Raw genomic sequence first — 44697 nt, forward strand, 5'->3', positions numbered from 1 at the left:
TTGGATTGCGACATGTTTCCCAAAAGTAAAAACTTCTTCAAGATATATTTAAAAAGTCTTCAAAAAAGAAATCCAAAAGCTGTTTTCGGCGGCATCATCTATTTTGATGAAAAACCTAAAGACGATGCTGTTTTGAGATGGGTTTTTGGCAAAAACAGAGAAGAAATTCCGTTAAAAAAAAGATTGGCTAATCCTTATGATTACGCTTTAATTTCGAACATATTAATTCAAAAAGAATTGCTTATAGCGCATCCTTTTGACCTAGAAATTTTTCATTATGGATATGAAGACATTGTCTTTATTTTAGAGCTAAAGAAACACCAAATACCGATTACCCATATCGAAAATCCGACTTTTCATTTGAATTTGGAAAAATCAGTTATCTTTTTGGAGAAATTTCACAGTTCATTGCAAAATCTGAAATTACTGATTGACCGGAAAATCATCCGATACGAAGACACTGCTTTGACCAAAACTTACCTCAAAATTGAAAAAGCAAACATGGTAAAACTGGCGGTTTTTCTTTTCAAGATTTTCAAAAAGCGATTCACCAAAAACTTGCTTTCTAAAAATCCGTCGATTTTTATATTTGATGTTTATCGTTTGGGCTATTTTTGCCAATTAAAATCACGCTGATGCCTTATTTTTCAATAGTCATACCGGTTTTTAACAAAGAAAAATTTGTTGGCAAAACATTGAAAAGTGTTTTAGAGCAAACTTGTACTGACATTGAAATAATTATCATAAATGATGGTTCAACCGACAATAGCGAATCTGTTATACAAACTTTTCAAGACAATAGAATTCGCTATTTTTCAAAAACAAACGAAGGTGTTGCCATAGCCAGAAACTTTGGTATAGAGAAAGCTACAAGTGATTTTATTTGCTTTTTAGACGCCGATGATTTTTGGTATCCAAAGTTTTTGGAAACTATGAAATCAACCATTGAAAAACTTCCGGAACAAAAAGTATTGGCTTGCGCGATTGAAATTGAAACCGAAAACAAAACCTTTGCAGCGAAGTATTCTATTGATAAAAAAGCTGATTTTGAAATTGTCGATTTCTTTGATGCCAGCCAAAAAGAATGTGTACTTTGGACATCGAGTTCGGTTTTTCACCAAAGTGTTTTTGAAAACATTGGTCAATTCGATATTAATATTAAAAAAGGTGAAGACACAGAGTTATGGATTCGAGTTGGACTTCAATATCCGATTGTATTTGTTTGGGAAATTTTGGCTAAATATGTATATGACAAAAGCAGTATTTCTCGCAATCTGACTTACTTTTTTGAACCTTATACGTTTGAAAAATACGCTTTAGAAGAAAAGAAAAATCCGAAACTGAAACAATACCTGGATTTGAACCGATTTTCAGCCGTAATCAAATGCAAATTGAATGGCGATTTTGAAACCGCTAAACTACTTTACAAAGAAATCGATTTGAATAAAATAGGCTGGAAAAAAGTAATAATTATGGAATTTCCGATTATCGTACTGAAATTTCTTCTTGGTTTGAAAAACTTTTTAGCCAAAATCGGTCTAGGAAAATCAGTTTTTAGATAGTAAAAACTCCTCGTAATTGCGAATGTAATCGGCTTCAACAAAAACTTCTGAAGCGATAACCAAACAAACCGAACCAGCAGAAAAATTTTCCAATTCACGCCAAATCCCATTTGGAATCAACAAACCTTGATTAGGTTTATTCAAAGTGACTTTTCTTTGTTGCTGACCATCGTTCAACACGACATCAAAACTACCGCTTAAGGCTACCAAAAATTCGAGTTGTTCTATGTGCGAATGTCCGCCACGTCTGCTATCGCTTGGAATATCATACAAATAATAAACACGCTTCATTTCAAACGGAATGACCTCATTTTCAATTACGGAAAGGTTGCCACGAGTGTCGTGAACTTTAGGAATTTCGATGATTTTGGCGTCGTTTATACTAGTCATTTGCTTTTAATAAATTTTGCCATTGTTGGGCAATGGTTGTCAAAGATAAATGTTCTACACTTTTCTGAGCATTATTTTTACAGTTTTGGTGCAAATTTTCATCTGCAATCATCAAAGTCATAGCTTCAGCCAAAGCTTTTGGGTTGTGATTTTCTACTAACAATCCGTTGCCTTTATTTTGGACAATTTCTCTCGGACCGGTTTCGCAATCTACCGAAATTACCGGAGTTCCAACAGCCAAAGATTCCACCAATGACATGGGAAAACCTTCGAAATAACTCGACAAAACAGTAGCTTTCGCGTTTTGCACATAAGGAATAATGTCTTTTTGAAAAGGCAACACTTTTATAAAATCACTTAAATTTTTGCTTTTGATTTTGTTCAAAATGGCTTCTTTATCGGAACCATCACCTACCAAAAGTAAGCTGATCTTTTTCTCTTGCAATTTTGACATTTCATACGCTTCAATCAGCAAAGACAAATTCTTGATTTTGTCTTCCAATCTTCCGAAAAAAATGAAATAGTTATCCGGAATATCTTTTGGTTTTTCAAAAATGGTTTCCGAAAAAACTACCGGATTGTAAATGGTCGTTGTATTGCTAAATCCGTATTTTGCTTTGACTTTTTGCTCAATTTCATTGGAAACAAAAACCAATCTTGTAGCTTTTTCATATAGATATTTGGCCCAAAATATCGACTTTGGCAAATACATTTCGATGTCCGAGCTGTGAATCATGAAATAGGTTTTTCGATTGCCGTAAATCCATTTGGTGAAAATTTCACGCAATAACATTGGCCGCGAACGAATGTCGATGATGGATTCGATTTGGTTTTCGTGTAAATATTGGGCAATGTATTTTCCTTTCTTAATCGCTCTGAAAACACCTTTTTCTTGGGCGAACAATTGACCTAAGTTGACCAATTTCCCTTGATAATCATAAGCAACAAAATCTAAAATGATAATGTGATGTATTTCATATCCTAAATTGTGTAACATCAATCCTAACAAACTGGCAAATCGCTCGGCACCGCCAACACCAAGGGAAGCGGAAACTATAGCTATTTTATTGTTGTTTTTCATTTCTTACTTATATTGCAGAGATATTTTTTCAAAACGACATCAATTTTTTGTCAGCGTAAATATAGGTAAACACGATTAAAAATTGATACGGAGTTTACTTCTGACCTTAGAAACAATAACAAAAACAGAAGAAATATAGGAAGATAATGAAGATTTTACTCATTGGAGAATACAGTCGGCTACACAATTCATTGAAAGAAGGTTTGCTTGAGTTAGGAAACGAAGTAACTCTCTTAGGTTTCAAAGATGGTTTCAAGGATTTCCCCGTTGATTTTCCATTGGTTAAAAAATGGGATTACGGCTTGTTGAAAAAGGTAAAAGTAGGCGTTTTAAAACTGACCGGATTTGACATTTCTTCCTATTTGACATTTAAACAATTTCAGCAAAACCAGCAGCATTTTCAAGGCTTTGATGTGGTTCAACTCATTAATGAAAATAGTTTTTTTTGTGATTACCAGCATGAGAAAAAGATTTTAAACTATCTCTTCAAAAACAATAAAAAGGTCTTTTTACTTTCTGCCGGAGATGATTATGCATATGTAAATTACAATTTCAATCATCCTGAAAATCCATCGATTGTAAAACCTTACTTAGCCGGGAAAATTGCGGACAAAGACTTTTCAAATGTTTTAAAATTCAGAAAAAAATCGTTTAAAAAACTGCATGATTTCATTTACCAAAACATTCAAGGTGTAATAGCAACCGACATCGATTATCACATTCCGTTGCAAAATCACTCGAAATATTTAGGATTGATTCCGAGTCCGATAAACTTGACAAAATTTCCTGAAAATGAATTAAAAATCAGTGACAGAATCATTATTTTCCATGGTATTAACCGCGAAAGTTATTTTAAAAAAGGGAATAATTATTTTGAAAAAGCGTTAGAAGTTATCAAGCAAAAATATGCCAACCAAATTGACATTTTTGTAACCGAAAATGTGCCGTACAATGATTACATAAACCGTTACAACCAAGCGCACATTGTTTTAGATCAATTATACGGCCACGACCAAGGCAGCAACGCATTGGAAGCAATGGCAAAAGGCAAAGTGGTTTTTACCAATGCGAGTGAAGCTTTTGAAAAGCGTTACAACTTAACAGAGAAAGTGGCTGTAAATGCAATGCCTGATGTAGATTATTTGGTTACCCAATTGTCATTCTTAATTGAAAATCCCGAAGAGATAAAAGCTATTGGCAAACGGGCTCGAAAGTTCATTGAAAAAGAGCATGATTATTTGAAAATCGCTGAATATTTCACGACAATTTGGTTAAATAACTAAACCGTTAAGTTGATAAATTAAGATTAAAATTTTGTTTAGAAAGTTTTCATTTAATAATTAAATACTTAATTTCGGAAATTACTTTAAACGTACAAAAGAAATGAAAAGCTCCATAATTTCAGAGAAAGCAAAAATAGGAAAGAATGTTGAAATTGGACATTTTTGTATCATAGATGAAGATGTAGTTATTGGAGATAATACTGTCATAAAAAATTATGTTGAACTCAGAAAAGGCACCATCGTTGGAGACAATTGTTTTCTAGATTCAAGAGTAACCTCTTCAGGAAACTGCGTAATTGGCAATAATGTAACTATTAGATACGACAGCATAATAGCTCGAGGAGTCAAAATTGGCGATAATACTTATATCAGCCCTAAGATGATGTCCAATAACTTAAACACAAATATGCATCAGATTGGTGGTGCGGAAATTGGTAAAAATGTTTTTATAGGAACCAACTGTGTCCTCCAACACGGCATAAAGATTGGAGACAATACTATATTAGGCTCGCTTTCATTTATTAACAAGGACATTCCAACAAATGAAGTTTGGTTTGGAAACCCTGCAAAATTTTATAAAAAAAATGACGATGTCGAAAACTCAAACGATATCCATTTAAACAGATAATTACATTCTTATAATTTTATATTTTTTTAGTAATTCTTTCTCCCCTTCCCAATCTCGTGTATAGTCATTTTTTATTAGTTTAGCAGGTACACCTCCTATTAGAATGTTGTTCCCTAAACCACTATAATCTTTATTGCATACAGTATTTGAAGCAATGACACAGAAATCAGGAGTTGAAGTATTTGGCATAATACTAACTCTGTTTGAAACAGCATTGTGTGTGCCTAAAATGATAGGGGAAGAAATTGGATAATATTGACCAGTGATACTATTTTTCATTGGGTGTGAATTAGTGTCTATAATTTGTGACTCATAGCCTATACCCGTCCAGTCGCCAATTGTTATTTTATTAGTGCAAATCAGTTTAACATTAGAGCCTAGACAAGACATATAACCCATCTCACAAACTGCATTTTTAGCTATATATAAAAGGACATCTTTACCCATATGTACTGGTCCATTGATGATTAACTTTCCCTTTAAAATAAACTCAGCCATACCCTTAGATTTTTGCGCTATCTCGAAATGGTGACCAAAACCAAACATCCCGCTTTCAATCGGTGCATTAAGTATAATTTCCCCACTAATATCCTGAAAGTTTACTTTACCAAAAAAAACACATGGTAATTTTCTTGCCGTTTGAAAAGGAAACTTTTTAAAGTTGAAATACAGCGTTTTTGTCCAGTTAATGGAATAATAAAGTTGCATTTTTTGATATAAATTTCTCAACAATCCCATGTTTATTTATTTTTTCTCGAAAAGAAGTCTTTAAAATTTAGCCTTTTATTCAATTGAACAAATGAAAATCCAAACGAAATCAGAATTAAAACTGACAGCAATATATACTTTAAAACAACCGATTCAATATTTAAAGATAAAAAAGATCCTAAACAAATGAGAATACAAAAGAAAAACAATTTGTAGAATTCCTTGTCAAATTCAAAATCATATCGCTTTGCGGTAATCAATTTCAATCCGAAAAAATGAATGATATAATTCACCAAAAAAGTAATTCCTAAACCTTCCAATCCATAAAAATAAAACCCTAAAATATTGATTATTAAAAAAAGTGAATTAAAAAAAATAGACGTTTTGATAAAAATTCTGGAATCGCCTTTGGCTATTAAAACATAACCCATCGACCAGGAAACCGCTTTGACAATCATACCCAAAATACCCCAGCAAACCAAAGGCACAATCGGCAAAAACTCTTTAGAATAAAGCAATCGAATGACTGTTGGCGCAAAAACCAAAAAAAGGACAACAATTGGAGTCAACAATAAAATGGCTATGATAGATTGTTCAGTTACTAACTTTTTTACCTGTACGTTATCGTGACACACTTTGGCCAATCTTGGAAAATAATCGGTTGCCATTGCAGTAAAAATAACGCCAACATAAGTGTTTAAAATCGTAAAAGCAGCACTGTAAAACCCAACTTCCGAGACACTTTTGTAATTACTTATAAAAACCTGAAGCAAATAAGAAGACAAAGTAGTTAGTAAACCAATTAAACTAAGTGAAAAACCAAGTACAATCAGTTGTTTACCTTCAGCAAAGACTTCTTTATTGGTCAACTTAACATTCTCAATTTTGATTTTGGCTCTATAATAAAAAGCAACAAGCATCGCTATCACGGAAGAAAGTACAATCGACGGCACAATTCCGTTTATTTTAAACCAATAATACAAAGGCAACGAAATCAACAAACCCAACAAATTGCCATATAAATTGGCTTTGGCCAAATATTGAATCTTGCTTAATCCTTGAAGAACGACCAAACTTCCGTTGGCTAATTGCTTAAATAACAAAGTGGAAGCAATCAAAACAAAAGCTAAAGTATATTGATCATTCCCGAAAGTCACTCGGCTTAAAATAGGAGATAAAACGGCTACCGAAATCGCTCCCAAAATACCCGTAATCCAAATCAATCTTCTCAGAATTGACACTTCTTTGCCTAGTGATTCAGCATTTTTTTCAGCAGTTGAAATGGCCTTAATGCCACTGGTTTCTATACCGGCGTTGGTAAAACTTCCAACCAAATTGATTGCCGAATTGAATAATCCGATAAGCCCAATTCCTGCTGGACCGATTAGTAATGCAATGATTTTAGATCGAACCAAAGAAATTAAAATCCCAAAAACCTGTACACTTCCAAAAATAGAAGTTGACTTGATGATTTGTCGATATGAAGATTGGGCATCTGTCATGCAATCAATACTGATTTAAAATTGAAATCACTTGGGTAACTTCTTCGGCTGTCATGACCGGACTCAACGGCAAACTCAATACTTCGCGATGAATTTTTTCTGTGATGGGAAACGACAGCGAATTCCATTCCGATAACGCTTTCTGTTGGTGTGGCGGAATCGGATAGTGAATTAAAGTTTCAATGTTATTTTGCTTCAAATATTCTTGCAGATTTTCTCTGTTTGGTGTTCGAATCACAAACAAATGAAAAATGTGATTATGGCTTTCATTCCAATAAGGCAAAATAATTTTTTCGTTTTTGATTTCGACTAAATAGCGTTTGACGATATCTAATCTTTTCTGATTATCAGCATCCAAATAAGGCAATTTAACATTCAAAAAAGCGGCTTGTAATTCGTCTAAACGAGAATTGACACCGATAAATTCGTTGTAATATTTTTGTTCCGAACCATAATTTCTCAAAGCGAAAAGCACTTTGGCCAAATCGGCATCATTAGTTGTAATGGCACCTGCATCGCCCAATGAACCCAAATTTTTACCGGGATAAAAGCTGAAGGCTGCGGCATCGGATAGATTTCCGGCTTTTCGTAATTCATAATTCGTAATTTGCAATTCGTAATTAATTTCTGCGCCATGAGCTTGTGCTGAATCTTCAATTACTAAAAGATTATGTTGCTTAGCGATGCTATTTATTTCCTCCATTTCAGACAATTGTCCATAGAGATGAACCGCTAAGATGGCTTTCGTTTTTGATGTTATTTTTTCAGTAATTAAATCGGGATTGAGATTATAGGTTTCCAACTTTGGTTCCACCAAAACCGGAACTAAATCTGCTTGTAAAATGGCTAAAACACTAGCAATATAAGTATTTGCAGGAACGATAACTTCATCGCCCTTTTGGAGTTTCCCAAGTTGGATGTATGCCTTAAAAATTAAAACCATTGCATCCAATCCGTTGCCTACCCCTATGCAATATTTTGTGCCACAATACTGCGCAAAACTGCTTTCAAAGGCTTTAACTTCATCGCCTAAAATAAACCAACCTTTATCCAAAAAATGCTTCATTTTGTCTTGAAATGCAGTTTGATAAGGTAAATTGATTTTATGCAAGTCGAGGAATTTTATCATATCAAAACATTTTCTAATAGTGGATAATTGGCTGTTTTAATTTCATAAAAATCTTGGACCGTGGTTTTTGCCCCAAAACTCTCTTTCCAAAACAGAATACCTCCGTTAATCTTCTTACCATTTTCTTCATGTGACGGGCCAAAATCAAAATAGCTTTTATCTTTAAAAACTTTGGTTATCAAATGGTTGTATAAAAAATCTAAACTGCCTAATTCATTCTTCTGTTCATTAGCCGAAATGTATTGCGGATGTGCCACTTTATCGGTTACAAAAACAGTTGTCCCTGCTACAATTTTATCATTTTGATAGACATTAAAATGTCTAATATTGTTCGGAAATGCATTTTGCAATTTGGTAATTTCTTGGGATGAATGTACCGGTTTGGATTGGTGTTTTTTACTTAAATTTGGAATTAAAATTTCGTTCCAAAAAAATTCAAAATCGGGCTCCTCTTTAATTAATAAATTATGTTTTTGACTACGAAGAATGCATTTTTTTCTATCCTTTTTAAAAGAAAATGATTGTTGCAAATCAATTACCGACAAACAATCTCTGCGTATTAATTGGGCTTCAGTCAAAAACATAGCATATTCAATCTCCTCAGAAAAAGTAGAATTATAGATACTTGGGACTAATTTCAACTGAAAACTTTCGAACTTATTTAAGTTTAAAAAAGCCAAAACTGATTTGACTATAATAATCACTTCACCTAATTTTACTTTTTCTCCAAAAACAAAACCACCATAAGTCAAGCCTTGGTGTGAAAAAATCTTATTGTCAATAACATTCGCCGGAATTACCGAAACTAATTTTTGCCCTTCAAAAACCAGTAAAGAATAGTCTTCAAATCGATCAGCGTGGTATTCCATAAAATCGCGGTGGAACAAAAAGGTAGCATTTTTGGCCGTGCCGATAAAAGCATTCCAAAGCAAAAAATCATCCGAATGATATCGTCTAACAGTATAGTTTTTCACAAGTGTGGTTTAAACTTTGGAAAATTAAACATTTATTTTTTAATAGCATTCATTGGGCAAAAAATATGAAATCCAAAATAATTACTTATTTTTAACCTACTAAATTTAAAATTGCCTTGAATTTAAAACGGAAATTGCTGTTTTTTATTGCCTTATGCCTTAATATTTACGGTATGAGCGGGCAAGATATTACCTTGTATGAGCAATTTAACGGCAGGTATGATTTTACCTTTTTTGGCAATACTTTAAACACGCAAGAAAACAACAGCACCGTCAATTCGGTCACAGTCACCTCATCTTCAGCAACTTTGAATCTTAATCCAACCGATGTAATCGAAAAAGCTTATTTATATTGGGCCGGAAGCGGTGATGGTGATTTTAACGTAACCTTAAATACCACAACTATAACTCCTGACAGAACTTTTGCCTATAGCCGATTTTTTGACAATGTTGAATTCACTTATTTTAGTGCTTTTAAAGACATCACGGCTTTAGTACAAAGTACCGGAAACGGCACTTATACTTTGTCTGATCTTGACATTTCGCCTTTTGAAGCCTTGCATTTACAAAGAAGAACCAATTTTGCCGGTTGGGCCATTGCTATTATTTACAAAAATGACAATTTACCTTTGAATCAAATCAATGTTTATGACGGTTTAGAAGGTGTTCCTGATGAATTATCAATAACCTTAACCAATCTAAATGTAATTGACAACCTCAATTCTAAAGTAGGTTTTTTGGCTTGGGAAGGCGATGCTGCTTTGGCTACAGAAGAGTTTAGAATCAATGGTGATTTGTTGAGCAATACCCTAAATCCGAGTAGTAATGTTTTTAACGGAACCAATTCTGTCACCGGAAGTACAACGATGTACAATATGGATTTGGATATTTATGACATTCAAAATCTCATTAGCATTGGAGATACAACCGCCGAAATATCGCTTACTTCTTTTCAGGATTTTGTGATGATAAACTCTGTGATTACCAAACTTAACAGCCAGTTACCCGATGCAACCGTTGCTATCAATTCAGTCAACAAAGAATGTAATTCAAGAACAATAGTGGTGAATTATACAGTTTCCAATTTGAATTGCACCGGACCGCTACCTACTCAAACACCAATCTCCGTTTACATCAACGGACAATTAATTATTATAACACAAACCACTGTAGCCATTCCGGTTGATGAGTTCATCACCTCACAAATAACCCTAACCTTACCCGATTGGGTTCCCAATAATTTCGAAATCAAATTGGTAGTTGATGATAAAGGAGACGGAACAGGCATTGTTAATGAATTGGTAGAAAACAACAATGTTTTTTTATTCCAAGAGACGCTTTATACTTCGCCAATTGTAAATGATTTAGAGAATTTAATTTCATGTAACGAAGGCTTTACTCAAGCCACTTTTGATTTCTCAGGTTATGAAACATCAGTCAAAACAAATCCTGAGGATAGCGTAGTTTTCTATGAAACTTTAGACAATGCTATTAATGAAATCAATCCTATTTTAAATACTTCCAATTATGTTGCAACGGCTACGCCAAAAGAGATTTTTGTTCGAATCGAAAATCAAAATTGCCATACAACGACCTCTTTTTTATTGACTTCAAGAAACTGTCCACCAACCGTTTACAACTACATTTCAGCCAACAACGATACACTGAATGATTCTTTCACCATAGCAGGTTTGCAAAATATCTTTCTCCATTATAAAATTGAAATTTACAGTCGATGGGGAAAATTAGTCTGGACCGGCAATCAAAATACTCAAAATTGGGATGGCTATATCAAAGAAGGATTCGGAACTAAGGATGCTCCTGACGGAACTTATTTCTATATATTGTACCTAAACGACCCTGATTATCCTCAACCTTTAACCGGCTATGTTTACTTAGTTCATTAATGCGAAAAACTTTGTAATTTTGGCGCGAACTTCGGGTTTATAAATTCACAATGAAACAAATCACCAGCGCACAAAATCCTTTTATCAAATCTTTGGTTCTGCTACAGGAAAAAACCAAAGCCAGAAAACAGTCAGGCACTTTCCTAATTGAAGGTATTCGCGAAATTGAATTGGCTCTCAAAGGAGATTACGAATTAGAAACAATACTAATTTGCCCAGAATTAGTTGATTTATCTAACTATCCAAAAATCCAAGAATCTAACAGTTCAATCATAGAAATCTCTAAAGAAGTCTATCAAAAACTAGCTTATCGCGATACTACTGAAGGTATTATTGCAGTCGCCAAAATTAAATCATTGCAACTTTCTGATTTAAAACTTCCCGAAAACCCGCTGATTGTGGTGATGGAAGCCATCGAAAAACCGGGCAATATTGGCGCTATGTTAAGGACTTGTGATGCAGCCAAAGTTGACGCTGTCATTATTGCCAATCCTAAAACCGATTTATACAACCCCAATATCATCCGCTCTAGTGTAGGCTGTTTGTTCACTAACCAAATTGCAAATGCTACAACCGAAGATGCGATAGATTTTTTAATCAAAAACAAGATTAATTTTTACAGTGCAACATTGCAAAACTCAACTTCATACCATACCCAAAACTTCAACTTACCCACTGCACTGGTAGTTGGCACAGAAGCTACTGGACTATCCCAACTTTGGCGAGACAAAGCCACTCAAAATATCATTATTCCCATGCAAGGTGAAATTGACAGTATGAATGTTTCGGTTGCGGCTGCTGTATTGATTTTTGAGGCGAAACGCCAAAGAGGATTTATATAATTTTAAATTATGAATTATGACACGAGCATTAGCGAATTGGCGAAGCAATTTTAAATTTTTACTACCGGTTTTATTAGTCGGTTTATCTTTAAATGCTCAAATTACAGAGAAAGAAGTTGATGTGTTAGTGGAAAACACTTTAAAAACCTTCAATGTTCCAGGAATTGCTGTCGGAATTGTTAAAGACGGAAAATTAGTTTTTGCTAAAGGTTATGGTGTTTCCAACATCAAAACCCAACAAAAAGTGGATGCCAATACTTTATTCGGTATTGCTTCAAATAGTAAAGCTTTTACTGCTTCAGCTCTGGCCATCTTAGTAGATGAAGGCAAAATCAATTGGGATGATAAAGTCAAAAAACACTTACCTGAGTTTAAAATGTATAACGAGTATGTCACCAATGAATTTACTATTCGCGATTTGTTAACCCACAGAAGCGGACTCGGATTAGGTGCAGGCGATTTAATGATTTGGCCCGATGGACATGATTTTACACCCAAAGATATTGTCAGAAACATTCAATATTTGAAACCGGTTTCAGGTTTCAGAGCTAAATATGACTACGATAATTTGCTCTACGTAATTGCCGGTGAAGTAGTCGAAAAAGTCTCAGGAAAAACTTGGTGTGATTTTGTGGAAGAACGACTGATGAAACCCATCGGCATGAACAAAAGCGCAGCTTCTTGGAACAGACTAAAAGATACAACCAACGTAATCGTTCCGCATGTGCCAACCAACGGAAAACTGGAAATTGTACCAAGATATACCAATCCTATTTTTGATGCCGCTGCCGGTTTATATGCTTCTGTGAATGATTTAAGCCAATGGTTAATTGTGCAAATGAACAAAGGAAAATATGGGGAAAACCAACAACTTTTTAGTGAAAAACAATGGAAAGAAATGTGGACTCCGCAAACTATTTTACCTATGGGCAAGACTTATCCTTATACTTCCAATTTCAGAAATTATGGTTTAGGATGGCGCTTAGAAGATATCAATGGTCATTTACAAGTGTCACACACCGGAGGTTTAGACGGAATTGTAACACAAACCATTATGATTCCCGATATTAATTTAGGCATTATTATTTTGACCAATCAGCAAAGTGGCACAGCTTTTACCGTGATTTCCAATACTATTAAAGACAGTTATTTAGGTTTACCCAAGTTTGATCACTTGGCTTATTTGGGTCAGGAAAGAAAAGCCAAAGAAGATGATGCCGATAAAATAACTGACCAAATTTGGGCAAAAGTAGCTCAAAACGCTAAAGAAAAAATCAAAATCGATTTCAAAAAATACATAGGCACTTATAATGACCAGTGGTTTGGAGAAGTCAGCATTTTCGAAAAGAATGGCAAATTATACTTTGCCTCTAAACGTTCGAAGAGATTAATTGGTGAAATTTTCTTTTACAAAGACCAAAATTTTGTCGTGAAATGGGATGTTAGAAGTTTTAATGCCGATTCACATATTTTCTTCGATTTAGAAGCCAATGGAAAAGCCAAACACTTCAAAATGGAAGCTATTTCACCTCTAACAGATTTCAGCTATGACTTCCATGATTTGGATTTTAACAGAGTAAATTAATTGTTACTAAAAACTACAAATCCAAAAAAATGAATTAATTTGACGATTGGTCTCTAAATTTAAGGAATGCTATTGGAAGTTAAATCAATAATGCTTATTTTTAGGAATTGAATGAACTTGCTATGATTGAAATTGATTTAGAAGAAGAAAAAAAAGCGATTGCCCGAGAATACAAAGAATTACTTCGCATAAGTTACCAAACGCTAACCGATTCAGATAAAAAATTGATTCGAAAAGCCTTTGATGTTGCCGTTGACGCTCACAAAGACCAACGCCGTAAATCAGGTGAAGCTTATATTTTCCATCCAATTGGCGTGGCCAAAATAGTGGCTTCGGATATTGGTCTTGGCGCTACGAGTATTGCTGCTGCCTTGATGCATGATGTGGTGGAAGACACCGATGTTACTTTGGAACAAATAGAAAAAATGTTCAATCCGAAGATTGCGCATTTGGTGGAAGGCTTGACCAAAATTTCCCAAGTCAAAAAAGACATGAACATCTCTATGCAGGCGGAAAATTTCCGTAAAATGCTATTGACTTTGAATGATGATGTTCGCGTAATCTTAATCAAAATTGCCGACCGCTTGCACAACATGCAAACCATGGATTCGATGCCGGATTACAAACAAGTGAAAATCGCTTCGGAAACCTTATACATTTATGCGCCACTCGCCCATCGTTTGGGATTGTACAACATCAAAACTAAGTTAGAAGATTTAGGGCTAAAATATACTGAACCCGATGTTTACCACGATATCGTCAGTAAAATCAAAGAAACCAAAGAAGAACAAGACCAATACATTGCCACCATTTCGGATGTTTTAAAAAAATCATTAGACGAAGAAGGCGTGGAATACACCATGAAAGGTCGGCCAAAATCCATCTACTCCATACGCCGAAAAATGGCAGCGCAAAACGTCACCTTTGATGAAGTGTATGACAAGTTTGCGCTCCGAATTATATACAAATCCAATCTACACGACGAGAAGTTTTTAGCTTGGAAAATTTATTCGATAGTGACCGATCATTACCGTCCGAGTCCGAGTCGTTTGCGCGATTGGATTTCGTCACCCAAATCAACCGGTTACGAAGCCTTGCACATTACGGTTATGGGACCAAAAGGCCGTTGGGTAGAAATTCAAGTGCGAAGTGAACGCATGGATGAAATTGCCGAAAAAGGATACGCAGCACACTACAAATACAAACAAGGCGCCACCGAAGAAAGTGGTTTGGATACTTGGCTAAATCTTTTGAAAGAGGCTTTAGAAAGTTCGGAAACCAATGCGGTGGATTTTGTAGAAGATTTCAAAATGAATTTGTATGCCAAAGAAATCTTTGTGTTTACGCCTAAAGGTGAGATCAAATCTTTACCAAAAGGAGCCACTTCACTCGATTTTGCCTTTAGCATCCACTCCGAAATCGGGATTAAAACCCGCGGAACTCGTGTTAATGGAAAGTTAGTACCGCTAAATCACGAATTAAAAAGTGGCGACCAAATAGAAGTCATTACTTCTATCCATCAAAAACCAACGATTAACTGGTTGGATTATGTGACGACTTCAAGAGCTAAAAACAAAATCCGAAACGTTCTTAACGAAAACACTAAGAAAATCGCTGAAGACGGAAAAGAATTGTTGACCCGAAAAATGAAACACTTGAAGATTACTTTGAGTGAAACAGTAGTCAATGAATTGGTGAATTTCTTCAATCTTAAAACTAGTTTAGACTTGTTTTACCGAGTTGGAATTGGTTCGATTGAAAACCAACAACTAAAAGATTTCGCAGCACAAAAAAGCAATACTTTAATGAACTTCTTCAAGAGTAAAATGAAGCGTTCACCAAGCTCAAGACCTGACGAAATCAATAAACAAGAACTCAGCAAAAATTTTGACATGCTGGTTTTTGGTTCAGAGCAAGACAAATTGGATTATAAATTATCTTCTTGTTGCAACCCAATTCCGGGCGATGAAGTATTTGGTTTTATTACCATCAATGAAGGAATCAAAGTGCATAAAAAGGATTGTCCGAACGCCATCACCTTACAATCTAATTATGCTTACCGCATCATGCAAGCCAAATGGATTGACTCTTCGCAGCAAGAATTCAAAGCCATCTTGAAAATTACCGGTATGGACAGTTTGGGATTAACGAATGAATTAACCAAAGTAATTTCTAACAATATGCACGTCAACATCCAAAGCATTTCACTAAGCGGTGAAGCCGGTATTTTTAACGGACAAGTGGCGGTAATTGTTCAGAATAACAATATTCTAAAAAAATTAATCGACAATATTAAAAAGATAGACGGCGTAGACAAAGTAACCAGAGTTTACACGAATTAAAATCTTTTTTGAAAACTTTGAACTTTAAACTTTTAAACCTTAAACAAAAGATTTAACTTTGTCCCATGACATTAATTGCATCCGATAATATCAAAAATCAAGAGACCGTAAAAAACGTTTTTACGCTGTACTTGGAGAACAAAGGTCATCGCAAAACCCCTGAGCGTTACGCTATTCTACAGGAAATTTACGATAGTGAAGAGCATTTTGACATCGAGAATTTGTACATCAAAATGAAAAACAAAAACTATCGTGTGTCTCGTGCCACTTTGTATAATACCATTGAACTTTTATTGGATTGTGGTTTGGTACGCAAACACCAATTTGGGCAAAACCAAGCGCATTATGAGAAGTCTTATTTTGACAAGCAGCACGACCATATCATCATGACGGATACCGGTGAAGTGATTGAGTTTTGCGACCCAAGAATACAAACCATTAAACAAACTATCGAAGAAATTTTCGGTATTGAAATTCACAACCATTCGTTGTATTTCTACGCCAATAAAAAAGAGTAATCAAACAACCAATTATATGCAGCCTGCAGACTATTTCAAAAGAACCTTCATCTTCGTATTCGTATTTTTTTTAGTTTATAAATTTACTTACCAAATTTTTGAAGGCATTGATAATATTACTGCGGAATTTATGTTAAAAACACTTGCCATAGTAACTTTGACGGCTTTAGTTTTAGGCATTATAAATTACTTTTTGAAAATAGATATTCCAAAGAAAAAGCAATAAAAAAAACAACACACAAACAACACACAATGACTGTAGATTTACTACTCGGATTACAATGGGGAGACGAAGGAAAAGGAAAAATAGTTGACGTTCTGACTTCAAAATACGACATTATCGCCAGATTTCAAGGCGGACCCAATGCAGGACACACTCTAGAATTTGACGGCATCAAACACGTTCTGAGAACCATTCCTTCAGGGATTTTTCACAGTAACAACATCAATATCATCGGAAATGGAGTCGTAATTGATCCGGTAGTTTTCAAAAGCGAAATCGATGGCTTGGCCAAATTCAACCTCGATTTAAAATCAAAACTCATCATTTCCCGCAAAGCGCATTTAATATTACCAACGCACCGTTTACTAGATGCGGCTTCTGAAGCAGCAAAAGGCAAAGCAAAAATCGGTTCTACTTTAAAAGGTATTGGTCCAACGTATATGGACAAAACCGGTCGTAACGGATTGCGCGTAGGCGATATTGAATTAGCAGATTTCAAAGAAAGATATAGAGCTTTAGCCGACAAACATGAAGCGATGATTGCGTTCTATGACGTAAACATTCAATACAACTTGCCTGAATTAGAAAAAGAATTCTTTGAAGCCATTGCCGATTTACAAAAACTAAACTTCATTGACAGCGAAGAATATTTGGCACAAGCCCAAAAAGCAGGTAAATCTATTCTTTGTGAAGGTGCTCAAGGGTCGTTACTCGATGTTGATTTCGGGACGTATCCTTTTGTAACTTCTTCTAACACCACAGCGGCCGGAGCTTGTACTGGTTTAGGGATTGCCCCTAACAAAATCAAAGAAGTGTACGGCATTTTCAAAGCGTATACCACTCGCGTGGGTTCAGGACCTTTTCCTACGGAGGATTTTGGCGATGCAGGCGATGTGATGGCGAAAGTGGGGAACGAGTTTGGCTCCGTAACCGGAAGAAAAAGACGTTGCGGCTGGCTAGATTTAGTAGCCTTGAAATATGCCATCCAAATCAACGGCGTAACCCAATTGATGATGATGAAAGGCGATGTCCTTTCGGGCTTTGATACTTTGAAAGTCGCTACGGCTTACAATTACAAAGGTGAAGTGATTCACCATTTACCATACAACATCGAAGAAGAAAACGTAACGCCGATTTATACCGAATTCAAAGGTTGGCAAGCCGATTTAACCGGCATGACCACTTACGATGCCTTACCAAAAGAACTAAAAGAATACATCGAGTTCATAGAAAAAGAAGTCGAAGTACCGATAAAAATAGTTTCGGTTGGTCCGGATAGGAAACAGACGATTACGAGATAATTTAGAAACCCTTTCAGTGATGAGAGGGTTTTGTTTTTTACTATTGATTTATTTTAATTGTAATCTTTTATAAATTAGCTACAGGAAAAAACCATAAAATAAAACGCCTTCTAAACCATGGAAAACCATAGAGTATTCAAAATGACCTTTGCCAGTGTCTATCCGCATTATATTAACAAAGTAGAGAAAAAAAGCCGTACCAAAGCTGAACTAGACATTATTATTTGTTGGCTAACCGGTTATACTCAAGAAACTTTACAGCACCAAATTGACACTAAAAAAGATTTTGAAACCTTTTTTGCCGAAGCCCCGCAACTCAACGAACATGTTTCAAAAATTACCGGCGTCATTTGTGGGTATCGCGTTGAGGAAATTAAAGATCCACTGATGCAAAAGATTCGTTATTTAGATAAACTGGTGGATGAATTGGCCAAAGGGAAAGCCATGGAGAAGATTTTAAGAAGTTAAATAAATATTCTAAAAAAATCCCTTTCTTCCGAAATATCAGGAGAAAGGGATTTTTAGTATCTGTTAAATCCATTTACAACTTAAATATAAACGACTCGCTTGGTTTCACTTTCAGCTTCATGGTTCCAACACCATTAACCACATTCAAGACTGCGCTGCTTCCATACAGTTGGTCTTTTGCGGTATAACTACCGTCGAGTAAGTTCCATTTTGAGATAACGTCTTTTGGCACTTTTAAGTCGAATTCACTTGTAGTGACCCAAGAGAAATTGGCTACCACAATTAATTTTTCATAGTTAGTAAAACGCACATAAGAATACAATCCCGGATCATAGTTTGCAGTTTCCTTGCGATTAACCTCCTGAATGGACTGGAATTTCCCCAACATGGCTTCGCTATTTAAAGTGAAGTTCAACAAACGGGAATAAAAATCACGTAACTCTTTTTCTTTCGGCGTCAATTGTCCGCCATCAAACTTACCGCCGTTCATCCAGCGTTGGTGACTCGGAACACCTACATAATCAAAGATGGACGTACGCGAACGAGTACCAAATCCGCCATTTTCATTGCCGGCCTCACCTACTTCTTGTCCGAAATAAACCATCGTTGGCGATGAACTAATCGTGGCTGAAACTACCATTAAAGGTTTTCCCTTTTCAGGTGTACCTGCAAATTCGGGACTGGCTAATCTTTGTTCATCGTGATTGTCTAAAAAATGTAACATATGGTGCTCAATATCACTCATGCTTTCTTGTATTTCAGTAAGCGGATCTGGCAAAGCATTCCCTTGAATCACGGCTTTTAGGTGGTCATAGGTTTCTACTTTGTCATATAAATAATCCATTTTGCCCAACTTAATGTAGTTACGGTATTCCTTCGGATTGTAAACTTCTGCTAGCAAAAAAGCATTCGGATTTTTCATTTTGATGGCAGAATTCATATAGCTCCAAAATTCAACCGGAACCATCTCGGCCATATCATAACGGAAACCATCAACGCCTTTGGCCAACCAATACAAGGCGATGTCACGAAACTTCTCCCAAGAATTCGGCACATCTTTTCCTTGCCAAAAATCATAATGCGTCTTGTAATCTTTCGTTTCAAATCCGGCCGGTAACTCCGGAAAATCTTTTGAACCATCCGGTCTGATACCATAATTTACTTTTACAGTTTCGTACCAATCATTAATATCCGGTTTGGCCAAACGCGAACCATTACCGGTCCATTTTGCCGGAAACTCAGCAAACTTTCCATCATTTAACGGATTCGCTTCTCCATTCAGAGGTTTATAATCCTTAGAAGTCGGTACTTCAAAAGGCGTATTCGGAATGTAGTAAAAGTTGTTATCACGAGCATATTCCACCGACGTATTATCATCGGCTCCAAAATCTTTAACCCCTTTCGGGTTGGTTAATCCGGTATAATTACGGGCAATGTGATTGGGCACTATGTCAATAATCACTTTCAGTTTATTTTTATGCGTACGCGAAATCAAAGCCTCAAATTCTTCTAAACGTTTAGCAGGATCAACCGCTAAATCCGGATTTACATTGTAATAATCTTTTACCGCATAAGGTGAACCGGCTCGCCCTTTTACCACATCAGGGTCATCATTGGAAATACCGTATTTAGTATAATCTCTAATCACATCGTGATGTGGAACACCGGTATACCAAATATGGGTTACTCCTAATTTCTTGATTTCCTGCAATGCTTTATCCGTAAAGTCATTGAACTTACCTACGCCGTTTTCCTCAATAGTTCCCCATGGTTTGTTGGTGGTGTTTTTGTTGCCGAATAATCGGGTAAAAACTTGGTAAACAACTGTTTTCTTGGGTTGATCTACAGTTTCAACTTTTCTCATCATAGGTACTTGTGTGTTGTTTTGGGCAAAAGTTATACTCCCGGTACAACCTACTGCAATCAATATTAATAGTTTTGTTTTCATATCGTTTTTTCTTGTCGGTTATAGCAACAAGTAGTAGTGACAAATATAAAGAAATGATTGAAATATAAGCAGCATAAATTATTCTTAATAAACGTTGTCATTGGGGCTAATTTCATAAATTTGCTTAAAATTTTACCTATTGAAAAAGTTACTTTTTTGCATCGGATTATTTTTATTTGTGTTGAATGTTGCTATTGCACAAAAAAAATCAACCCCAATAAATATAGAATATTCCGATTATGCAGATATCAATCAAACCGAAATTCCCGATGCTTTATTGTTGCGTGGCAATGTAAGAGTAAGCCATGATGGTATCATTTTTACTTGCAACAAGGCCTATTTCTTCCAAAAAGAAAATTACCTGAAAGCTTTTGGCGATGTCCAAATGGTACAAGGTGACACCCTTTTCCTAAACAGTAAATATGCTGAATACAATGGAGAAGTCAAGCAAGCATACGCGACAGGCAATGTGGTGATGCGCTCACCGGAATCAAAATTAGTGACTGACACGATTAACTTTGACCGAAATACCCAAGAAGCGTTTTACAATTCTTTCGGAACAATTACCAATAGAGAAAATACTCTAAAAAGTAAATCCGGTCGTTATTATGCCAATGAAAAGAAGTTTAAATTCCTAACGGCTGTTACGATTACCAATCCGAAATACACCATCAAATCCAATCATTTGGATTATTATACTAATTCAGGTCACTCTTATTTATTTGGTCCGTCGACGATTACCAGTAAGGAAAATTACATTTACACCGAAAAAGGCTTTTACGATACCAAAAAGAATCTGGCCTATTTCAAACGAAAATCTTACATCAAATACAAAGATCGACGCATTGAAGGCGACAGTTTGTATTATGACCGAAACCGAGAATATGCTTCGGCCACCAACAATGTAAAAATCACCGATTCCATCAATAAAGGCCTAATCAAAGGACATTATGCTGAAATCTACCGCAATCTGAAAACCGAAAAAGATTCGATGATGATTACTAAAAAAGCCGTCGCTATTACTTTAGTGGAAAATGATTCGATGTATGTTCACGGTAAAAAAATGATCATCACCGGAAAACCGGGTGAAAGAATTGTTCGCGCATTCAACAATGTTCGTTTTTACAAAACTGACATGAGCGGCAAATGCGATTCTATCCATTCCGACCAAAAAACAGGTTTGACCAAACTGATCAAAAACCCTATTCTTTGGAACTATGAAAACCAAATGACCGGCGACATTATGCATCTTATTGGGAACAACCAAACCGAAAAACTCGACTCGCTTAAAGTACTCAACAATGCTTTTATCATTTCGAAAGACACACTCAGCACAGGCTATAATCAGGTCAAAGGACAAAACCTCTATGGTAAATTTGCAGACAATAAACTTCGGGAAGTTGACATCATCAAAAACACCGAAGTTATCTATTATATGCGCAATGACCAACAAGAACTGATTGGAATCAACAAAAGTGCAAGTAGTAAAATCAATATGATTTTGGATAAAAACACCATTGAAACGATCACGAATTTCAACCAAGTTGATGGTGATATTTATCCGGAAGCTGAATTACCCGAAAACGCTCGAAAACTTCGTGGATTCATTTGGCGCGGCGACGAACGAATAAAAACCAAAGACGACATCTTTCCTCAAGAAGAACTCGATTTGGATGCCAAAATTCAAGCCCAAAGTAAGATTGAAAAAGCCAAAGTTGACAAACCATTATTGCCAAGTAAAGAAACTTTAGAGTACGACAAGAATAATCCGAAGCCAAAAACCGAACAGGATGAAGCTAAACCTAAAGTGAAATAATGGTAACTCAAATTTGTCCAAAGTGCCAACAAGATGCTTTCACTTGGTATGTTAGCGAAGTATTACCTAACATAACGGTTTGGAGCTGCAACAATTGTCCACTACAAATATTTGAAGAAGACCATGACGAAGAAATTTGCGAAAATTGTAATGAACAAACCAAAACGCTTTTGAGAAGCCAAGAAGAACAATTTAATTGGTGTTCCAATTGCAACACAGTCACTAATTACCAACTAAACGAATAAATCAACAGAAGTTGAAAGAAGATTTCTTAAAATACCAAGCGCAAACTTCACCGTATCCTTTGGGTATGGAAGTGTCGCATGCCATTGGTTCTTATATCTACGACACCAACAATAAAAAATACTTAGATTTTGTGGCCGGCGTTTCGGCTTGTAGTTTGGGACACCAACATCCACGTGTAAACCAAGCCATTATTGATCAATTGAATAAATATTCGCATGTGATGGTTTACGGCGAATATGCCCAACATCCGGCGGTGGCTTATTGCAAGTTGTTAGTCGAAAATTTACCGCCAAGTTTAAATAAAGTATATCTCGTCAATTCAGGAACCGAAGCTTGTGAAGGCGCTTTAAAGCTTGTTCGCAGAGTTACCGGTAGAAGCCAATTGATTTCGTGTCACCATGCTTATCACGGCAACACCATGGGTTCGATGAGCGTTATGGGATTTGAAGAACGAAAACAAATCTTCAGGCCATTGATTCCCGACGTAGATTTCATTACCTTTAATAATGAAGCCGATTTGGCAAAAATTACCACCAAAACTGCCGGAATCATTCTCGAAAGCATTCAAGGTGGCGCCGGTTTTATCGAACCTAAAAATGATTTCTTGGCGAAAGTCAAAAAACGTTGCGAGGAAGTGGGTGCTTTAATGATTGTTGATGAAATCCAACCCGGATTTGGAAGAACCGGAAAACTGTTCGGTTTTGAAAACTATAATGTCGTTCCCGACGTAGTTATCATAGGAAAAGGAATGGCCGGCGGCATGCCTGTGGGCGGATTTATTGCCAATGAAAAACACATGGACTTGTTGAGTCATGATCCAAAACTGGGACACATCACCACTTTTGGCGGACATCCTGTCATTGCGGCAGCCTGTTTGGCCACTTTAGAAGAAGTACTAGAAAAAGATTACCCAACACAGTCATTAGCCAAAGAAAAACTTTTCCGAGAACTTTTGGTACATCCTTTGATAGAGGAAGTTAGAGGCCGAGGCTTAATGCTGGCGGCGATGACCAAAGACCCGGAAATTACCAATAAAGTAATTTTTAAATGTCAAGACAAAGGATTGATTTTATTCTGGCTCTTATTTGAAGGTTGCGCCATCCGAATTACACCTCCACTCACCATCTCGGAAGATGAAATCAGAGAAGGTTGCGCCATCCTCATCGAAGCAATGAATGAAGTGGCGTTAGAAATTGAAAATTAAATATTTCATTTTCAATTTGATAAGAAAAATCGAATCAAAAAATTGTTAATTAAATTGTTTACAACAATACGTTGGCTCGACTAAAAAAAGAATCCCGTTTCCCTAATTTTATTAAGGATAATTTTAAACCCTACTGTTATGCACCTGGATCACGACGAAGAAGATTACAACTTATCCCTAGCGAAATTTGAGTCGATGTTAAAAACCAACAAAGTCTTATTTTTCGATTCAGAGGAGTTTGAGGAAATTATACTGCATTATCTCGACATGGGAAAAGCCTCTTTAGCCAAGAAAGCTTTAAAATTAGGACTGGAACAACACCCAAGATCTACCGGATTGAAACTGGTTCAAGTAGAAATGTTGGTGTATGAAGATAAATTGGATCAGGCAGAAAAGTTATTAAACGAATTGTACGCCATTGAACCAACCAACGAAGAAATTTTTATCCAAAAAGCCAATATCTATTCTAAAAGAGACGACCACGAAAAAGCGGTTGAGTTCTTGCAAACCGCATTGCTTTACACAGAAGATTACGCCGATGTATACAACTTAATCGGAATGGAGTATCTTTTTATGGACAACTTAGAATTGGCCAAAGAAAACTTCATCAAATGTTTGGAAGAAGATTTCGAAGACCAATCAGCTTTATATAACGTAGTGTATTGCTTTGAGTTTTTAGACCAAAATTTGGAGGCTATTGAATACCTCAAAACTTACATCGACCGAAATCCATACAGCGAAATCGCTTGGCATCAGTCAGGTCGTTTGTATTATGGCGTGAAGGATTATGAAAATGCTGTTCGTTCTTTTGAATTTGCTACTTATATAGATGATGAGTTCATTGGTGCTTTCATGGAAAAAGGAAAAGCTTTAGAGCGATTAAAAAGACACGAAGAAGCCATCGAAAGTTACAATCGCACTATTGAATTGGATGACCCAACATCTTATGCCTTATTACGCATTGGGAAATGTTATGAAAAACTGGGCAATAAAGTCGAAGCCTTAAAATACTTTAACAAAACCGTACACGAAGATCCGCTTTTAGACAAAGGTTGGATTGCGATTACCGATTTTTATGTACGCCAAAAAAACTTCCAAAAAGCCTTATTCTATGTAAACAAAGCGTTGGCTATAGATGACCAAAATCGTTTGTATTGGAAACGTTATGCGACCATCAACAAAGCGATGAGTATGTTTGAAGAAGCAGAGTTTGGATATAGAAAAGCCGTTGAACATGGTGATTACCAATTAGACACTTGGTTGTTTTGGGTAGACATGATGCAAAACATGGGTGAAATCAACAATGCCATTTTAACTTTAATTCAAGCCGCGGAATATTTCCCTGAAGAATGCGAAATCGAATACCGCTTGGCTGGTTTTCATTTGTCTTTATTTGAAGAAGAAAAAGGAAACTTTCATTTAAGTAATGGCCTACGGTTGAATGCTAGTCACAATACTATTTTGGAAGAATTATTTCCTTTGGTATGGGAAAGACAATCGGTTCAAGACTACTTAACAAAATATAAAAAATAAAATGAAAGCGAAACTCCTCTTTTCATGTCTGTTCTATTTACTTTTTTTAGCTCAAACTGTTGTTGCAAATACACACCCAACCAATTGGTCTGAATTTACAAAAGCGAAAAGCAATAAAATAATTTATCAAATAGACAAATTCAATTTTGAAACAAGGGCTTTATCCATCAAACAAGAAGACACATTGCTTTACCTTGACTCAAGTTTAAAAGTAAAACCAGAATATCCGGGTGGCGTTACAACATTTAATGCGCATATCAACATTGTTTTAAAAAATCCGAAAAGTAAAAAAGGAGATGTGTTAGTAAATTTTATTGTTGAGAAAGATGGAAGTTTATCTAACATAAAAATTTTAAAAGGTTTAGATGATGAAACCGATAATGAAATTTACGAAGTGTTGAAAAATTCTCCAAAATGGAAACCTGCTGAACAATCCGGAGAGAAAGTAAGATGCATAATGCCATTATTCTTAACCATTAATGGACGAAATTAAAAGAGTTTATGGTCTAATCGGAAAAAACATTTCCTATTCGTTTTCCAAAAAGTACTTTACCGAAAAGTTTGCTTTGGGTAATCTTGTTGATTGTTCTTATGAAAATTTCGATTTGTCATCTATAGAAGAATTTCCAACGCTTATTGCCAATAATCCAGATTTAAAAGGTTTAAATATTACCATTCCTTATAAAGAAGTTGTGATTCCGTATTTAGATAAATTGTCTAAAAATGCGGCGCAAATTGGCGCTGTCAATGTCATTCGGTTTACTAAAAAAGGAAAATTAAAAGGTTACAATTCAGACTATTACGGCTTTATGAAATCTTTAAAACCGCTACTCCAACCGCATCATCAAAAAGCCTTGATTCTCGGAACCGGAGGCGCAGCCAAAGCAGTAGCCTTTGCACTCGACCAACTCGGAATTCTATACACTTATGTTTCTCGCGAAGTAAAAGAAGGCTTGATTGATTATGATAGAATCAATGCAACCACTTTCGACAATTATCATATTATTATCAATTGCACGCCATTGGGCACAAGCCCTGACACTAAAGCCTTTCCACCTATCCCATATAACTTTTTTACCGAAAAACACATTGCTTTCGACTTGATTTACAATCCTGAAGAAACCCAATTTTTGAAGAAGGCAAAAAAGCAAGGCGCAATCACCAAAAACGGTTATGAAATGTTAGTTTTGCAAGCCGAAAAAGCATGGAAGATTTGGAATAAATAAAAAATTTCTACCAAATGGACATGTAAGTTATTTTAAGACTTAAACCAACTTATATGCCTTATATGGTTCAAAAAAACAACACATGAATATCAAACTAATCGCCATTGGCAAAACCGATAACAAAGCGCTGCAAACGTTGATTGACGATTACACCAAGCGTTTGTCGTTTTACATCAAGTTTGATTTAGAGATAATTCCCGATATCAAAAACGTCAAAAATCTTTCTGAAGCACAACAAAAAGAAAAGGAAGGTGAAATGATTTTGGCCAAACTCACACCAACCGACCAATTGATTTTATTAGACGAAAACGGTTCCACTTTTTCCAGCGTTAGTTTCTCCGATTATCTGCAAAAGAAAATGAATTCGGGTGTCAAAACTCTAGTCTTTGTCATTGGCGGACCTTATGGTTTTAGTGCCGAAGTTTACAAAAAAGCACAAGGCAAAGTCTCGCTTTCCGAAATGACTTTTTCGCATCAAATGGTTCGATTGTTCTTTATCGAACAATTGTATCGCGGGTTTACCATTTTGCGCAACGAACCTTATCACCATCAATAAAAGTTTTCAGTCGCAGTCAAAGTTTTTCAGTCTAATAGATGTATTCTTTATTGCTACTTACTGAAATGCCGAGTTGGGTAATCTTGAGATTTTTAATGAAGAGTTTGTATTCGATATACTTTCCGAAAGACATGCCTTTATCGAAGGAGAAATATATTCTGGAAGGATTTGGCAATTGATTCATAAACTCCTGCAATTGCTTTTTGGAGAAAACCAATTCATTGTAATGCACCAAATCATTTCGGTCTAAGTGGAAATATATCACCTCGAAATCGGGTTTTTCGAGTTTGTAGGTTATTTGAGTAAACGGCATAAAAGCTAAATTCTTTTTGACCGTATCGGTATAAGTAAAGTAGTTTTCAGAAGTTGCTTTTTTATGCGAGCTTCCTTCTTTTTTTGTCTGCAACTTTTTTACTTCCAAAATCACTTTGCGCAACGGTAATCGCTTGTCAATATTGAACAACCAATTAGTAGAACTAATCGAATTGTTTCTGTTTACGTCAACAATCGTATCATTTTCGTTTAGTTTGTAAAAGAAATAAATCGGCGAATGGTCTTTTACCTCAGCAACAATTGTTTCTTTGGCCACCGGCAACAAAACTTCTTTATTTTCTCCACAAGAAATAAGCAAAAGTGAGCATATCAGTAAAGCAACTTGTTTCATTTTAGAATTTGGGATTTAATTTTGGGTCCCTAAACTTCGGGATAATTTCTGGTACAATTTTACACATTCTATTGCTTCTTTCACATCGTGCACTCTTAAAATATTACTATTTTTTTGTAAAGCAATTGTATTCAAAACAGTGGTTCCATTTAGGGCAAATTCTGCGGAGGTTTCCAATGCCTTATAAATCATTGATTTTCGCGAAATTCCAACTAATATCGGTAATTCTAATATTTGAAACAACTCCAAACTGTTCATGAGTTCAAAATTCTGTTCCAATGTTTTGGCAAAGCCGAATCCGGGATCAATAATTATATCATTAATTCCTAAACTTCTTGCTTGCGCCACTTTTTCAGAGAAATAAAACAATATTTCTTTGGTTATATTGCCATATTGTGCCAAACTTTGCATCGTTTGCGGATTACCTTTCATGTGCATCATAATATAAGGCACTTGGAGTTCGGCAACCGTTTCCATCATGTTTTCATCCAAACTTCCGGCGGCAATATCATTGATGATGCAGGCACCATTTTCGATTCCGGCTTTGGCGACATTAGCCCGAAAAGTATCGACAGAAATTAAAGTTTCCGGAAAATGCTGAAGCACCGATTTTACAATGGGTACCAATCTGTTTATTTCTTCTTCTTCAGTAACATATTCGGCACTTGGCTTACTGGAATACGCACCAATATCAATAAAAGTTGCTCCTTCATTGAGCATCTTTTCTACTTGAGAAAGCATACTTTTCTCCTCGGCATATTTTCCGCCGTCATAAAAAGAATTAGGCGTAATATTCAATATTCCCATCACTTTGGGAGAAGATAAATCGATAAGCTTTCCGTGACAATTAATGGTCATTTGCAAATTAAGTTAGTTCTAAGATTTAGTCCTTTGTACTTCAATCTTTATTCTTTACTTTTGGGAAAATTTGACACAAAGATACACTGAAATGAGTAATACTTCTCAAGAATATGACAAGGTTATCGCCATTTGCCGACAACTTTATATTAACAAAATGAAAGACTACGGAAGTGCCTGGAGAATCTTGAGATTGCCTTCCTTAACCGATCAAATATTTATCAAAGCCCAACGCATCCGAAGTTTACAACAAAACGACATTCGCAAAGTAGACGAAGACGAAACCGGAGAATTCATTGGAATCATTAATTATTCGATTATGGCTTTAATCCAATTGGATTTAGGTGTAGTGGAACAACCTGATTTAGATGTTGCGAAAGCGACCGAACTTTACGATGCCAAAGTTGCCTTAACTAAATCGTTGATGGAAGCTAAAAACCACGATTACGGCGAAGCTTGGCGCGAAATGCGCGTAAGTTCACTAACCGATTTGATTTTGCAAAAATTGCTTCGCGTAAAACAAATTGAAGACAACCAAGGAAAAACAATAGTTTCGGAAGGGATTGACGCCAATTACCAGGATATGATTAATTATGCTGTTTTTGCTTTAATCTTGATGAAATTCGGACAATAAATGATTGTTTCCAAAATCTAAATAAATTCCAAAAACAAAATAACAAAATACAAATATGGCAATCTCTAAAAACAACATCGCTTGGGGAATTCGAATCGTAATTTCATTCCTGTTTTTACTTTCGGCTGTCGCCAAATTATATCCATCACCTTATTTTGCGATTTCCACTTTTGAAGTAAAACAATTGTATCCCATGGGATTCTCTGAAGGATTTGCACCTTATTTTTCAAGAGTACTAATCGGAATTGAGCTGGCTTTAGGCTTTTTGATCTTGCAAAAGAATTTTTTGAGAAGTATTGTCGTTCCGGCTACCATTTTATTATTAGCCATTTTCACCACACATTTAGCAATAGAAACCATTCAAAATGGTGGAAATTCAGGAAACTGTGGTTGTTTTGGTAGTTTATTACCAATGACGCCAATTGAAGCGATTCTAAAGAATGTTGCTGCCATGGCTTTGTTGGTTTGGCTTTTTATCATCATGCCAAAAACAAACGAAAAACACGACAACTTTTGGATTTTAACAACCGTAACATTGGCTTCGATTTTGGCCTTATTTATGTTGGCACCAATCCAACCTTTAGAAAGTAGTTTTTCAGTTTCAACTCCGGAAGAAGCAGTAATTGATACGATTTCTGACACAACCATTGACACTACAAAAGCTGTTATCATCAAAGATACCATCAAAAAAGTTGAAGAAGTAAAAGAAACTGTCAAAGCTGAAATGACAGAACCTGCCAAACACAAATCGGGTTATGCGCAGTATTTTTCGAATATAGATAAAGGCAGAAAAACACTTTGTTTCTTTGTTCCGGGTTGCGACCATTGTCGGGATGCCGCTAAAGAATTAACTGAAATGAAGAAAACTACTAAAGATTTTCCTGAAATTTCTATTATTTTTATGAATGAAGAAGCCGATTTAATTCCGGCCTTTTTCAAATATGCCGGAGCTGAATATCCCTATAAAATCATAGAAGTCATTCCGTTTTGGAAAGTACTTGGCTCAGGTAAAGATACGCCGGGCGTGAAGTATTTGTGGAATGGAAATGATTATAAATACTATTGGGGAATTGGTGATAACAAATTTGACGCTGCCGATTTTCAAAAATTAATCAGCAAACCATATTCTGAATTGAAAAAATAAATGCAACTTATGTATCTTTTTGTTATTTTTAAAAGTTAAAAAAAACTAGATTTCATATGATTGACTATATCATGTCTAAAAGAACCAACGAAAGATGCCTAATTGGTATTGTTCTTTGTATTGCAGTTTTTATACTAGGTTATTTTATTTTAAATCACATTTCCACCATGGAAGATCCGCCATTGGGAAATACGATTTACATATTAGTTGGTAGTGCTTTAACTTTTTTATCGGTTCTTGGTGTAATCTTGATTCTAAAATACATGTATGACAGTAAAAAGAAAGCGCAAAGAAGAGAAAGAAAAAGAAAAAATCACAGATTGTTTTACCTAAAAGATTCTGAGCAAAAAAAAGCCGCTAAAACTAATCCGTAGAATTATAGAAATTTTAAGAATTCGAAAAATCGGATTACTTACATTTATAAAAAAAGTATATGAAAAAAATTGCTTTAAGTTTAGTATTAGCCATCATAGGTTTAGGCTGTTCTAATGCACAGAAAACCGAATTTAATAAAGAAAGTTTGGACCAAAAATTAACCACTTCAGACAACACCGAGATTTCATTCGAAACAATTCTTAAAAATCAAAAAGGAAAAGTTACCGTTATTGAAATATGGGCTTCATGGTGTAGTGATTGTGTCAAAGCCATGCCTAAAGTAAAAGAAATGCAAGCCAATAATCCAACTGTAGATTATGTTTTTATTTCGATGGATAAAGCCTTTGACAAATGGAAAGCCGGTATCGAAAAACACGGATTGACCGGAAAACAATATTGGGTTAATGATCCTAAATTGATGAAAGGTGAATTTGGAAAATCAATCGATTTAGATTGGATTCCGAGATATATCATCTTAGATAAAAACGGTAAAATTGTTACCTACAGAGCCATTGAAACCGATTTTGAACAAATAAACGCTACCTTAAAAACTTTACAATAATGAGACAAAAGATTGTTGCCGGTAATTGGAAAATGCACAAAAATGCCGAAGAGACAGAAGATTTATTAAACGAGTTGATTGATAAATTACCCAATGATATTGAAGCCCAAATTATCGTTGCGCCAACTTTTGTAAACTTAGCTTCTGCGGTTGATCATTTGGAATTTACCAATATTGGTGTTGCTGCACAAAACATGCACCAAAATGAAAGCGGTGCTTATACCGGAGAAATCTCTGCCGATATGTTAAAAAGCATAGGCGTAAACATTGTAATCCTTGGTCATTCTGAACGCCGTGCTTATTTTCATGAAACCGATACACTTTTGGCCCAAAAAGTAACCACCGCGCTTAAACATGATATGACTGTTATTTTTTGCTTTGGCGAAGAATTAAAAGACCGACAAAACAACCAACACTTTAATGTAGTAGAAAATCAATTACGCGATGGCTTGTTCCATATCGAAAACAAAGATTGGGAACAAATTATTCTGGCTTACGAACCGGTTTGGGCAATTGGTACAGGTGAAACAGCTTCTCCGGAACAAGCACAAGAAATGCACGAATTTATTAGAGAAACAGTCCGAAAAAGATATGGAAGCGATATAGCCGAAGATGTTTCTATCTTGTATGGCGGAAGTGTAAAACCTGAAAATGCGAAAGAGATATTTTCAAAACCAGATGTTGATGGCGGTTTAATTGGTGGTGCTGCTTTAAAAGCTTCTGACTTTACTGCGATTGCCAGTGCTATTTAAATTTATACAACAATATTAGAATAAGAAACCTTTCATTGATTTGAAAGGTTTTTTTTATTTTTTTTGACAATTATATGTATTTAGTCGATTTTATTTGCTTTTTATCGATTAGTAGTTGTATTTTTGCCTCTGTCACAAATCAAATAAAGTCTGTAATGAAAGCAAAATTTATTTTACTCTTCTTTTTTGTATGCTTATCTAACCTACAAGCACAAACCGACACTCAGAAACGTTTTCAATCGGAAACCAGAAAATATTATGTTTGGAGTGCCGATTTCGAAAAATACGAATTGATTGAAACAGAGTATGAACATTCTGTAATTGATATCCGAGAAATTGGTTCCAAATCCAATGGATATGTCATCATTAGTATGATTGACAATGGGCAAACGAGATTGCATCATGGCTCTATTTATAACTTTACCAAAGATTCAGAAAATGAAGGCTCGTGGTCAATACAATCTAAATTCATGAGAGCCAAACTGACTTACAATCCAAAAGACAACACCATGACTTATTTATATGATGGTGACAACAAACGCTACAAAAAATTGATGATATTTACTGTTGCACCTGACGAGCTTCCTAATGCTAGTTTGAAAACCACTATTGTAAAAGCCGATTAAATTTCTTTTTGCAAAACTCTTTAAAGTAACTCTTTCGATTGTTACCTTTGCAAAAAAAAATCCATGTCAAATATTTATTTAGGATATCACTTTTCGGTTGAACCCAAAGAACTAGGTTCGGAAATTCTCATTGCCGAATTAGGAGAAAAGCCATTTGAAAGCTTCATTGAAACCGATAATGGTTTTAGTGCTTACATCCAAAAAGACCTTTGGACAGAAGATATTCTAAATGATATTTACCTTTTGAGTTCTCCCGAATTTACTATTTCTTATACTATAGAAGAAATCGACCAAGTGAATTGGAATGAAGAATGGGAAAAGAATTTTGAACCGATTGACGTAGACGGAAAATGTCATGTTCGCGCACCATTTCACCCAAAAACCAGTGCGGAATTCGACATTATCATCGAACCTAAAATGAGCTTCGGAACCGGTCATCACGAAACAACACACATGATGATTCAGCATTTATTAGAAACCGATGTTACGGGAATGAAAACCTTAGACATGGGTTGCGGAACGGCAATCTTAGCTATTTTGGCCGAAATGAAAGGTGCAAAACCGATAGACGCGATTGATATTGACAATTGGTGTTATTTAAACTCAATTGAAAATGCAGAACGCAATAATTGTCACGAAATCACAGTTTATGAAGGTGACGCCGAATTATTAAAAGGAAAAAAATACGACTTAATCATTGCCAACATCAATCGCAATATTTTGCTAAACGACATGCAACAATATGTAGATTGCTTGAATAAAGACGGCATCCTGTTATTAAGCGGATTTTACACCGAAGACATTCCGTTTATTGATGCATCTTGCACAGAGAAAGGTTTGACCTATATAAAGAAATTTGAGCGAAACAATTGGGTTTCTCTAAAATATGTAAATTAGCAATAGAAAATTTTACACTTTGTAAAACGCAATGAAAATGAGCACTATAGAAAAAGTACAAGAAGACGTTTTAGTCGAAGAGCAAGTTGGAATCAACAACGAAATCGTATTGTATAATGATGATGTCAACACTTTTGACCATGTGATTGACACGCTAATTCGTGTTTGCCAACACAGTTCAGAACAAGCAGAACAATGTGCCATTTTAGTTCACTACAAAGGAAAATGTACTGTAAAAACTGGTCATTACGACGAATTAAAACCACAATGTACTCAGTTGTTAGAAGCCGGATTGAGTGCAGAAATTATTTAACTCTTAAACTTCCAATCAAACTCGTCGTTATCTTTGATAATAGCGCCGATTTCCACTCGAATAATGGTATCAAATTCTGATTGAAGGATTAACCAATTACTTTCGTTGAAGTGATTTTCAGTACTGTCAAAATCTTCGACTTCCCAAGTTTTAAAAGGCAGTTCCGATTTGATTTCGCTAACACTTTTACCTATAACAGCTTTACCTAAAAGTGTTGCTGCATTATTTGAAGTGATAATATATCCTAAACGAAAAGCTTCATCTTCATAAAACGTTAAGCGCAGCTTTTGATTATTGTATAAATAAATCACATTACCATCATCGTCCTTGAATTGCTTCGATGGCTTGCCGTAAATAGCTTCTACATGATTTTGCTTCATGCCGAATAACAATTGGTCTACTCCGTTTTTAGGATTGATTATCATTTGCAAATGAATTTAATACTCAAATTTCCCAAACTCACTTTCAATAGTTAGCTTTTTGCTTTCGCTAGCTTCTACTCTACCCACAATTTGTGCCGCTACGCCAAAAGATTCGGAAATCGCGATAATATCTTGAGCAATGGCTTGAGGCACGTACAATTCCATGCGATGGCCGCAGTTGAACACTTGGTACATTTCTTTCCAATCGGTTTTGGAGTTTTCTTGTATTAATTTGAATAATGGTGGAACAGGAAACAAGTTGTCTTTGATAACGTGGACATTATCAACAAAATGCAATACTTTAGTTTGCGCACCACCGGAACAATGCACCATCCCGTGAATTTCGTTTGGAGAATATTTATCTAAAATCGATTTGATAATCGGAGCGTAAGTTCTGGTTGGCGATAAAACTAACTTTCCGGCATCTATTGGAGAATCTTCCACTGCATCGGTTAATTTAGTATTCCCCGAATAAACCAATTCGTTTGGAACCGCGGCATCAAAACTTTCCGGATATTTTTCGGCTAAATATTTGGCAAAAACATCATGACGTGCCGATGTTAGTCCGTTACTTCCCATACCGCCGTTATAACTTTTTTCATATTTGGCTTGACCAAAAGAAGCCAAACCAACTATCACATCGCCCGGTTGAATATTGGCATTATCAACTACATCAGAGCGTTTCATTCGTGCGGTAACCGTTGAATCTACAATGATCGTTCGAACCAAATCACCCACATCGGCAGTTTCGCCACCGGTAGAATGAATGGTTACACCAAAAGTTTTCAACTCAGTTATTAATTCTTCTGTTCCGTTGATAATGGCAGAAATCACTTCAGCCGGAATTAAGTTTTTGTTTCTTCCGATAGTAGAAGACAACAAAATATTGTCTGTTGCTCCAACACACAATAAATCGTCAATATTCATAATTAATGCATCTTGTGCAATGCCTTTCCACACAGAAATATCGCCGGTTTCTTTCCAATACATGTACGCCAAAGACGATTTGGTTCCGGCGCCATCGGCATGCATGATCAGACAATAATTGTCGTCATTGGTTAAATAATCGGGAACGATTTTGCAGAAAGCTTTTGGGAATAATCCTTTGTCGATGTTTTTGATGGCGTTGTGCACGTCTTCTTTAGAAGCTGAAACTCCACGGAGATTGTAGCGTTGACTGTTATCAGAGCTCATTTTGTAGTGTGTGTTGTTGTGGCGCAAAGATAATCAGATTTTTCGATTGTTAGATTATTAGACACTTAGAAATAGTGTTTAATTTTCCAGGATTAAAATCTCTACACGACGGTTTTCGTTGGCTTCATTTTCATTGCGTTCCGGAATTTTGTGGATTGGTCTGGAAACCCCAAAACCTTTATAAGACATTCGCTTTCTGTCGATTTTATTGCGCAATAAATAATTGTAAATGGCCTTGGCACGAGCCGTAGAAACATCACCAACATCAACTTTGGTCTGACAACAAATGTGGCCTTGGATTTCAATTTTAAGCTTCGGATTTTCTTCTAAAGCACAAAGTACATCATAAAGCGTGGGTTCGGAACCGGGCACAACACGTGCCGAATTATTGAAGAAATAAATATTGGGCAACTTAATGGTTTCGCCTACTTTGGAATTTTTGATTTGTTTGGTGAGTTCGCTTTCAACAAGTTTTGGGGCGATTTCGGTATAAAAAATAGTTACCCTTCTGTTTTCTGCTTGAATCTTTGACTGTTTAAATTCTTTACCAAAGGCTATTTTCTCTAAGTTCTTGCTGAATTTCAAACCGCTTTTTTCTAATAAATTACGAACGTTGGCGATGCGTCTTTCGGCTAAATGCTTATTGTAATCCTTGGTATCTATACTGTCGCAAAAACCTTGCAATTTGGTAATTTCTATTTCTTTGTTATTGGCAATCCACTCGTTTAATGTTAGTATAGAACTTTGATTAGGAAAGTCTTTATTGAAATCGAAAAAAACTTCAAATTGCTTTTGCCCTAAACAATTCAGGGAAACCAAAAATAGCCATATGAATATTTTACATTTCATTATTTATCTACGATTAAAATTTCAACCCTACGATTGGCTTTTCGTTCCGCTTCATTTCGTTCGGGCACTTTATAAATTGGATCATTGCTGCCGAAACCTTTATAGGATAATCGGTTCATTTCGATTTCATTGTCTCTCAAGTATTTAAAAATAACCAACGCTCTTCTGTAGGACAATTTGGTATCCATACCGTTCGGATTGCAGCAAATATGACCGTGTATGGCGATTCTCAGTTTTGGATTATCGTATAAAATCTGAAGCAATTCTTCCAATATCGGCATGGATAGCTCCTCAATTTTTTCTGAATTAAAAAAGAAATTGATGTTATTGATTTTAATCAAATCTCCTTTTTTAGCATTCTTGAATTTGGTTTGCAATTCCGACACTTCCTTTTCAACTAATGCTTGAGTGTCAAATGGAGAAATTGGCGCTTCCTCTTTTGCACCAATCAATTTTTCTGCATTCTTCTCATGTTTCAACGAATAAAAAAAGACTACTTTCCGATTCTCTTCTTGCTTTTTGGAATACTTAAAATCTTTACCAAAAGGCTTTAACTCTATTTTATCACTAATGTTTATCGAGTCATTTTTCAACAAAGCTAAGACTGAATTAATTCGGCGCATGGCCAAATCTTTATTGTATTGGCTATCATCTACACTATCGCAAAAACCTAGCATTGCAGTGACTTCGGCCAATTTATTTTCTTTAATCCATTGGTTTAATTTTGTCAATGAGACTTGGTTTGGGAACTCTTTATTGAAATCAAAAAACACTTCAAACTGTTGTTGAGAAAATCCAAAAAAAGGGAAGAACAATAAAATGACATATAATTTCTTCATCTTAATTCTCTACAATTAAAATTTCAACCCGACGATTGGCAGCCCTTTCTGTTTCATTTTTTTCCGGTATGGGATAAATAGGTTGTGTACTTCCAAAACCTTTATAAGACAATCGGGCGCGATAAACATCATTTTTGATTAAGAAATTGTAAATCGCTTTGGCTCTTTGGGTTGATAAATCGGTACGATCGACCGGCATACAACACAAATGACCTTGAATTTCAATTTTCAATTCGGGATTACTTTGCAAAACCAGTAAGAGTTCATATAACTTTCCACGAGATTCATTGACAACCGCATAGGTGTTGATGATAAAATTTAGGTTTTCAATGGTCAATTTCTCTCCTGTTTTGGCATTGCCGACTTTCTTCATAAACTCTCGATCGAGTTTGAATTCTGATTTGGTTCCGTTGGGGTTTTCGAAGATTAATTTTTCAGGATAGTCTATTTCGGGTTTAGTTTGCTCTTCATCTAAAACTTCATCTTGCTTAATGCCTAGAATTTCATTCTCACGTGGAATGTCTTTTTCGAGGATGTAATAAATCGTTACCTTTCTATTTTCGGCTTTGTTTTCAGACTGTTTGAAACTTTCGCCAAAACTTATGGTTTTAAAATCTTCTCTGATTTTGATTTGGTCTTTTACAATATTAAAAATGAAATTGACTCTTTTCTGGGCTAAAGTATCGTTAAAACCTGAAGTTCCATCTTCATCGGTAAAACCGTGAATCGCTACAATTTTATTGTTGTTATTGGCTAAAATCCATTGGTTGAATTTATTCTGTTCTTTTTTAGTCAATTCAAATTTATTACTGTCGAAATAAAGATTGAACTGTTCTTGTGCAAAAGTATTTGCAGTAATCAGCAAGATAATAACCGTAATGATTTTACGCAACATTGGATTAGGTTTATTTTATAACGAAAGTTACGTAAAAATAGTATGGCTACCGGTAAAATATCCACTGATAGATAAAAATATTATTTACATTTGTAGTCAAACACTTTAATTATGAAACAATTATTATTCCTTTTACTACTTATGTTGGGTTTTACCGGAAAAGCCCAATCAGTTGTTCAATCAGTGAATTCGGGAAGTCTTATCACTCCCGGTTCTTCTATTTCTGTTGGTGAAATTGTAGTCGTACTACAGAATCAAAACCAATCCAGTACGGGCATCATTGGTCTATTGGCACAAACCCAACAAGCGCTTGAAGTACCGCAATTGGAACTCGGCGGAAAGATCATCGTTTTTCCAAATCCGACTACCGCGACAGTTTCTTTTAAAACCGATACAAATCTTTTGAATGAGAGAGTATCGATTTACAATTTATCGGGACAATTAATTTCAAAAAAACAAATTACGACCAACAATGCTTTAGATTTAACAGAGTTACAAGCCGGAGTTTATTTGATTCAATTCGATAATAAAAACATTAAATCCTTTAAAATCATCAAACGATAAAAAATACAACGTCAAATTTCAATTACAAAATCAATTATGAAAAAAATATTACTATTATCAGCACTTTTTATTTCCTTTTTGACCTTTGCGCAAGTGCCACAAGGTATTTCTTATCAAGCCATTGCTTTAAACGGTTCCGGAAATCCTGTAGTGAGTTCGAATGTTAGGGTTAAACTTTCCATTTTAGACCAAACCGCAACCGGAACAGTTTTATATTCTGAAACGCAATTAAAAACCACTACTGCACAAGGTTTATTCAACCTTACTATTGGTCAAGGAACGGTGGTTTCGGGTGTATTTAATACGATTAATTGGGGAACCAATTCCAAATTTTTAAAAGTAGAAATGGATGTTACCGGTGGAACAAATTATGTTGCAGTTGGAACAACACAATTGTTATCTGTTCCTTATGCAATGGCTGCTGACAGCTTGGTTACATCACCAGGAGAAGGAATCACTTTGGTTTCGCCAAATGGAACGCCTTATCAATTGACTGTGAATGATGCTGGAGAACTGTCGTTACCAACTTCAGGCTCAACTGGAGCTGTACCGAATCAATTGTATTTATATGGAACTTTTAATAGTTTTAATCCTGCTACTTCATTATTATTTGCGAGTAACGGCGACTCTTTTTATGGATATAAGTACTTAACTTCTGGTAGTCAGATAAAATTTTTAGCTGACAATAATTCAAATGCTACTGTATATGGATTAAATGCTTCGCAAAATTTAACTATAGGAGGCAGTGCATACACTGTTCCTTCTAACGGGTATTATATCTTAGAAATTCAGCATTTTGGAGGCAGTCAAATGGAGTTTTATTCGGGACCATTCGCACCAGTATTAATTAATCAGTTTGGTTGTGTACAAATAAATTCAACATATAACACTTCAACAAATACTTTTTCATTTATCGCTAACGGAATAACTACTAATAATAATGAGTTTTTAATCAATTACCCTTATCCTTCAGGGTCTTCTAGTTGTGGGGTATTTGGAGACCTCCTTTCGGATGGCACTCTTGATTTTTCAGGAACTACTATATCTTTTCCGAATGTAACAACAACACCAAAGAACTTCAGAGTTGATTTAATAATAAACTTCAATGGTTCTGCAACTTATACTGTTACACAGATATAACTCTAAAAATATTTAATAAAAATCCCGTCGAGTTGAAACAAGACGGGATTTTTTATTTAAAACGAGTTTTATATATTATCTTGTAAATAACAACTCTCTATATTTAGTTAAGGTCCAAATCTCGTCGTCTACCAACAACTCTAATTTATCGCAATGTTCTCTGATTACTTCAAAGTATGGTTTTACTTTGTCGCAGTAAGCCTCGGCCATTTTTTGAGCATCGGTTAACACGTTTGCTTTTTTACGGGCTTCGGTCATTGCTTCTACATTAGAATTGATTCCTTCGATATGCGCTGAAATTTCTTTGATTAAAGAGATTTGCTCTTTGGCAATTTTTTCAAAGTCTTTACCGAAGATTTCTTTCAAGCCGCGTACATTTTCGATTAAAGTATTTTGGTAACGAATGGCTGTTGGAATTACGTGATTGCGAGCAATATCGCCTAAAACTCTGCCTTCAATTTGAATTTTTTTGGTGTATTCTTCCAATTCAATTTCGTAACGCGCTTCTACTTCTACGTGGTTCATTACGCTCAAATCTTTGAATAAGTCTAATGCTTTTTTAGACACTTTGGCTTTCAAAGCGGCTGGCGTAGTTTTGTGATTGCTCAATCCGCGTTTTTTAGCTTCTTTTTCCCAAGCATCGCTATAACCATCGCCTTCGAAAAGAATGTTTTTGGTTTCTTTGATGTATTCTCTTAAAACATTGAAAATAGCTTCGTCTTTCTTTAAATCTTTTTTCTCGATTAAAGCATCCACTTCTTTTTTGAAATCTTTCAATTGTTTGGCCACAATAGAGTTCAACGTTGTCATTGCATTGGCACAATTGGCAGAAGAACCAACTGCACGGAATTCAAATTTATTTCCGGTAAATGCAAAAGGAGAAGTTCTGTTTCTGTCTGTATTGTCTAATAATACATCCGGAATTTTACCTACCACATTAAGTTTCAGGTCGGTTTTTTCTTCAGGTGATAATTTTCCTTTGGTTACGCCTTCTAACTCTTCTAACACTTTGGTCAATTGTTGTCCAATGAATACTGAGATGATTGCCGGTGGTGCCTCATTGGCTCCTAATCGGTGATCATTGCTGGCGGTTGCGATGGCTGCGCGAAGTAATTCTTCGTATTCATTTACCGCTTTAATAGTATTGATAAAAAACGACAAGAATTGTAAGTTACTCATAGGTGTTTTACCCGGAGACAACAAATTCACACCGGTATCCGTAGCCAAAGACCAGTTGTTATGTTTACCTGAACCATTTACGCCTTTGAACGGTTTTTCATGAAACAATACTTTGAAATCATGACGCTCGCCTACTTTTGACATCACATCCATTAGCAATGAATTGTGGTCAACTGCTAAGTTAGTTTCTTCGAAAATTGGAGCCAATTCAAATTGGTTTGGCGCTACTTCATTATGACGCGTTTTTACAGGAATTCCCAAAAGCATACATTCTTCTTCCAATTCTCTCATATAATTTAACGCACGCGACGGAATTGAACCGAAATAATGGTCATCTAATTGTTGCCCTTTAGCAGACGTATGTCCTAATAAAGTTCTTCCGGTCATGATTAAGTCAGGACGAGAATTTGCCAGAGATGAATCAACCAAAAAATATTCTTGTTCCCAACCTAAAGTGGCGGTAACCTTTTTAACGTTTTTATCGAAATACTTACATACTTCCGTGGCAGCTTCATCTACAGCATTTAAAGCTCTTAATAAAGGGGTTTTATAATCTAAAGCTTCACCGGTATAAGAGATAAAAACTGTTGGAATACACAAAGTTGTTCCAAAGATAAATGCTGGTGAAGTTGGATCCCAAGCAGTGTAACCACGAGCTTCGAATGTATTTCTGATACCGCCATTTGGAAAAGAAGAGGCATCCGGTTCTTGTTGTACCAATTGCCCACCACCAAATTTTTCAACCGGATCTGAACCATCATAAGAAGTTTCAAAAAAAGCATCATGCTTTTCAGCTGTAGTTCCTGTTAAGGGTTGAAACCAGTGCGTGTAATGAGTTACACCCTTGGACAAAGCCCATTCTTTCATTCCCATTGCTATGTAATCCGCGAGCTTTCTGTCAATTTTAGTTCCATGTTGCACTGCGTCTTTAACACCTTTGTAAGCATCAGAAGTCAAATATTGCTTCATTGCTTTATCATTAAACACATTGGCACCGAAAATGGCTGATTTTTTATCAGCTTCTTCAAATTTTACAGGTTTTCTACCTGATGCATCTTTTAATGCTTGAAAACGTAAAGTTGACATAAAGTTATTTTTTTTTAATGTTATACCCTATTAATTTGATGCAAATATAGCTATATTTTTATTTTAAAATAAAATAACCCTATTTTTTTAGGGGTCAATTTATTAAATTATTAAAAACTGATTGTTTAAAACTTTTATTTCTCAATCATTAATAATTGTACTCTGATTACTCAAACCATTATATTTGCATCAACTAAATAAGAACATCATGACAGTTTGGATTATTTTTTTAGCTTTAATTTTTCTCTTTCTTGCTCTTGATTTGGGCGTTTTCAACAAAAATCCGCATGTAATAAAGCCAAAAGAGGCTGGGATTTGGACCGGGATTTGGGTTTCGCTTTCGTTTATTTTTAGTTTTGTTGTGGGATGGATATATAAAAACGAGCTTGTAGCCAATCCAACCGGAATAGAACCAGCTGTAGCAACAATGAAGTTCATCACAGGTTATCTCATAGAGTTATCGCTGAGTGTCGATAATATTTTTGTCATTGCCGTAATTTTTGCTTCATTCAAAATTCCTCAAAAATACCAACATAGGGTTTTGTTTTGGGGTATACTTGGCGCTATAGTCTTTAGAGGATTGATGATTTTCTTTGGAGTCATTTTGATTAACAAGTTCAGTTGGATGACCTATTTATTTGGTGCCTTCTTAATTTTCACTGCTTTCAAAATGCTTTTTAAAGGAGAGGAAGATGAATTTAATCCGAAAAAATCTTTTGTCTACAGAAACTTGCGTAAAATAATTCCAATCACCAGCCACGCTGAAGGGGAACATTTTTTTGTAAAAAGAAGACATATTACAGCCGCTACACCTCTTTTCGTTGCCTTAATTGTAATTGAAGTAATGGATATGTTGTTTGCTTTGGATAGCGTTCCCGCAATTTTAGCGATTACCTCTGATCCTTTTTTAGTCTTTAGTTCTAACATTTTTGCCATTCTTGGACTGCGTTCTATGTATTTCTTTTTGGCTAATATGTTAGAAAGATTTAGTTACCTCGAGTATAGTTTGATTGCTATTCTAACTTTTGTCGGAATCAAAATGTTGATTGTCCATTATTACAAATTTCCGGAATGGGTTTCATTAGGATTCATCGCATTTTCACTACTTACCGGAATTATTGTATCATTAAGAAAAAAAGAATCTTAAATAATCATTGAAATCTTCTCATACAAAAAAAGCCTCTTCATAATGAAGAGGCTTTTTATTTATTAAATCATTTTAAATTATCTTTTGATTACTCTTACAGTTTTAACATCTGCTCCTTGAGTAACAATTACATTGTAGATTCCAGAAGGATACTTATCTCCAATTTGAACTTCTAGAGAGTTTTTAGGATCTAACTCAAGTGTATCAACTAATCTTCCTAACATATCATAAACAACAAGTGAAATTTTACCATCACTTACAGTTGTCAATCCAACATTGAAATTATTAGTCGTTGGATTAGGGTAAACTTTAATACTCATTCTTTGAAGTGCTGATATTAAACTTGGCGTAGCTGCACTTGAATTACAATTTGACGCAGAAGTAGCTCTTGTTCCTCCTAAAGGACATCCCGCATTATTAAACGTATCTAATTGAGAACCCAATATTCCTGGAGCATTTCCTCCAGTTGCATAAGCTTGATTAACCGCATCAATAATTGACTGTTCAACATCTTGATATCCAGCATAATTAACTTCATCACTACAAGCATTTAATAAGGCGGCAACTCCTTGACGAGCTAGGTTATAGATACCACCTCCACCTATATTGAGGACTTGCAACAACGTCATATTAGCTAAGTTAGCTGGTGCATTTGTAAACACATCGCCAAATAGATCGCAAGTTGTATAAGAAGGACACCATCTATCTGTATGGGTTTTCCAATATCCTATAGTACAACCTTCACAGGACTCTACAGTGAATGTAGCCGTACATGAAACAGTTTGACAATTATCAGTCACCGTAAATGTGACAGTTATTGAGTGACCTGGCTCTGGCGCTTGTAATTGTGACAAATCAGTTGAAACTGCATTTGCACATCCACCAGTGAATCCAAATGAATCTCTCCATGCATCAAATTCAGCAGCAACATCTCTACCACATTCAACTGTTTTATTAGCAGGACATATAATTTGAAGTTTTGTTGATGGTAATACCGTAAATGTTTCTGTAACTTCCGGAGAATCACATTTATCAGTTACTGCATAAGTTACTGTAGTAGTTCCTCCACTACACAATGGTGGTGCAACTGGCGATCCGTAATTTCCTACCGGAGCACATCCTCCACTTACACTAAACTGACTCAACCATATAGCAAATGCATCATCCAATGAAGACTGATCAGTATAATCACAAGAATTAACAACCGTTGAGTCTGGTGAAATTACAACTACCGCTGCAGGAGCTGTAATAGTAAAGGTTCTGGTTACTGAACTTGTATGACACTTATCTGTTACATTGTAAACTACTGTTGTAGTTCCGCCCTCACACAATACCGGTGCAACTGGTTGACCTGTAAAGCTTCCGCTTGGATCACATCCGCCACTTACACTAAATCCATTTAAGAATGCTGCAAAAGCTGCATTCACCGCTGCTTGGTCTGCGTAAGCACATGCTGATGCCGAAGCATTAGCCGGTGCGTTGGTAGTTACCGCTGCAGGAGCTGTGATAGTAAAGGTTCTGGTTACTGAACTTGTATGACACTTATCTGTTACATTGTAAACTACTGTTGTAGTTCCGCCCTCAC

46 protein-coding genes (1 of these 46 running past the window's edge) are annotated in these 44697 nt (G+C 35.6%); 30 read left to right on the plus strand and 16 right to left on the minus strand.

All coding sequences use genetic code 11. The annotated features are described in order from the left end of the window. Positions 1–636 carry the 3' portion of a glycosyltransferase family 2 protein gene (locus tag ACK4R1_RS11885; protein ID WP_409687167.1) on the plus strand. It extends 261 nt beyond the left edge of the window, so 636 of the gene's 897 nt are visible here — the last part of the coding sequence; its start codon lies beyond the left edge, outside the window; it ends in the stop codon at positions 634–636. After that, positions 636–1562 carry a glycosyltransferase family 2 protein gene (locus ACK4R1_RS11890; protein WP_409687170.1) on the plus strand — a complete coding sequence of 309 codons (927 nt, stop codon included), beginning with the start codon at positions 636–638 and terminating at the stop codon, positions 1560–1562. Before ACK4R1_RS11885 ends, ACK4R1_RS11890 begins: the two co-directional genes overlap by 1 nt. On the opposite strand, the gene ACK4R1_RS11895 is transcribed toward ACK4R1_RS11890, so the two are convergent. Together ACK4R1_RS11895 and ACK4R1_RS11900 are read right to left on the minus strand one after the other, a co-directional pair. Continuing rightward, positions 1548–1952 (minus strand): sugar 3,4-ketoisomerase, encoded by a 405-nt coding sequence (locus ACK4R1_RS11895; protein WP_409687173.1) that lies wholly within the window; start codon positions 1950–1952, stop codon positions 1548–1550. The two genes, ACK4R1_RS11890 and ACK4R1_RS11895, sit on opposite strands and share 15 nt — an antisense overlap. Next, a complete protein-coding gene (locus ACK4R1_RS11900) occupies positions 1945–3033 on the minus strand; it encodes a glycosyltransferase (RefSeq protein WP_409687176.1) in 1089 nt (362 codons plus the stop codon). Before ACK4R1_RS11900 ends, ACK4R1_RS11895 begins: the two co-directional genes overlap by 8 nt. A gap of 146 nt (positions 3034–3179) precedes the next feature. On the opposite strand from ACK4R1_RS11900, the gene ACK4R1_RS11905 reads away from it, so the two are divergent. Further along, on the plus strand, positions 3180–4316 hold the full coding sequence (locus ACK4R1_RS11905) for a glycosyltransferase (protein ID WP_409687179.1): 1137 nt from the start codon (positions 3180–3182) through the stop codon (positions 4314–4316). A 100-nt stretch (positions 4317–4416) separates the two neighbouring features. Next, positions 4417–4944: a DapH/DapD/GlmU-related protein gene (locus ACK4R1_RS11910; RefSeq protein WP_409687181.1), complete on the plus strand. Its 528-nt coding sequence runs from the start codon at positions 4417–4419 to the stop codon at positions 4942–4944. Here the strand turns inward: ACK4R1_RS11910 and ACK4R1_RS11915 are convergent, their stop codons facing one another. From ACK4R1_RS11915 to ACK4R1_RS11930, 4 genes are read right to left on the minus strand one after another with little or no spacing between them, the layout of a single operon-like run. Next, a complete protein-coding gene (locus tag ACK4R1_RS11915) occupies positions 4945–5682 on the minus strand; it encodes an acyltransferase (RefSeq protein ID WP_409687184.1) in 738 nt (245 codons plus the stop codon). Between the two features lie 2 nt (positions 5683–5684). Continuing rightward, on the minus strand, positions 5685–7154 hold the full coding sequence (locus tag ACK4R1_RS11920) for an oligosaccharide flippase family protein (RefSeq protein ID WP_409687187.1): 1470 nt from the start codon (positions 7152–7154) through the stop codon (positions 5685–5687). A 4-nt stretch (positions 7155–7158) separates the two neighbouring features. After that, the gene (locus ACK4R1_RS11925; protein ID WP_409687190.1) at positions 7159–8283 is read right to left on the minus strand and encodes a DegT/DnrJ/EryC1/StrS family aminotransferase; all 1125 of its coding nucleotides are present in this window, start codon (positions 8281–8283) and stop codon (positions 7159–7161) included. Then, entirely contained in the window at positions 8280–9257 is a 978-nt protein-coding gene (locus ACK4R1_RS11930) for a GNAT family N-acetyltransferase (RefSeq protein WP_409687192.1), read from the minus strand. The genes ACK4R1_RS11925 and ACK4R1_RS11930 overlap by 4 nt, the downstream gene beginning before the upstream one ends. A 173-nt stretch (positions 9258–9430) precedes the next feature. On the opposite strand from ACK4R1_RS11930, the gene ACK4R1_RS11935 reads away from it, so the two are divergent. From ACK4R1_RS11935 to ACK4R1_RS11970, 8 genes are all read left to right on the plus strand, one after another. Next, entirely contained in the window at positions 9431–11164 is a 1734-nt protein-coding gene (locus tag ACK4R1_RS11935) for a gliding motility-associated C-terminal domain-containing protein (protein ID WP_409687195.1), read from the plus strand. A 50-nt stretch (positions 11165–11214) separates the two neighbouring features. Next, positions 11215–12006, plus strand: a complete 792-nt coding sequence (locus ACK4R1_RS11940; protein WP_409687198.1) for a TrmH family RNA methyltransferase — start codon at positions 11215–11217, stop codon at positions 12004–12006. 16 nt (positions 12007–12022) lie between these two features. Further along, complete coding sequence (locus ACK4R1_RS11945; protein WP_409687201.1) at positions 12023–13591, plus strand: serine hydrolase; 1569 nt, start codon at positions 12023–12025, stop codon at positions 13589–13591. A gap of 122 nt (positions 13592–13713) precedes the next feature. After that, a complete protein-coding gene (locus ACK4R1_RS11950; protein ID WP_409687204.1) occupies positions 13714–15933 on the plus strand; it encodes a RelA/SpoT family protein in 2220 nt (739 codons plus the stop codon). 65 nt (positions 15934–15998) lie between these two features. Then, a complete protein-coding gene (locus ACK4R1_RS11955; RefSeq protein WP_409687207.1) occupies positions 15999–16451 on the plus strand; it encodes a Fur family transcriptional regulator in 453 nt (150 codons plus the stop codon). A 16-nt stretch (positions 16452–16467) separates the two neighbouring features. Continuing rightward, a complete protein-coding gene (locus ACK4R1_RS11960) occupies positions 16468–16677 on the plus strand; it encodes a hypothetical protein (protein ID WP_409687210.1) in 210 nt (69 codons plus the stop codon). Between the two features lie 26 nt (positions 16678–16703). Then, positions 16704–17975: an adenylosuccinate synthase gene (locus ACK4R1_RS11965; protein ID WP_409687213.1), complete on the plus strand. Its 1272-nt coding sequence runs from the start codon at positions 16704–16706 to the stop codon at positions 17973–17975. Between the two features lie 117 nt (positions 17976–18092). Then, positions 18093–18443, plus strand: a complete 351-nt coding sequence (locus ACK4R1_RS11970; RefSeq protein WP_409687216.1) for a DUF2200 domain-containing protein — start codon at positions 18093–18095, stop codon at positions 18441–18443. A 73-nt stretch (positions 18444–18516) separates the two neighbouring features. Here the strand turns inward: ACK4R1_RS11970 and ACK4R1_RS11975 are convergent, their stop codons facing one another. Continuing rightward, entirely contained in the window at positions 18517–20391 is a 1875-nt protein-coding gene (locus tag ACK4R1_RS11975) for an alpha-amylase family protein (protein ID WP_409687219.1), read from the minus strand. Between the two features lie 139 nt (positions 20392–20530). Here ACK4R1_RS11975 and ACK4R1_RS11980 point away from each other — a divergent pair, with 139 nt between their 5' ends. From ACK4R1_RS11980 to rlmH, 7 genes are all read left to right on the plus strand, one after another. Beyond that, positions 20531–22207 carry an OstA-like protein gene (locus tag ACK4R1_RS11980; RefSeq protein WP_409687222.1) on the plus strand — a complete coding sequence of 559 codons (1677 nt, stop codon included), beginning with the start codon at positions 20531–20533 and terminating at the stop codon, positions 22205–22207. Beyond that, positions 22207–22452, plus strand: a complete 246-nt coding sequence (locus tag ACK4R1_RS11985) for a hypothetical protein (protein ID WP_409687225.1) — start codon at positions 22207–22209, stop codon at positions 22450–22452. Before ACK4R1_RS11980 ends, ACK4R1_RS11985 begins: the two co-directional genes overlap by 1 nt. Before the next feature lie 11 nt (positions 22453–22463). Further along, the gene (locus ACK4R1_RS11990) at positions 22464–23657 is read left to right on the plus strand and encodes an aspartate aminotransferase family protein (protein ID WP_409687228.1); all 1194 of its coding nucleotides are present in this window, start codon (positions 22464–22466) and stop codon (positions 23655–23657) included. Between the two features lie 138 nt (positions 23658–23795). Next, a complete protein-coding gene (locus tag ACK4R1_RS11995) occupies positions 23796–25190 on the plus strand; it encodes a tetratricopeptide repeat protein (RefSeq protein ID WP_409687231.1) in 1395 nt (464 codons plus the stop codon). 1 nt (position 25191) lies between these two features. Next, positions 25192–25683, plus strand: a complete 492-nt coding sequence (locus ACK4R1_RS12000; protein ID WP_409687234.1) for an energy transducer TonB — start codon at positions 25192–25194, stop codon at positions 25681–25683. Next, the gene (locus ACK4R1_RS12005) at positions 25670–26416 is read left to right on the plus strand and encodes a shikimate dehydrogenase family protein (protein ID WP_409687237.1); all 747 of its coding nucleotides are present in this window, start codon (positions 25670–25672) and stop codon (positions 26414–26416) included. Before ACK4R1_RS12000 ends, ACK4R1_RS12005 begins: the two co-directional genes overlap by 14 nt. 82 nt (positions 26417–26498) lie before the next feature. Further along, complete coding sequence (gene rlmH, locus ACK4R1_RS12010; RefSeq protein ID WP_409687240.1) at positions 26499–26972, plus strand: 23S rRNA (pseudouridine(1915)-N(3))-methyltransferase RlmH; 474 nt, start codon at positions 26499–26501, stop codon at positions 26970–26972. Positions 26973–27003: 31 nt separating this feature from the next. On the opposite strand, the gene ACK4R1_RS12015 is transcribed toward rlmH, so the two are convergent. Together ACK4R1_RS12015 and folP are read right to left on the minus strand one after the other, a co-directional pair. Continuing rightward, entirely contained in the window at positions 27004–27636 is a 633-nt protein-coding gene (locus ACK4R1_RS12015) for a hypothetical protein (protein ID WP_409687243.1), read from the minus strand. Between the two features lie 15 nt (positions 27637–27651). Continuing rightward, positions 27652–28494: a dihydropteroate synthase gene (folP, locus tag ACK4R1_RS12020; protein WP_409687245.1), complete on the minus strand. Its 843-nt coding sequence runs from the start codon at positions 28492–28494 to the stop codon at positions 27652–27654. Between the two features lie 91 nt (positions 28495–28585). On the opposite strand from folP, the gene ACK4R1_RS12025 reads away from it, so the two are divergent. The 8 genes from ACK4R1_RS12025 (at position 28586) to ACK4R1_RS12060 (ending at position 33797) form a co-directional block, all read left to right on the plus strand. Continuing rightward, on the plus strand, positions 28586–29128 hold the full coding sequence (locus tag ACK4R1_RS12025) for a DUF1599 domain-containing protein (RefSeq protein ID WP_409687248.1): 543 nt from the start codon (positions 28586–28588) through the stop codon (positions 29126–29128). A gap of 55 nt (positions 29129–29183) precedes the next feature. Further along, the gene (locus tag ACK4R1_RS12030; RefSeq protein ID WP_409687251.1) at positions 29184–30272 is read left to right on the plus strand and encodes a MauE/DoxX family redox-associated membrane protein; all 1089 of its coding nucleotides are present in this window, start codon (positions 29184–29186) and stop codon (positions 30270–30272) included. 56 nt (positions 30273–30328) lie between these two features. Next, positions 30329–30646 (plus strand): hypothetical protein, encoded by a 318-nt coding sequence (locus ACK4R1_RS12035; protein ID WP_409687254.1) that lies wholly within the window; start codon positions 30329–30331, stop codon positions 30644–30646. A 59-nt stretch (positions 30647–30705) separates the two neighbouring features. Beyond that, complete coding sequence (locus tag ACK4R1_RS12040; protein ID WP_409687257.1) at positions 30706–31209, plus strand: TlpA family protein disulfide reductase; 504 nt, start codon at positions 30706–30708, stop codon at positions 31207–31209. Beyond that, positions 31209–31961 (plus strand): triose-phosphate isomerase, encoded by a 753-nt coding sequence (gene tpiA / locus ACK4R1_RS12045; protein ID WP_409687260.1) that lies wholly within the window; start codon positions 31209–31211, stop codon positions 31959–31961. The genes ACK4R1_RS12040 and tpiA overlap by 1 nt, the downstream gene beginning before the upstream one ends. A 155-nt stretch (positions 31962–32116) precedes the next feature. After that, positions 32117–32587 (plus strand): hypothetical protein, encoded by a 471-nt coding sequence (locus ACK4R1_RS12050; RefSeq protein WP_409687263.1) that lies wholly within the window; start codon positions 32117–32119, stop codon positions 32585–32587. A gap of 63 nt (positions 32588–32650) precedes the next feature. Then, on the plus strand, positions 32651–33484 hold the full coding sequence (gene prmA, locus ACK4R1_RS12055) for a 50S ribosomal protein L11 methyltransferase (RefSeq protein WP_409687265.1): 834 nt from the start codon (positions 32651–32653) through the stop codon (positions 33482–33484). A 37-nt stretch (positions 33485–33521) separates the two neighbouring features. Beyond that, on the plus strand, positions 33522–33797 hold the full coding sequence (locus ACK4R1_RS12060) for an ATP-dependent Clp protease adaptor ClpS (protein ID WP_409687268.1): 276 nt from the start codon (positions 33522–33524) through the stop codon (positions 33795–33797). Here ACK4R1_RS12060 and ACK4R1_RS12065 read toward each other — a convergent pair. The 5 genes from ACK4R1_RS12065 to ACK4R1_RS12085 all read right to left on the minus strand — a co-directional run bounded on the left by ACK4R1_RS12065 (position 33794) and on the right by ACK4R1_RS12085 (position 37996). Beyond that, positions 33794–34222 carry a hypothetical protein gene (locus ACK4R1_RS12065; protein ID WP_409687271.1) on the minus strand — a complete coding sequence of 143 codons (429 nt, stop codon included), beginning with the start codon at positions 34220–34222 and terminating at the stop codon, positions 33794–33796. The two genes, ACK4R1_RS12060 and ACK4R1_RS12065, sit on opposite strands and share 4 nt — an antisense overlap. A 12-nt stretch (positions 34223–34234) precedes the next feature. After that, the gene (locus ACK4R1_RS12070; protein ID WP_409687274.1) at positions 34235–35413 is read right to left on the minus strand and encodes an AIR synthase related protein; all 1179 of its coding nucleotides are present in this window, start codon (positions 35411–35413) and stop codon (positions 34235–34237) included. Between the two features lie 78 nt (positions 35414–35491). After that, positions 35492–36262, minus strand: a complete 771-nt coding sequence (locus tag ACK4R1_RS12075) for an OmpA family protein (protein WP_409687277.1) — start codon at positions 36260–36262, stop codon at positions 35492–35494. Further along, positions 36262–37101 (minus strand): OmpA family protein, encoded by an 840-nt coding sequence (locus tag ACK4R1_RS12080; protein WP_409687281.1) that lies wholly within the window; start codon positions 37099–37101, stop codon positions 36262–36264. Before ACK4R1_RS12080 ends, ACK4R1_RS12075 begins: the two co-directional genes overlap by 1 nt. A gap of 1 nt (position 37102) precedes the next feature. Further along, on the minus strand, positions 37103–37996 hold the full coding sequence (locus ACK4R1_RS12085) for an OmpA family protein (RefSeq protein WP_409687284.1): 894 nt from the start codon (positions 37994–37996) through the stop codon (positions 37103–37105). A gap of 111 nt (positions 37997–38107) precedes the next feature. Here ACK4R1_RS12085 and ACK4R1_RS12090 point away from each other — a divergent pair, with 111 nt between their 5' ends. Next, on the plus strand, positions 38108–38560 hold the full coding sequence (locus ACK4R1_RS12090) for a T9SS type A sorting domain-containing protein (RefSeq protein ID WP_409687287.1): 453 nt from the start codon (positions 38108–38110) through the stop codon (positions 38558–38560). Between the two features lie 36 nt (positions 38561–38596). Then, positions 38597–39700 carry a hypothetical protein gene (locus ACK4R1_RS12095; RefSeq protein ID WP_409687289.1) on the plus strand — a complete coding sequence of 368 codons (1104 nt, stop codon included), beginning with the start codon at positions 38597–38599 and terminating at the stop codon, positions 39698–39700. 75 nt (positions 39701–39775) lie between these two features. On the opposite strand, the gene ACK4R1_RS12100 is transcribed toward ACK4R1_RS12095, so the two are convergent. Continuing rightward, positions 39776–41965: a glutamine synthetase III gene (locus ACK4R1_RS12100; protein ID WP_409687292.1), complete on the minus strand. Its 2190-nt coding sequence runs from the start codon at positions 41963–41965 to the stop codon at positions 39776–39778. A gap of 208 nt (positions 41966–42173) precedes the next feature. Here ACK4R1_RS12100 and ACK4R1_RS12105 point away from each other — a divergent pair, with 208 nt between their 5' ends. After that, positions 42174–43112: a TerC family protein gene (locus ACK4R1_RS12105; protein WP_409687295.1), complete on the plus strand. Its 939-nt coding sequence runs from the start codon at positions 42174–42176 to the stop codon at positions 43110–43112. A 77-nt stretch (positions 43113–43189) separates the two neighbouring features. Here ACK4R1_RS12105 and ACK4R1_RS12110 read toward each other — a convergent pair. Continuing rightward, positions 43190–44697: T9SS type A sorting domain-containing protein (locus ACK4R1_RS12110; RefSeq protein WP_409687298.1), on the minus strand; the 1508-nt coding region annotated here is incomplete at its 5' end.

It is taken from the genome of Flavobacterium sp. (assembly GCF_046293665.1).
In the GTDB taxonomy this organism is placed as follows: Bacteria; Bacteroidota; Bacteroidia; order Flavobacteriales; family Flavobacteriaceae; genus Flavobacterium.

Bases quoted from the DNA above. Each gene is read 5' to 3' on its own strand.
- tpiA (WP_409687260.1), top strand. From the start codon at position 31,209: ATGAGACAAAAGATTGTTGCCGGTAATTGGAAAATGCACAAAAATGCC.
- ACK4R1_RS11985 (WP_409687225.1), top strand. From the start codon at position 22,207: ATGGTAACTCAAATTTGTCCAAAGTGCCAACAAGATGCTTTCACTTGG.
- ACK4R1_RS12030 (WP_409687251.1), top strand. From the start codon at position 29,184: ATGGCAATCTCTAAAAACAACATCGCTTGGGGAATTCGAATCGTAATT.
- ACK4R1_RS11970 (WP_409687216.1), top strand. From the start codon at position 18,093: ATGGAAAACCATAGAGTATTCAAAATGACCTTTGCCAGTGTCTATCCG.
- ACK4R1_RS11900 (WP_409687176.1), bottom strand. From the start codon at position 3,033: ATGAAAAACAACAATAAAATAGCTATAGTTTCCGCTTCCCTTGGTGTT.
- ACK4R1_RS12015 (WP_409687243.1), bottom strand. From the start codon at position 27,636: ATGAAACAAGTTGCTTTACTGATATGCTCACTTTTGCTTATTTCTTGT.
- ACK4R1_RS12100 (WP_409687292.1), bottom strand. From the start codon at position 41,965: ATGTCAACTTTACGTTTTCAAGCATTAAAAGATGCATCAGGTAGAAAA.
- ACK4R1_RS11995 (WP_409687231.1), top strand. From the start codon at position 23,796: ATGCACCTGGATCACGACGAAGAAGATTACAACTTATCCCTAGCGAAA.
- ACK4R1_RS11960 (WP_409687210.1), top strand. From the start codon at position 16,468: ATGCAGCCTGCAGACTATTTCAAAAGAACCTTCATCTTCGTATTCGTA.
- ACK4R1_RS12095 (WP_409687289.1), top strand. From the start codon at position 38,597: ATGAAAAAAATATTACTATTATCAGCACTTTTTATTTCCTTTTTGACC.
- ACK4R1_RS12060 (WP_409687268.1), top strand. From the start codon at position 33,522: ATGAGCACTATAGAAAAAGTACAAGAAGACGTTTTAGTCGAAGAGCAA.
- folP (WP_409687245.1), bottom strand. From the start codon at position 28,494: ATGACCATTAATTGTCACGGAAAGCTTATCGATTTATCTTCTCCCAAA.
- ACK4R1_RS12105 (WP_409687295.1), top strand. From the start codon at position 42,174: ATGACAGTTTGGATTATTTTTTTAGCTTTAATTTTTCTCTTTCTTGCT.
- ACK4R1_RS11955 (WP_409687207.1), top strand. From the start codon at position 15,999: ATGACATTAATTGCATCCGATAATATCAAAAATCAAGAGACCGTAAAA.
- ACK4R1_RS12035 (WP_409687254.1), top strand. From the start codon at position 30,329: ATGATTGACTATATCATGTCTAAAAGAACCAACGAAAGATGCCTAATT.
- prmA (WP_409687265.1), top strand. From the start codon at position 32,651: ATGTCAAATATTTATTTAGGATATCACTTTTCGGTTGAACCCAAAGAA.
- ACK4R1_RS12085 (WP_409687284.1), bottom strand. From the start codon at position 37,996: ATGTTGCGTAAAATCATTACGGTTATTATCTTGCTGATTACTGCAAAT.
- ACK4R1_RS11935 (WP_409687195.1), top strand. From the start codon at position 9,431: ATGAGCGGGCAAGATATTACCTTGTATGAGCAATTTAACGGCAGGTAT.
- ACK4R1_RS11975 (WP_409687219.1), bottom strand. From the start codon at position 20,391: ATGAAAACAAAACTATTAATATTGATTGCAGTAGGTTGTACCGGGAGT.
- ACK4R1_RS12050 (WP_409687263.1), top strand. From the start codon at position 32,117: ATGAAAGCAAAATTTATTTTACTCTTCTTTTTTGTATGCTTATCTAAC.
- ACK4R1_RS11895 (WP_409687173.1), bottom strand. From the start codon at position 1,952: ATGACTAGTATAAACGACGCCAAAATCATCGAAATTCCTAAAGTTCAC.
- ACK4R1_RS12080 (WP_409687281.1), bottom strand. From the start codon at position 37,101: ATGAAGAAATTATATGTCATTTTATTGTTCTTCCCTTTTTTTGGATTT.
- ACK4R1_RS12070 (WP_409687274.1), bottom strand. From the start codon at position 35,413: ATGAGCTCTGATAACAGTCAACGCTACAATCTCCGTGGAGTTTCAGCT.
- ACK4R1_RS12000 (WP_409687234.1), top strand. From the start codon at position 25,192: ATGAAAGCGAAACTCCTCTTTTCATGTCTGTTCTATTTACTTTTTTTA.
- ACK4R1_RS11965 (WP_409687213.1), top strand. From the start codon at position 16,704: ATGACTGTAGATTTACTACTCGGATTACAATGGGGAGACGAAGGAAAA.
- ACK4R1_RS12090 (WP_409687287.1), top strand. From the start codon at position 38,108: ATGAAACAATTATTATTCCTTTTACTACTTATGTTGGGTTTTACCGGA.
- ACK4R1_RS11945 (WP_409687201.1), top strand. From the start codon at position 12,023: ATGACACGAGCATTAGCGAATTGGCGAAGCAATTTTAAATTTTTACTA.
- ACK4R1_RS12040 (WP_409687257.1), top strand. From the start codon at position 30,706: ATGAAAAAAATTGCTTTAAGTTTAGTATTAGCCATCATAGGTTTAGGC.
- ACK4R1_RS12005 (WP_409687237.1), top strand. From the start codon at position 25,670: ATGGACGAAATTAAAAGAGTTTATGGTCTAATCGGAAAAAACATTTCC.
- ACK4R1_RS12075 (WP_409687277.1), bottom strand. From the start codon at position 36,262: ATGAAATGTAAAATATTCATATGGCTATTTTTGGTTTCCCTGAATTGT.
- ACK4R1_RS11915 (WP_409687184.1), bottom strand. From the start codon at position 5,682: ATGGGATTGTTGAGAAATTTATATCAAAAAATGCAACTTTATTATTCC.
- ACK4R1_RS11940 (WP_409687198.1), top strand. From the start codon at position 11,215: ATGAAACAAATCACCAGCGCACAAAATCCTTTTATCAAATCTTTGGTT.
- ACK4R1_RS11950 (WP_409687204.1), top strand. From the start codon at position 13,714: ATGATTGAAATTGATTTAGAAGAAGAAAAAAAAGCGATTGCCCGAGAA.
- rlmH (WP_409687240.1), top strand. From the start codon at position 26,499: ATGAATATCAAACTAATCGCCATTGGCAAAACCGATAACAAAGCGCTG.
- ACK4R1_RS11890 (WP_409687170.1), top strand. From the start codon at position 636: ATGCCTTATTTTTCAATAGTCATACCGGTTTTTAACAAAGAAAAATTT.
- ACK4R1_RS11910 (WP_409687181.1), top strand. From the start codon at position 4,417: ATGAAAAGCTCCATAATTTCAGAGAAAGCAAAAATAGGAAAGAATGTT.
- ACK4R1_RS11925 (WP_409687190.1), bottom strand. From the start codon at position 8,283: ATGATAAAATTCCTCGACTTGCATAAAATCAATTTACCTTATCAAACT.
- ACK4R1_RS12065 (WP_409687271.1), bottom strand. From the start codon at position 34,222: ATGATAATCAATCCTAAAAACGGAGTAGACCAATTGTTATTCGGCATG.
- ACK4R1_RS11905 (WP_409687179.1), top strand. From the start codon at position 3,180: ATGAAGATTTTACTCATTGGAGAATACAGTCGGCTACACAATTCATTG.
- ACK4R1_RS12025 (WP_409687248.1), top strand. From the start codon at position 28,586: ATGAGTAATACTTCTCAAGAATATGACAAGGTTATCGCCATTTGCCGA.
- ACK4R1_RS11920 (WP_409687187.1), bottom strand. From the start codon at position 7,154: ATGACAGATGCCCAATCTTCATATCGACAAATCATCAAGTCAACTTCT.